Raw genomic sequence first — 55995 nt, 5'->3', positions numbered from 1 at the left:
CTCGACCCAGGCGGGCGACGTGACCGAGATCGAGGCCCTGCGCCGCGTCTTTGGCGAGGGGCGCGTGCCGCCGGTGTCGTCCACCAAGGCCCTGACCGGCCACAGCCTGGGCGCGACCGGCGTGCATGAGGCGATCTATTGCCTGCTGATGATGCAGCACGGCTTCATCGCGGCATCGGCCAACATCACCCAGCTTGATCCCGCCATCCATCCGGGTGAAATCGCGCAAAGCCGCATCGACGACGTGGCCTTTGACAGCGTGCTGTCCAACAGCTTCGGCTTTGGCGGCACCAACGCCACGCTGGTCATGTCGAGGTTCCAGAGGTGACAATGCTGCTGCAGGGCAAACGCGCGCTTGTCATGGGCGTGGCCAATGACCGCTCCATCGCCTGGGGCATCGCCAGGGCGCTGGCCGCGCAAGGGGCCGAGCTGGCCTTCAGCTATCAGGGCGAGGCGTTCGGCAAGCGCGTCGAGCCGCTGGCCGCATCGCTTGGCTCGGACGTTCTGGTGGACGTGGACGTGACCGACGACGCCTCTCTGGACAGGGCCTTTGCGGCGCTGGCGGAACGCTGGGGGCATCTCGACATCCTCGTTCACGCCATCGCCTTTTCCAGCAAGGATGAGCTGACCGGCCGGTTCGTCGATACCAGCCGGGCGAACTTCAAGAACTCGCTGGACATCTCGTGCTATTCGCTGATCGAGGTGGCGCGCCGGTCGCTGCCGCTGATGAACGCGGGCGGCACCATCCTGACGCTGACCTATGGCGGGTCGAACCGGGTGACGCCCTTCTACAACGTCATGGGCGTGGCCAAGGCGGCGCTGGAATCGGCGGTGCGCTATCTGGCGAACGATCTTGGCCCGCAGGGCATCCGCGTCAACGCCATCAGCCCCGGCCCGATGAAGACGCTGGCCGGCGCGGCGATCGGCGGCGCGCGCAAGACCTATCGCCATACCGAGGCGAACGCGCCGCTGCGCGCCAATGCCACGCTTGAGGCGATCGGCGGGACGGCGGTGTGGCTGGCATCCGACTGGGGCGCCTGCACGACGGGCGAGGTTGTCCTCGTCGATGGCGGCTATCACGTTCTGGGGATGCCGCAGTCCGATAACCTGTGACGCCGGACCGGGGCCCTGCCCCGGACCCCGGGATATTTGCGTGCAGAAGAAAGGGCGGGCGATGGGCGTGGCATTCTTTCAGGCAGGGGACGGCGCGCGGCTGGCCTATCGTGACGAGGGGCAGGGCCTTCCGGTGCTGTGCCTTGCCGGGCTGACGCGCAGCATGGACGATTTCGACTATCTGGCCCCCACGCTGGCGGATTGCCGCATGATCCGCATGGATTATCGTGGCCGCGGGCAATCGGACTGGACGGGCGCCGCGACCTATACCGTCCCGCAGGAAGGGGCGGACGCGCTGGCGCTGCTCGATCATCTGGGGATCGAACGGGCGGCGATCATCGGCACCTCGCGCGGGGGGCTGATCGCGATGTATCTGGCCGCGGTTGCCAAGGACAGGCTGCTGGGCGTCTGCCTGAACGATGTCGGCCCGGCGCTGACTCGATCGGGGCTTGAGGCGATCATGGATCATGTCGGCCGCCGCCCCACCGCCCGCACCCTGGGAGAGGTGGCCGAACGCCTGCCAATCGCGCTGCGCGGCTTTGGCGCGGTGCCCGAGGGCCGCTGGGCCGAGGAGGCGGCACGGCTGTATCGGCAGGCCGATGACGGGGTGGACCTGACCTATGACCCGGCGCTGCGCGACAGCTTTCTGGCGGCGATGAAGAACCCGGATGCGACCGCCTGGCCCCTGTTCGACGCGATGGCGGGCCTGCCGCTGGCACTGATCCATGGCGCGGGATCGGACCTGCTGTCGGACGAGACGGTCGCCGAGATGCAGCGGCGGCGCCCGGACATGATCTATGGCAAGGTGCCGGGGCGCGGGCATATCCCGTGGCTGGACGAGGCGGAGAGCGTTGCGGTGGTCAGGGCGTGGGTGGAGGCGGTGGGGCGCGGCGCTAGCTGACTGGGGGTCTGTAATGGTGTCGACGGACGCCAGGTCGAGGCGCTGCAGCGAGGCGCACTCGGCGCCTTAGCTGGGAGTGTTGTCGGCGCGGTTACGCTCGATCACCGTGACCTGATGCGCGGGGTTGCGCAGCTTCATCGAGATAGCGAAGGAGAGACCGGCCGGACCGCCGCCGAGGCACAGGATCTTCATGTGAGGCTCCCCTTTGGGGGAGCGTGGCATGGGGGAAGGGGTGTTTCAAGCTTGAGGATTTACCAGTTCCGCGTTTGAATGAGTTCCTCCCTTTCGGCCTCAACTTGCTCACCAAGATTCTTAAGCTCGTCAACTAGCCCTGAGTGTTCTACATTGACTGGATCGTACTCTATCACTTTGAGATTTCTGTTTAGCCTGAGGGAAGACTTCTCATCTTCATGCATGCCAATCGCGGTGAGATAATAATGCGGGACCGCAGCTACGGAAAAATCGTAAGCGTATTCTTCGAGGAGCAAAGTTAAATCCGGATCGGATCGACCGCATCCAAAAAACAAGAAAGTCTCCGTGCGGAGCGCAGCGGACATCAGGTTATAAAACGCACTGAATCTGGCACGAGCTTTCGCATAGTCTCTTTGGGTAAAGATCATTGAGTCAGGATTTGCCACGCCGCCGTGCACCTTAAGGATATACCTCTTGTCTCCGCGCATAATTTCCCATACGTCAGCATCGGAATAGTTTCTTTATTACGCACGTTCCCGAAGTAACGGACTGAGCCGCACGCTCGTATATGTCATCGAAATTCAAAGTGAAAACCAGCCTCGCGTCTAGTGAGACAATGCGGTAATGTATGTCCGCGGGCGAAAAACCCGGGTCCTGAAAGATCTCTCGGACCACGGTCGTCCACTCTTCATCGCAATGCTTTTTAATCCATTCACAAGCATGCAACATATCTGCTGCCGCGATTGCGTCACAAATATGTGTGCCGTCGACAGTGGCCGGTACGCGGAGGACGGCAAGCTTCAAAAATTCTCGCCACGTCGGTGGCTTGACGTCCCCCCGACCCCTCGAATGCTTCGACACGCCCGAACCAATTACAATTACAGCCCTTCGCCGGGCCAGCGCTTTGATTAACTGCGGAGGCCACTCAACCATTATTCCACCCGAACCAGAAGCGATTCCCCAACCTTGGCGAAGGTTTCCAGAGAGTCTCGAACTTTCTGGAAATGCGCTCCGACAACACCATCTTTACCCTGCAGGCGAAACACAGGCTTGTGCTTAGATTGTGACATTGGAATTAGGCTAAATAAATTCGGCACTGTCCCCAACTCGTAAGGCGGTTCCGGCCGGTCATCCTCGCTAAGCGATGAATGGATAACATCGTCGATCCGGCTCCTTATTTGCTCATATGCTGAAACAGCTCGAAGCTCGCCGTCTCGCTGTCTCTTCGCTAGATACTGCTGGGAGACATAACCAAGAAACATCGCGCCGGGAGGACTCGCAACGGTTAACCGGCGCCCTTTTTGCTCCAGCCGCTCCGTTCCGTTTTTCCACTCGGATTTCCAACCCTCCATCCACTTTGCAATATTTTCAAAATCTCGCAGTGAAAAAATATCAATCGACATCGGGCTGAGAAAGTAGTCGGCGCTCAGGAGGACTGCTCTGTTTATTGCACCGAGCGAAGGCCCGACGTCTACAAAGACGTAATCGTATTGCCCGAGACGGCTCAATAGTTCGCTGAAGACTAGTGAAGCCTTCATACCCCGCACTTCACTTGCCTTTACATCAGTCCAATCTCTCGAAAGCATGTCCTCAGTCAACGCAAGCCGCGGATCACCCGGAATTACGTCGACTCCGAAACTCCTGGACTTCCGGAAGCTGATTCGCTTCGCGAAACCTTCACCCTCAACCAGCGGATCAATTACCGACTGTAGAGTAAATCACTCCCGAAGATCATAGAGTTTCTCAATCACCGCATCTTCGAAAAGATACTGAGTCGCATTGCATTGCGGGTCTGCGTCAATGATACAGACATTTTTTTTCTTCTCGTGCGCCAGATACGCCGCAACGTTGCAAAGGAGCGTTGTCTTTCCGACGCCGCCCTTGTTATTAAAAAAGGCAATAGATTTCACCCCCACACCCCCTCAAACTCCCGCCATTCCCCCTTGCTCATGCCGCTATCCTCCTGCGACACGACCTCCCCGCGCAAGCGCCGTTTCAGCACCTCCACCCCCTTCGCGCTCAACTGCACCCCGCCCATGCGGTAATCCTCGAATGCTGCCCAGGCGGCGGGCACCCAATCCCGCGTGATCTGCGCCATCACGTCGGCATAGACGCGGATCTCGTATTGCGCATGGGCATCGGCGCGCAGGCGCAGGAAGCCCAGCAGGTTGTGCAGGTCGGTTTTCCAATACCATTGGGTATAGACATTCGCCGGCAGGTTCATGCGCGCCAGCTCGCGCGCCAGGCCCTGCTGGCCGTCCTGGCTCAGCATCGCCTCGTAATGGTCATAGGCGCGGGTGGCGTCGTCCCGCAGCCAGTCGAGGACGCGCTGCGCCTCGGCCCCCTCCAGCACATCGCCGCGGCCCTGGCGGTTGACGCGCGCCTGCGCCGCGAGCTGTTCGGGGGCGGGGATGTAGAATTCGCGGTCGAGGATGGAATAGCGGGCGCTGATCTCGTTCACATTGGCGGTGCGGTGGCGGATCCACTGGCGCGCAACGAAGATCGGCAGCTTGACGTGGAACTTGGCCTCGCACATCTCGAACGGGGTGCTGTGCCAATGGCGCATCAGATAGCGGATCAGGCCGGCGTCGTCGCTGACCGCCCTGGTGCCGCGGCCATAGCTGACGCGGGCGGCCTGCACGATAGCGGCGTCGCCCCCCATGTAGTCGATGACGCGGACAAAGCCGTGATCGAGCACCGGATGGGCGGTGTAGAGGCGCGCCTCCATCCCCTCGGATACGGGCCGCCGCGTGGATGCCGCGGCGGCGCGCTCTGCGTCGATCTGGGATTGCTGGTCGGGGGTCAGGGGCATGGCGGCTCTCGGGCAGGACGTGATCGGTGCCGATTGCCACAGCCGCCGACCATGCGCGAGTCGAATGGGCCGCTTGGCAACAAGGCGGTCGCCATGCCAAGCACAGGGGTAGCCGCCGTCAACGGCCGGCCAAGCCCGAGGAGTGCCGCGATGAAAGTGAAATACCTGCACACGATGGTCCGCGTTGAGGATCTGGACGCCAGCATGCGGTTCTATCAACTGCTCGGCCTGCGCGAGATCAGGCGGATCGACAACGATCAGGGGCGATTCTCGCTGGTGTTCATGGCGGCCGAGGGGGACGAAAGCGCCCCGGTCGAGCTGACCTGGAACTGGGACGGGGATGAGGGCCTGCCCTCCGACAGCCGCCATTTCGGCCATCTGGCCTATGAGGTCGAGGACATCTATGCGATGTGCCAGCACCTGATGGACAACGGCGTGACCATCAACCGCCCCCCGCGCGACGGGCACATGGCCTTTGTGCGCAGCCCCGACAATGTCTCGGTCGAACTGCTGCAGGCCGGGGCGCGGCTGGCGCCGCAGGAACCCTGGGCCAGCATGGGCAATACCGGCCACTGGTGACGGCCCCGTCGCCGCCCAGTAGATGTCGCCGCCTAGTAGATATAGCGGATCTGTTCGGACCAGAAGCGTTCGACCCGGCGCCATTGCTGGTTGACCAGCCTCAGCGCCGGGTCATCCAGCACGCCCGAGGCGTGCAGCCCGACGGCGTGGCGGGCGAACAGCGTGCCGACCGTCTCGCGCACGGCCTCGCCCCGCGGGGTCAGGCGCACGCGCACCGACCGGCGATCGGTTTCGCTGCGCTGGTGGTGGACATAGCCCATCTGCACCAGTTTCTTGAGATTGTAGCTGACATTGGAGCCCTGATACATCCCGCGAGAGCGCAGCTCTCCGGCCGTGACCTCGGCATCGCCAAGGTTATAGATCAGCAGCGCCTGGACAGGGGTCAGATCCCCCTGCCCCAGCCGCTCGAATTCGTCCTTGACCAGATCCAGCATCAGCCGGTGCAGCCGGTCGAGGATCTGCAGGCTTTCAAGATAGTCGTGCAGGGTCCGCAGCAGGCTTTCGTCACCGTCCGGGCCGGCCGGGTGCGCCTGATCGGAAAAGGATGGGTGCAGAACGGCAAGTCGTGTCATCGAAGCATCCGCATGAACGTCACGTTCCTGCAAGGCTAGGACGAAAGACCCAATATTCGGTTAAGCGCCGCGCATTTTCTTCAGCCGCCCGGCGGCATGGCGCGCGATTTCATCCAGCATGGGGCCGTGATGATCGGGGCCTGCCGTCCCCCCGCGCAGCCGCGCCGTCACCCAGGGATACAGATCCTGGTCGTTTTCCGCGATCAGCCGCTCATAGGCATCCAGCGAGGCCGCGTCCATCGCGGCCAGTTCGGCATCGGCAAAGGGACCGAGGATCAGGTCCATCTCGCGCATGCCGCGCCGCCAGCTGCGCATGCCCAGCCGCTTCAGCCTTGCTTCGCGCTCATCCATGCCGCCCGCCCCCTGCGCGCTTGCGGCGCAGCCGTGCCGCGCCTATCACCACCGGGCCACCCCAAGGGATCGCGCCGATGAGCTTTCTGTCCGAGACGCTGGCCCGCGTCAAACCCTCGCCCACCATCGCCATGTCCAACCTGGCCCGCGAACTGGCGGCCGAGGGGCGCGACATCATAAGCCTGTCGGCGGGCGAGCCCGATTTTGACACCCCCGCCCATATCCGCGAGGCGGCAAAGGCCGCCATCGATGCCGGGCACACCCGCTATACGGCCGTGGACGGGATCGCCCCGCTCAAGCAGGCGATCTGCGACAAGTTCGCGCGGGAAAACGGGCTGGAATACCGGCCGGGCCAGATCACCGTGGGCACGGGCGGCAAGCAGGTTCTTTATAACGCGCTGATGGCCACGCTGAACCCCGGTGACGAGGTCATCATCCCCGCGCCCTACTGGGTCAGCTATCCCGACATGGTGGCGCTGGCGGGCGGCACGCCCGTGGTGATCGCCGCCGGGATCGAGGCAGGCTACCGCATCACGCCCGACCAGCTTGCCGCGGCCATCACCCCCCGGACCAAATGGGTGATCCTCAACTCTCCGTCCAACCCCACGGGCGCGGGCTATGACGAGGCGCATATGCGCGCGCTGACCGATGTGCTGATGGCCCATCCGCATGTCTGGATCATGTCGGACGACATGTATGAACATCTGGTGTTCGACGATTTCCGCTTTGTCACGCCCGCGCAGGTCGAACCGCGGCTGATGAACCGGACGCTGACCGTGAACGGCGTCAGCAAGGCATATGCGATGACCGGATGGCGGATCGGCTATGCGGGGGGGCCGGCCGAGCTGATCGGGGCCATGGGCACCATCCAGTCGCAATCGACATCCAACCCCTGTTCGATCAGCCAGCATGCCGCGCTGGCGGCGCTGACCGGGCCGCAGGACTATATCACCGAAAGCCGGGCGGCGTTCCAGCGGCGGCGCGACCTGGTCGTTTCGGGGCTGAACCAATGCGCAGGCATCGATTGCCCGACACCCGAAGGGGCCTTCTATGTCTATCCCTCGATCGCCGGGCTGATCGGGCGCAAAACGCCGGATGGGGCCGCCATTGCCGACGACCGCAGCTTTGCAATGGAACTGCTGAACGCCACTGGCGTCGCGGTGGTGTTCGGCGCGGCCTTCGGCCTCAGCCCGCATTTCCGCATCAGCTATGCCGCCTCGGATGCGCAGCTGGCGGATGCGGTCGAACGCATCCGCGGGTTCTGCGGCAGCCTGGCCTGACCGGGCGGGCGGGGTCGGGCTGGAACCTGCATCCCCTGCAGGCGTTCGGGTGGCAGAACTGTTGAAAGGACTGTCCCTGATGCTTTCGCATAATGCGCTTGTCGTGGTCGCCGATGGACACCAGGCCATCCTGTTTCGCAATGTCGCCCCCCAGGGGATTGAGCTGAGCGAGCTGGAACGGCTTGGTCCCAAGCACTTGCAGGATGAAAGTCAGGGCAAGCAGCCTGAGGAGACGACCCCCAAGGACGAGGACGAGGCGACCTTTGCAAAACAGCTGGCCGAGCGGCTGAACCGGATGGCCCTGCAGAACAAGATCGAGCATCTGGTCATCATCGCCGACCCGTCCACCCTGGGCACGATGCGCAAGCATTACCACAAGGTGCTTGAACAGAAGCTTGTCCGGGAACTGTCCAAGACGCTGACCTCGGCCAGCGCGACGGATATCGCAGCGGCGCTGAGCTGACGCAGGACGATCTCCCCTACGCCTTCAGCACCGGGCAGATGGTACTGGTGGGGCTGATCGCAACCGTGGTCGCGGCCCTGCTGATCCTTGCCCTGCTGCATCTTTATTACCGTCCGCCCTCACTCAAGGGGCGGACGGTTTCCGCGGCCTTGCCGCCCTCGCCCCAGACAAGGATCGGCCATGCCGCCCTGACCGCCGGGGCCGGGCATCCCGGCACCAGCGGCGTTGTCGCGCTCAGCGACGGGCTGGATGCGTTCGCGGCGCGGGTTGCGCTGATCCAGGCGGCTGAACGCTCGCTGGATCTGCAATACTATATCTGGCAGCACGACCTGACGGGGCTGTTCCTGCTCAACGAGGTGCGCAAAGCGGCCGAGCGGGGCGTTCGCGTGCGCATGCTGCTGGACGACAACGGCATCCCGTCATCCCTGGATGCCGATCTTGCCGCGCTGAACAGCATGCCCACCGTCGAGGTGCGCCTGTTCAACCCCTTCATCCTGCGCTGGCCCAAGACCGCGGGCTATCTGTTCGATTTCGTGCGGCTGAACCGGCGGATGCACAACAAGCTGATGATCGCGGATGGCGCGGCCACCATCCTGGGCGGGCGCAACATCGGCGACATCTATTTCTCCTATGGCGCAGGCCCTCATTACCTCGACACCGATGTTCTGGCCGTCGGCGAGGTCGCGGCCGAGGCGGGCGCCGATTTCGACCGCTACTGGGCCAGCCGATCGGCCTATCCGGCCGAGCGGATCCTCACCCGCGGCCGCGCCGCGCCGCGGGGCAGGGCCGATCTGCGCACCGCCTTGGCCGAGGAAAAGGCCCAGTCCTATCGGCAGGCGGTGCAGACGCGCCCCTTGGTCGCCGACCTGATCGCCGGGCACCTGGCGCTGGACTGGGTTCCGGTTCACCTGGTCAGCGATGATCCCGCCAAGGGCTTGGGCCTGGCGCGCAGCCGCGATCTGCTGTTCGCCCAGCTGATGCGGCTGATCGCCAGCCCCCGCAAATCGGTCGATATCGCCTCGGCCTATTTCGTCCCCGGCAAAAGCTTTACCCAGCGCCTGGTGCGGCTGGTGAATGAAGGCGTCCGCGTCCGCATCCTCACCAATTCGCAAGAGGCGACGGATGTGCTGGTGGTCCATTCCGCCTATGTCAAATACCGCCCCGCGCTGCTGGAGGGCGGCGTGCGCCTCTATGAACTGCGCGCGACGCCCGCCCAGCCGCGCGAGCGCGCGCGCGGCACCTCGACCCGCGCCAGCCTTCATTCCAAGACCGTTTCGGTGGACGAGGAACGGGTATTCATCGGCTCGTTCAACTTCGATCCGCGTTCGGTCGTGCTGAACACCGAAATGGGCGTGATGATCGACAGCCCGCGGCTCGCCCGCGAATTGACGGCCGGGTTCGACGAGGTCCTGCCCCAGCTCAGCTATGTGCCGAAGCGGGATGAATACGGGCTGATCCAGTGGCATGAACCGGGCAACCCGGCCGGAACGGCCCATCTGGCGGAACCGGGCACCAACCGGGTGCAGCGCCTGATGCTGTGGCTGCTGGGGCGGCTGCCGATCGAATGGTTGCTGTAGGGCGCCCGGCGGCCCGCATGTCATAACGCCCGGCACGACAGGGCATCCGGGCTTGTCAGCTGCGCAAAAGGCAGGCATGCGGCAGGGCAGCCCCGCGCCGGGAACCGCCCTGCCAGCCCTGTTCAGGCCACCGGATGCCCCTTGGCCGTGCGGCGGGCGGCATGCAGCAGCGGCTCGGTATAGCCCGAGGGCTGCTCAACACCTTTGAGGATCAGATCGCGCGCTGCGGTGAAGGCAGGCCCGTCCAGCGCCGGCGCCATGGGGCGATAGGCCGGATCGGCCGCGTTCTGGGCATCCACCTTCTGCGCCATGCGGGCCAGCGAATCCTCGACCTGCGCCGGGGTGATCACGCCGTGCAGCAGCCAGTTCGCCAGATGCTGCGACGAAATGCGCAAGGTCGCCCGATCCTCCATCAGCGCGACATCGTTGATGTCGGGCACCTTGGAACAGCCGATGCCCTGATCCACCCAGCGCACCACATAGCCCAGGATCGACTGGCAGGAATTGTCGATCTCGCGCGCGATCTCGTCAGGGGACAGGTTGCGCCCGCCCAGCAGCGGCGGGGTCAGCAGCGCGTCGCGGCCCGCCCTTTCCCGGCTGCGCAGGCTGTCTTGCACAGCGGCAACCGACACCTGATGATAATGGATCGCATGCAGCGTCGCCGCGGTGGGCGAGGGCACCCAGGCGGTATTCGCCCCAGCCCTGGGATGGCCGATCTTGGCGGCCAGCATGTCGGCCATGTCATCGGGCTTGGCCCACATGCCCTTGCCGATCTGGCCCCTGCCGGCCAGCCCGACCGCCAGCCCGGTATCGACATTGCCGGCCTCATAGGCGGCAAGCCAGGGCTGGTCCTTCATCTGGTCCTTGGGAACCACGGGGCCGGCCTGCATCGAAGTATGGATCTCGTCGCCGGTGCGGTCCAGAAAGCCGGTGTTGATGAACACGGCCCGATCCTTCACCTTTTCCAGACAGGCCGCCAGGTTGGCCGAGGTGCGCCGTTCCTCGTCCATGACGCCCAGCTTGACGGTGTTTGCAGGCAGGCCCAGCACCTGCTCGACCCGCGCATAAAGGTCGTTGGCAAAGGCGACCTCGTCCGGGCCGTGCATCTTGGGCTTGACGACATAGATCGACCCGGTGCGCGAATTGCGCCCCCCCTGCGGCCCCAGATCATGCATCGCGGCGGCCACCGTGACCATGGCATCCATGATCCCCTCGGGCGTTTCCTGCCCGTCCATCAGCACCGCATCGGTGGTCATCAGATGGCCCACATTGCGCACCAGCAGAACCGCGCGGCCCGGATGCGTGACCGTCCGCCCCTGCGGATCGGCATAGGTCACGTCGGGGTTCAGGCGGCGGGTCATCTGGCGCCCGCCCTTGTCGAATGTCTCGGCCAGATCGCCCCGCATCAGCCCCAGCCAGTTGCGATAGACGGCGACCTTGTCCTCGGCATCGACGGCGGCGACGCTGTCCTCGCAATCCTGGATCGCGGTCAGGGCGCTTTCGATCACCACATCGGCGATGCCCGCCGGATCGGCCTTGCCGATGGCCGAATCGCGATCCACCCTGATGCGCAGCAGCAGGCCGTTGACGCGCAGGAACACATCCTCGCCCGCCATGCCGGCGAACTGGGCCGGATCGGCCAGCCCCGTTTCGCGCCCGCCCGCCGTCACGCGCAGCGCGCCGCCGCCCGGCAACAGGGCGGTGACATCGGCCCAGCCCGCCCCGTCCAGCGGCGCGACCTGGTCAAGATGCCGGCGCACCCAGGCGATGACCTCGGCCCCGCGGGCCGCGTCATGGCCGCCGGGCGCCGCCTGGCCGGGAATCGCATCCGTTCCGTACAGGGCATCATAGAGCGAGCCCCAGCGCGCATTGGCCGCGTTCAGGGCAAAGCGCGCATTGGACACCGGCACGACCAGCTGCGGCCCGGCGACCTGCGCCAGTTCGGGGTCAACATCGGCGGTGCCGACCGTGAAGGGGGCGGGTTCGTCCACCAGATAGCCGATCTCGTGCAGGAACGCCTGATAGGCCGCCGCGTCATGGGGCTGTCCGCGGCGGGCTCGGTGCCAATCGTCGATCTGCGCCTGCAACGCCTCGCGCCGTTCCAGCAGCGCGCGGTTGCGCGGGGCCAGATCGCGCAGCAGCGCGGCATAGCCGTTCCAGAACTGCTGCGAGGTCACGCCGCCGGTCAGCACCTCGTTGTCCACCAGATCGGCCAGCGGGGCCGCCACCTGCAATCCGGCGCGATCGACATATCGGGTCATGGCTGTCCTCGTGTTCATGGGTTCCGACGGACATAGCGCTTGTGCGTCGCCCTCGTGACACCCGGCCGTTTTTTTTCCATGATCCGGCAAGAAGCGGAGAGTGAGCCATGGCGGAAAAGGACGGCGTTCAATCGGTGGTGCGGGCGCTGACGCTGCTGCGGCTGATGGCGCAGGGCGAGGGCGGCACGCGCCTGTCCGACCTGGCCCGCGCGGCCGGCCTGCCCGTGTCCACCGCCCACCGCTTGCTGACGACGCTGGAACAGCAGGGCTTTGCGCAGTTCGAGCCGGCCGCCTCGGCCTGGCATGTGGGGCGCGAGACGTTCTCGACCGGGATGGCCTATGGCCGCCGGCTCAGCTTTGTGGCCCCCGCGCTGCCGATGCTGCGCCGGCTGCGCGATGCCACGCGCGAGACGGCGAATCTGGGCATCCTCGACGACGACCACCTCGTGACGGTCAGCCAGGTGGAAAGCCGGGAAATCCGCCGCGCCCTGTCGCCGCCGGGCCGGCGGGTGCCGGTTTTCTGCTCGGCCATGGGCAAGGCGATCCTGGCGACATGGCGCGACGAGGAGGTGCTGGCCCTGGCGGCCCGCGCCGGGCTGCCGCCGCTGACATCGAAAAGCCTGCGCACGCCCAAGGCGGCGATGGCCGACATCGCCCGCACCCGCGCCCGCGGCTGGGCGCTGGACGACGAGGAGTTCAACCTCGGCATGCGCTGCCTTGCGGCGGTGGTCTGGTCGCCGCAGGGCGAGGCTGCCTGCGCGATTTCGATTTCCGGGGCGGCGGCGCGGCTGACCGCCGACCGGCTTGAGCCGCTGGGTGAACGGGTGGCGCAGGCAGCGGCGGCGCTGACCGCGCTGCTGGGCGGCGCGCCGCCGGCCGAGCTCTAGTCCTGCCGGCCGATCGCCTCGGCAAAGGCGGCGCCAAAGCGGTCGAGCCGCGCCCCGTCCAGATAGCGCCCCAGATCGGCCGGCCTGTCCTGCGCGATGCGCCGCAACAGCGAGGGGCTGAGCGACAGCGGCTTTCCAGTCCCGTCGGTGCCGCGGGCCAGATCGCGCGCCGCTGCCTCGAGCCGGTCGTAAAGCGCCCCCGCATCGCCCCCCGCCAGCGCGCGGCGGGCCGGGTGCATGGGGGCGGGCGGCGCGCCGGCGATGATGGCCAGAAAGGCCGCGCCATAGCTTTCCAGCTTTTTTGCGCCCACGCCGCCGATGCGGGCCATCGCGTCCAGCGTCTGCGGGCGCGCCCGCGCCATCTCGATCAGCGTGCGGTCTGGAAAGATGACATAGGCGGGCACCCGCTGCGATTCGGCCAGCGCGCGGCGCTTGGCCTTCAGCGCCGACAGCAGGGGCGCGTCCTCGTCATCGACCTGGGCGCGGACGACGGGATCGGGCCTGGCCCGGCGCACCAGATCACGGCGCAGCGTGACGGGGGTTTCGCCGCGCAGCACCGGATGGGCCGTGGCGGTGATGCGCAGCCCGCCATGGCGTTCGGGATCAGGGCGGATCAGGTCGCGCCCCAGCATCTGGCGCAGGATCGCCTGCCATTCGCCCTTTGGCACCGCCTTGCCGACACCGAAGGTCGGCAGCCGGTCATGGCCGCGCTGGGTGATCTTGTCGGTCGCCGTGCCGGTCAGCACGTCGATGATGTGCCCCTGCCCGAACCATTCGCCCGTCCGCAGGATCGCCGACAGCGCCATCCGCACCGGCTGGGTGGCGTCGAACAGCTCGGGCGGGTTGTCGCACAGATCGCAGTTGCCGCAGGGGTCAGAGGTTTCGCCGAAATAGGCCAGCAGATGCTGGCGGCGGCAGGCAGTCGCCTCGGCCAGGCCCAGCAGCGCATTCAGGCGGCCATGATCGGCCTCTTTCCGCTCGGCCGGGGCAAGCCCCTCGTCCACTTGCGTGCGGCGCAGGCGGATGTCGTCGGGCCCATACAGGGTCAGTGTTTCGGCAGGCGCGCCGTCGCGGCCGGCGCGGCCGATTTCCTGATAGTAGGACTCGATCGACTTGGGCAGGTCGGCATGGGCGACCCAGCGGATGTCGGGCTTGTCGATGCCCATGCCGAAGGCGACGGTCGCGGTGACGACAAGGCCGTCCTCGCGCTGGAAACGGCCCTCGACCTCGCGGCGCTGCTCGGCCTCCATCCCGCCGTGATAGGCGACGGCGGGGATGCCGGCGGCGTTCAGGGCGGCGTCCAGCGTTTCGGTCTTGGCGCGGGTGGCGCAATAGATGATGCCCGACTGGCCGCGCCGGGCGGCGGCGAAATCCATGATCTGCCGGCGCGGATTGTCCTTGGGCTGAAAGGCCAGATGGATGTTGGGCCGGTCAAAGCCGCGCAGGAATACCTGCGGGGCGCGCCCGTCGAACAGGCGGGCGACGATCTCATCGCGCGTTTCGGCATCGGCCGTTGCGGTAAAGGCGGCCAGCGGCACGCCCAGCGCCCGGCGCAGATCGCCCACGCGCAGATAGTCGGGGCGAAAATCGTGGCCCCACTGGCTGACGCAATGCGCCTCGTCCACGGCGATCGCGGTCACGCCCGCGCGGCGCAGCATCGGCACCGTCGCCCCCGATGCCAGCCGTTCCGGCGCCATGTACAGCAGCTTGAGCGTGCCGTTGCTCAGCGCCGCGAACACCTCGCCCGTTTCCGCCTCGGTGTTGCCGCTGGTCAGGGCACCCGCGGCGACGCCTGCCTCGCGCAGGGACCGCACCTGATCGCGCATCAGCGCAATCAGCGGCGAGATGACCACCGTCACCCCGTCCCGCATCAGCGCCGGCAGCTGATAGCACAGCGACTTGCCGCCCCCCGTGGGCATGATCGCCAGCACGTCGCGCCCCGCGGCGACCGCCTGAACGATCTCGCCCTGGCCGGGGCGGAAATCGTCGAACCCCCAGACCTCGCGCAGCAGGTCCTGCGGCATCAGTAGCCGAAGAAGAACCCGGCGTTGTTCACCAGCGCCCGCTGCAGGATGATGATGGCGATGAACACCACCAGCGGCGCCAGATCCAGACCGCCGAGGTCGGGCATGATGCTGCGGATCGGGCGATAGATCGGCTCCAGCGCCCGGTTCAGCCCGTCCCAGACCTGCGCGACCAGCGGCTGGCGCAGGTTCAGCACCTGAAAGTTGATCAGCCAGGACATGATGATGTGCGCGATCATGATGAACCACAGCACATCGAGGATCAGCATCAGCGCCTGGAACAGCGTGGTCATCGGGGGTCTCCGCGTCGGTCGGGGTTGAGGTAGGGGATCGCGGCCCCCCGCGCAAGCGCCGGACCGGGGGCCAGCCCCCGGACACCCGGGATATTCGGGACCGCCCGAACCTGCCGCGGGGTTGCGGTTGACCTGAGCCCGGCCCGCCGCTAGCGCCTCGGGCAACCCGGAGGCCCCGCATGTATCCCTTCCTGCGCTTTGCCCGAGAAGTCATCAATGCCCGCCGCGCCGCGCCCCTGCCGCCGCTGGGCGCGCATGTGTCCACCCACCGGGTCTGGCCATGGGACATCGACCCGTGGCGCGAGCTGAACAACGGCCGCACCCTGACGCTGTATGACCTGGGGCGGATTCCGATGTCGATCCGCATGGGGATCGTGGACACGATGCGGCGGAAGGGCTGGGGCTTTACCGTCGCCGGCAATTCGGTGCGCTATCGCAGGCGCATCAGGCTGTTCCAGCGGTTCACCCAGGTCAGCCGGACGCTCGGCTGGGACGGGCGCTTTCTCTACATGGAACAGTCGATCTGGATCGCGGGCGAATGCGCCAACCAGATGCTGCTGCGCGTCGCGATCGTGGGCGGCGGGCGCAAGGGGATCGTCAGCCCGGCCGCGTTCATGGCTGCGCTGGGCCATCACGGCGACAGCCCCGCCCTGCCGGCCTGGGCCGAGGCCTGGATCGCCGCCGAAGCGCAGCGCCCCTGGCCGCCCGTCCTGCCCGATGGGCTGGCGCCGCGCACGAAAGACTTGCCGGCCTGACGGGCCGCCGCGGAGGGCTTGCCAGCCCGAGCGGCTTTCTGCCTTATGCGCGCGACAATCCGGGGATGCCATGGACCGCAAACGCATCTGGGGCTGGTGGTTCTATGACTGGGCCAGCCAGCCCTATGCCACGCTGCTGCTGACATTCGTCTTTTCGATCTATTTCGCCGAGGTGGCGCAGGGGCGGTTCGTCCTGGCCGGCATGACGGCCGAAGGCGCAGGCGCGCGCGCGCAGGCGCTGTGGGGCTGGGGGCTGTCGGCCTCGGGCATCATCATCGCCGTGCTGGCGCCGATCCTTGGCGCGATCGCCGATCACAGCGGGCGGCGGATGCCCTGGATCTGGCTGTTCTCGGCACTTTATGTCGCGGGCGCGGCCGGGCTGTGGGTGCTGGCCCCCGGCGGCGCGGCGCTGGTCCCGGCGCTGGCGCTGTTCGGCCTCGGCCTCATCGGGATGGAATTCACGGCCATCTTCACCAATGCCCTGATGCCGACCCTGACCTCGCGCGAGGATATGGGCCGGGTGTCGGGGTCGGGCTATGCCTTCGGCTATGCCGGCGGTGTGGTGTCGCTGGTCCTGATGCTGGCGCTGTTCGCCGATAGCGGGCGCACGGGGCTGACGCTGCTGGGCCGCGCCCCGGCGCTGGGGCTGGACGGCGCCGTGCGCGAGGGGACGCGCTTTGTCGGGCCGTTCACCGCGATCTGGTATGCGCTGTTCATGGTGCCCTTTTTCCTGTGGGTGCGCGAGCCGCGCGGCCCGGCCCGGCCCATCCGCATCGGGGCGGCGCTGCGCGATCTGCGCGCGCTGGTGGGCAGCCTCGGGCGGCGCCGATCGCTCGCGGCCTGGCTGATCTCGTCGATGTTCTCGCGCGATGCGCTGAATGCGCTTTATGGCTTTGGCGGCATCTATGCGGCGACGGTGCTGGGCTGGCCGGTGATCTGGTCGGGCATCTTCGGCGTGGTCAGCGCGGTGGCGGCGGCGGTGATCTGCTGGCTGGGCGGGCGCGCCGACCGGCGCTGGGGCCCGCGGCCGGTGATCGCCTGCTGCACGCTGGCGCTGATCGCCGTCTGCCTGCTGGTCGTCGGCATGACCCGCACACAGCTGTGGGGCCTGCCCCTGCCGGCGGGATCGCGCCTGCCCGATGCGCTGTTCTTCGGCTGCGGCGTCGTCATCGGAGGCGCGGGCGGGATGCTGCAGGCGGCCAGCCGCACGATGATGGTGCGCCACACCGCGCCGGCGCGGGCGACCGAGGCGTTCGGCCTTTATGCCCTGTCGGGCAAGGCGACCGCATTCCTTGCCCCGCTGCTGATCGCGGCGGCGACGGCGGCGACGGGCAGCCAGCGCATCGGCATATCGCCGCTGATCGTGATGTTCCTTCTGTCGCTGGCGCTGCTAAACAGCGTCAACCCAGAGGGAGAACCCGATCCGTGATCCGCGCCCTGAAATCCGTCCTTGCCGCCGGCCTGCTGGCCGCAGCCGCCCTGCCCGCCGCAGCCGATCCGCTGGCCAAGGAGGTCTTTGGCGCCCAGCGCACCTCGAACGGCGGGCCGGCCGCGGCGATCGGTTTCTACAGCAAGGGCTGCGCGTCCGGGAATGTGCAGTTGCCGGAAACCGGGCCGACCTGGCAGGTGATGCGGCTGTCGCGCAACCGCAACTGGGGCAACCCGCAGCTGGTCGATTTCCTGGTCGGCCTGTCGCGGCAGGCGACGCAATACGGCTGGCGCGGGCTTTACATCGGCGACATGAGCCAGCCGCTGGGCGGGCCGATGGTCACCGGCCATGCCAGCCACCAGATCGGGCTGGATGCCGATATCTGGATGCTGCCGCCGCCGTCGCTGCACCTGACCGCGGCGCAGCGGGAAAAGATTTCGTCGCAATCCGTAGTGGCCAAGGGCGGAATTGCGCCCAGCCCGCTGTGGTCGGCCTCGCACCACGCGATCCTGCGCGCGGCGGCGATGGACCCGCGCGTCCAGCGGATCTTTGTCGATCCGGTCGCCAAGGTGGCGATGTGCAATGCCGAACGCGGCGATCGCGGCTATCTGCGCAAGATCCGCCCGATCAACGCGCATGATTACCATTTTCACGTCCGGCTGGCCTGCCCGAATGGCGGGTGCGAGGATCAGGACCCCCCGCCCCCCGGCGACGGCTGCGCCGAGGCCGCGCAGTGGATCGAGAACCGCATCCATCCGCCCAAGGCCGCGCCGCCCGATCCCAAGGCCCGCCATCCGCGCAGCCTCAGGCTCAGCGAACTGCCCCGCGCATGCCAGGCGCTCGTCACGCGCTGATCGCGGCGGCGGCAGGGCTGGCCTGGCTGGCGGCGGGGCCGGCAGCCGCCCGTGCCGACGTGGTGATCGACGCCCTGGGAATCTTTGTCTGGCACGAGGGCGATGCCGATTTCGGCGGCTTTTCGGGGCTTGAGCTGTCAGAGGACGGCAGCCGCTATTGGGCGCTGTCCGATCGCGGCACGATCCGCTGGGGCAGCGTCCAGCGCAGCCGGCAGGGCCGGATCAGCGGCCTGACGACCGCGGGCACCGCCCGGCTGCAGGACAGCCAGGGCCGCAAGCTGCAGCCGGGCTACAAGGGCGATGCCGAAGGGCTGGCCATCGACGCGCAGGGGCGGATGTTCGTCAGCTTCGAGGGGCTGGACCGCATCGCCCGCTATGACGATCCCGATCGGCCCGCGGTGCCGGTGCCGCCCGCCCCGTTCCTGCGTGCGCTGCAGCGCAACATGGGGCTTGAGGCGCTGGCCGTGACGCCCTCGGGCGATCTGCTCACCATACCCGAAGGCTGGTCGCAGGCTGATTCGGGCTTTCCCGTCTGGCGGCTGCGTGACGGGGCATGGAGCAACCCGTTCGACCTGCCGCGCGAGGATGGCTGGGCGCCGGTCGGGGCCGATGTCGGCCCCGACGGCAGGCTGTATGTGCTGGAGCGCGACTTTAGCGGGCTGCTGGGCTTTACCAGCCGCGTGCGCCGCTATGCGATGACCGACGAGGCGCTCGGCCCGCCCGAGACACTGATCGAATCGGTGCCGCGGCAGTATGACAACCTCGAAGGGATCGCCGTGTGGCGCGATGGCCAGGGCATCCGCGTCACGCTGATCTCGGATGACAATTTCCTGTTCGTCCAGCAGACCCAACTGGTCGAGTTCCGCGTCCGCGAACGCGCCGCGGCGGGCCGCCCGCTGGCCCTCTCGGCCCCGGCCGAGCCTGCATCGCCCCCGCCGCCACCTGCGCCGGCGCCGGGCCCGGCTGGCGCCGCCGCAGGCGCATCCCCGCCGCCGGCCCCCGGACCGGGCATCCTGGGCGCAGCTGTCTCTGCCCCCGCCCCCATGGCCGCGCCCGGGCCGGCTGGGAACCGTCCCCCTGTCCGTGCCGAATGACCGCTTGACGCAAGGTCCGGGCGCATCGTAAGCGCCCGGTGCCCGCATCCGGGCCGAGTTCTTCCGCCACCTTGTAAAACGGAACCCACATCCATGCGCCCTCTTGTGCCCGCGATCCTCGCGATGGCCGCCGTCGTGCTGTCCTCGAACATCCTTGTCCAGTTCCGCCTGGGCGACTGGCTGACCTGGGGGGCGCTGACCTATCCGGTCGCCTTTCTGGTCACGGACCTGACCAACCGCTTTCGCGGGGTGGGCGCGGCGCGCAAGGTGGTGCTGGCCGGCTTTCTGTTCGGGGCGGTCTGCTCGCTTGTCGCGGCGGGGCTGGACAAGACGACGCTGCGGATCGCCGCGGCCTCGGGGATTGCCTTCCTGACCGCGCAGCTGATCGATGTGACGGTCTTCGACCGGCTGCGGCGAAAGGCATGGTGGAAGGCCCCGTTCCTGTCCACGCTCGCCGGATCGGTGATCGACACCGTGCTGTTCTTTTCGATCGCCTTCGGGACGATGCTGCCGGCCGACATCAATACCGGCTGGGCCAATGAAGCGGTGCCGCTGCTGGGGCTGGGCCATGACGTGCCGCTGTGGGTGTCGCTGGGGCTGGCGGACTGGCTGACCAAGATGACGCTGGCCCTGCTGGCCCTTGTGCCCTATCGGGGCGCGGTCAACAAAATCTTGGCCGCGCATGCGGAAAACCCGTTGACTTGACCCGCGGCTGTGGCACCCTCTGCCGCGGCGAAGCCCAGCGAAAGGAGGTGGTCCAGTGTCGAGAGTGATGTTGGAGAACGGAGTCGGGACAAGCAGAAAGCCCTGTGCCTGAGGGCAGCCCCAATGGCGGCAGGGGTCGGCTTGGGACCGGGTTGAACCATCCCTAACCGGACCTTCTCCTTTGATCTCGCGGGTCGCCCCTTGGGGCGCCCGTTTTATTTCGTCCCGCCGAAATCGCGGGCAGGCTGTCAGTGGCAAGCACCAGGCAACGGATCATGGATCAACCCCTTTCCCCCGGCCCGCGCCTGTCCGTGGTCATTCCCTGCCGGAACGAGGCGGGGAACATCGCCCCCCTGATCGGCGGAATCGAGGCCGCCCTCGCCCCCTTTGCCCCCTTCGAGGTAATCGTCGTCGACGACGGCTCGACCGATGACACGGCCGCGCAGGTGCTGGAACTGGCGCGGCAGCGCCCCTGGCTGCGGCTGCTGTCGCATCCCCGGTCGGGCGGGCAGTCGGCGGGGGTGCATAACGGCGCCATTGCCGCGCGCGCGCCCATCATCGTGACGCTGGACGGCGACGGCCAGAACCCGCCCGAGGAACTGCCCCGCCTGGTGGCGCCGCTGCTGGATGGCCCCGATGATCTGGGGCTGGTGGCCGGCCAGCGCGTGGGCCGGCAGGACACCGCCTCGAAAAGGCTGGCATCCACGGCGGCGAACCGGCTGCGCGCAAGGGTTCTGAAGGACGACACGCGCGACACCGGTTGCGGGCTGAAGGCCTTTCGCCGCGATGCCTATCTGTCGCTGCCCTTCTTCAACCACCAGCACCGCTATCTGCCCGCCCTGTTCGCCCGCGATGGCTGGCGCGTTGCGCATGTCGATGTCGCCCATCGCGCGCGCGGGAAGGGCCGATCGAACTACAGCAACTGGCAGCGCGGCGTGGTCGGGGTCAGCGACCTGGCCGGGGTGGCCTGGCTGCTGCGCCGGCGCAAGACCGTCCGCGCCATAGAACGCACCCCAGAGGACCGGACATGACCCTTGCGATGATGCATTTCTTCAAGGTCACGACGCGAGCGGAACTGCTCTGGGTGATCTTCGGCTTTTTCGCGCAGGCCATGTTCATGATGCGCTTCCTGATCCAGTGGATCGCATCCGAACGCGCACGCCAATCTGTCGTGCCGGTGGCCTTCTGGTATTTCTCGCTGCTGGGCGGGCTGACGCTGCTGGCTTATGCGATCCACCGGCGCGATCCCGTCTTCATCTTCGGACAGGCCTTGGGCACGGTGATCTATCTGCGCAACCTGTGGCTGATCCATGCGGCGAAGTCGCCCGCGGCCTAGGCCCGAGTGGCTTGCCATCGGCATCATCGCAGGGCTGACGGCCTGGCGCCTGGCCTGGCTGCGCTGGTCCGATCTCGAGCTGTATGTCGATGAGGCCCAGTACTGGCTGTGGGGGCAGGAGCTGGCGGCGGGCGCATGGTCCAAGCCGCCGATGGTCGGCTGGCTGATCCGCGCCGCGAACGAGGCGGCCGGCTCCGACGCGGCCTGGGTGGCCCGCCTGCCTTGGCCGCTGGTCCACGGCGCGGCGGCGCTTGCGGTGATGGCCCTGGCACGGCGGCTGGCCGGTCCGGCAACCGGGGCGCTTGCGGGGGTGATCTATGCGACCCTGCCGCTGGTATCGGCCGGCAGCATCCTGATTTCGACCGACAGCCCGCAGATGCTGGCGCTCGCGCTGTTCCTGCTGGCCTGGGCCCGGGCGCCCGGCCTGGGGGGCGCGGCGCTGGCGGGGGCCGCGCTGTCTGCGGGCCTGTGGTCGAAATACGCCATGCTGTTCCCGCTGCCGGGCCTGGCGCTGGCAGGCTGGATCGACCGGCACTGGCGGCGCCCGCCGGCCGAGATGCTGGTCGCGGCGGGGACGGCGCTGGTCCTTTTCGCGCCGAACATCCTGTGGAACGCCAGCCATGACTTTGCCACCCTGCGGCATACCGCGCAGAACGCCGACTGGCAGGGTGCGCTGCATCTTGGCCACGCGGCGCGCTTTTTCGTCGAACAGTTCGCCGTCGCGGGGCCGCTGACCTTCATGGCCCTGCTGGCGGGGCTGATGCGGCGCTGGCCGCCCGGCCTGCGGGGGCTGGCGGCGATCGCGGCGGCGCCGCTGGTCATCGTGGTGCTGCAAGCCGTGCAGTCCGAGGCGAACGCCAACTGGGCCGCGGGGGCCTATGTGCCCGGCGCGATCCTGATGGCCGCCTGGCTGTCACCCCGGCCCCGGCTGGCGGTGGCCGCCGTGGCGGTGAACGGGGCACTGGCGCTGGGCCTGCCGGTGATCGGAACCTGGGCGCAGGACTGGGAACGAAACGGGCGGCCGGTGCTGGCGCGCTATGTCGGCAACAGGGCGGCCGCGGATGCGGTGATCGCCGCCGCCCATGGCGCGCCGCTGATCGTGGCCAGCGACCGGGCCATGCTGGCCGCGCTGACCTGGCGCGCCAAGGGGCTGGCGCTGCGGGTGCGTGCGGTGCCCGGCCCGCGCGGCCCCGTGCCCAGCCATTATGACCTGATCTATCCGCTGCGCACCGAGGCCGGACCGGCCCTGTGGGTCGGCGCAGTCGGCAGCGCGCCACCCTGCGCGCAAGATCGCCGCCTCATGACGCCGGGGCCGGGCGATCTGGGCTCACGCCCGTTCGAGACTGCGCGGCTGGAGGGGCCGTGCCTTACCCCCCTGAGGCGCTGAGGCGCCCCCGCGCAAGACAGCAGCGGCGCGGACCACGGCCCGCGCCGCCGCCGCAAGGGGTTCAGATGCGCTCGATCGCCAGCGCGATGCCCTGCCCGCCGCCGATGCACATGGTGATCAGCGCCTTCTTGCCCCCGATCCGGTCCAGCTCGTATATCGCCTTGACGGTGATGATCGCGCCGGTCGCGCCGACGGGGTGGCCCAGCGCGATTGCCCCGCCATTGGGGTTCACCTTGGCGGGATCGAAGTTCAGCTCCTTGCTGACGGCGAGGGCCTGTGCGGCAAAGGCCTCGTTCGATTCGATCACGTCGAAATCGTCCACCGTCAGGCCGGTCCGTTCCAGCAGCTTGCGCACGGCGGGAACCGGGCCGATGCCCATGACTTCGGGGCGCACGCCCGCATGGGCATAGCCGAGGATGCGGAACCGGGGCGTCAGCCCCGCGGCGCGGGCCGCGCCTTCGCGCGCCAGCACCAGCGCGGCGGCGCCGTCATTGATCCCCGAGGCATTGCCCGCCGTGACCTTGCCGTCCTTCTTGAAGGCGGGCTTCAGCCCGGCCAGCGCCTCGGCCGAGGTGGACTTGGGATGTTCGTCGGTGTCGAAGGTGACGATGCCCTTGCGCGTCTTGACCTCGACCGGGACGATCTGGTCCTTGAAATAGCCCTGTTCGATGGCATTGGCCGCGCGCCGCTGGCTTTCCAGGGCAAAGGCATCCATGTCGGCGCGGCTGACGTCATGTTCCTGGGCGACATTCTCGGCCGTCACGCCCATGTGGCCGGTGCCCATCGGGCAGGTCAGCGCGCCGGTCATCATGTCAAGGATCTGCTGGTCGCCCATCCGCGCGCCCGAACGCAGCGAGGGAACGATATAGGCCCCGCGGCTCATCGCCTCGGCCCCGCCGGCCACGGCGAAATCGGCATCCCCCAGCATCAGCGACTGCGCCGCCGACACGATCGCCTGCACACCCGATCCGCACAGCCGGTTGACATTCATCGCCGGCGTGGTGTCGGGCAGGCCCGCCTCGAGCATGGCGACGCGCGACAGATACTGATCGCGCGGTTCGGTGTTGATGACATGGCCGAACACCACGGTGCCGATATTGTCCGCAGAGATCCCTGCCCGCTCGACAGCCGCCCTGGTCACGGTCGCGGCCAGCTGGATCGGCGTGACGCTGGCAAGGCTGCCGGCAAAGCCGCCGATGGCCGTACGCGCGCCAGACAGGATCACGATGTCATTGTCTGCCATTGTCCGGTTCCCCCGAAAAGATGAATACCTTTTGTCGCCGGCCAGATTAACGATGCCTTGCGAGCGCACAAGGGACATGGGACGCAGCCCCGGCCCCGGCAAGGCCGGGCAGCGACGGAGAGGACCGGCCGACCGTCCGGTGCGGCTTTTCCTTCCCTGCCCGATTTCCTAAACTTGCCGCAAAACACCAGAACCGGACCGGGCGGGCAGGCGGATGAACAACTATCTCAAGCTGGCGATTGTCATGCTGGTCGCTTCCTGCGGGGGCGGGGGCGGCAGCTTCAAGCCGCCGCGCGATCTGGACAATGCCTGCGCGATCACGTCCGAGCGGCCGGCCTTTCTGCAGGCGATGCGCGCGGCGCAGGCGCGCTGGGGCGTGCCGGTGGCGGTGCAGATGGCCGCGATCCACCAGGAATCGAAATTCATCGGCGATGCCCGCACCCCCCATCAATACGCGCTGGGAATCATCCCCATCGGGCGGCAAAGCTCGGCCTTCGGCTATTCGCAGGCGCTGGACGGCACGTGGGAGGAATACCTCGCCCAGACGGGCAAGCGCCGGGCGCGGCGCGACGATATCCGCGACGCCACCGATTTCATGGGCTGGTACATGGACGGGACGGCAAGGCGCCTTGGCATTCCCAAGGGCGACGCGGCCTCGCAATACCTGGCCTATCACGAAGGGCGGACGGGATTTGCCAGCGGCAGCCATTTGGCCAAGCCTTGGCTGATGGGTGTTGCCGGAAAGGTCCAGCAGCGGGCCGAGATGTATCAGATACAGCTGATCGCATGCGGGCGCGCCTGAGCGGCGCGCCCCTCGCCGTCACTTGCGGCGTTCTGCCTCGTTGGTGATCGAGAATGTCGAGGGCGGGATGGACACGCCCTTCTGCATGGCGCCCAGGATAACCGTCGTCCGCTTGCCCTTGTCATCGGTCACGACCCATTGGCGCAGTTCCGTCGGATTGGCCGTGAACACCAGCTGGATGTTGCCGTATTCGGGATGGGCGGGGTCCTGCGCCTTGACGATGGTGGCGTTCTTCTTCTCGCCATAGCCCGTGACCATGCCGGAACGGCCAAGGTCCACGCGGTCCGCCAGGATGATCGACAGCGGTGTCTTGGACAGCGGATACTGCTGCGCGCCGGTGTTGGATTTCTTGTCGAACACCGCCACCTGCCCGCCCGAGGCCAGAACCAGCGTGTTGTTGCCGCGATATTCGAACCGCACCCGTCCGGGGCGCTGGATATAGACGCGGCCCGGCGTTGACGAGCCGTCCGGGTTCACCTGGGTGAAATCGCCCACCGCGCTCCTGAAACTGTTCAGATAGCGGCTGATCTCGTTCAGCGGAATCTTTTCGGCCGCCGCCGGAAGGGCGAGGGCAAGGACAAGGGCGGGCGCAAGCGCGAGGGTGCGAAGGTTCATGGCGCGATCATACCGGCTTTGCAAAGGGTTGCACGTCACGAATCCGGGACGCGGCGGCGGGCGCATGCGCACCCTGTCGTGAGGGTTCGGCCCGCGCGCCGATCGCGCAAGAAGGGCTAGAGCGGCTGGCCGGCCAGCAGCCGCGGCATCGGGTCGATCGACAGTCCCGCCGCATGCCGCATCAGCGCCCGGCGCAGCGGCCCGACGGCGCGCGCGGCCCCCATCCCCAGCCCGCGCGCCGCGCCCAGCAGCGGCAGGCGGTTTGAAAACAGCCGGTTCACTCCGTCCATGCCCAGCCCCAAGGCCGTGCCGTCGGGGCGCCGCCAGCGCTGATAGCGGGCCAGCACGTCAGGGGCGCCGATATCCTCGCCCCGGCGGGCGGCATCGACGATCACCTCGGCCAGGGCCGCCACGTCGCGCAGGCCGAGATTGAGCCCCTGCCCCGCCACCGGATGCACCCCATGCGCCGCGTCGCCCACCAGCGCGACACGCGGGGCCACATAGCTGTCGGCAAGGCTGAGGCTGAGGGGATAGGAAAACCGCGGCCCCGCCAGCGCGATGGCGCCCAGGAAATCGCCAAACCGCGGACGCAGCACATCCAGGAACGCCCCGTCCGGCAGCGCGGCGATGGCGCGCGCGGGCGCGTCCTGCTCGGACCAGACGATGGAGCTGCGATTGCCCGGCAGCGGCAGGATCGCCAGCGGCCCCGAGGGCATGAAGAACTGCCAGGCCGTTCCCTCATGGGGCCGTTCGTGATCGACGGCGGCGACCAGCGCAGTCTGGCCATAGCCCCAACCGCGCCGCGCGATGCCGGCGCGGGCGGCAACGCCCGATCCGCGCCCGTCCGCGCCCACCAGCAGCCGCCCGACCAGCGACGTTCCATCGTCCAGCGTGACGGCGGCGTGACCGGGATGGGCGTTCTGCCCCACCACCCGGCGGCCGGGCAGGTGGGTGACGCGCCCCGCCATCGCCGCCAGCAGCGCGGCATAGAGAAAGCGGTCCTCGAGCATGTGGCCGACAGGGCCTTCCTCGATCTCGGCGCTGTCGAACAGCAGGCGCAAGGGGCCGGAGCCCTCGCCCGCCTCGCCCTGCGCGGCGGCGACCTTGAGGATGGGCTGGGCGTCCGGCGCCAGCCCGGCCCAAAGGCCCAGGCCCGCCAGCAGCCGCCGCGAGGCCAGCGCCAGTGCGTAGGCGCGCCCGTCAAAGCCGCCCTGCGCGCGCGCCGCCGCGGGCCGCGCGTCGATGACCGCGACAGACAGCCCCGCGCCCGCCAGCGCCAGCGCCAGCGCCGGGCCGTTCAGCCCGCCGCCCGCGATGATGACATCGTGATCCATGCTCATGCCCGCCACCCTAGCCGCGCGCCCCGGCAGCGTCCATGCGCCATTGCCGGCCAGCGGCCGCCCCGCTAGCCTTCCGCAGGGCAAGCAGGGGCGGACATGGACTGGCTGAAGGCGACGGCGACGGGACAGGGGCGGGCGATCATGGCCGGGCTGGTCAGTCCGCTGGACCTGACCGAGGGCTATCTTGATGCGGCGGCGGCCCACCCGCTGGGCCAGCGCATCTATGCCCGCCTGACGCCCGAGCGCGCGCGGGCCGAGGCGATCGCCGCCCATGACCGGGCGCGGGCGCAGCTCAGGCGCGGGCTGCTGGATGGCATCGCGCTCAGCTGGAAGGACAACATCGACAGCGCGGGCGTGCCGACCGAGGCGGGATCGCTGCTGCTCGAGGGGCGGGTGCCGGCCGCCGATGCCGCAATCCTCGGCGCGGCCACCGCGCAGGGCAGCGTCTGCCTGGGCAAGACCCACATGACCGAACTGGCGTTTTCGGGCCTGGGGCTGAACCCGCCCGTGGCGACGGTGCCCAATGCCTATGACGCGGGCCTTGTCGCAGGCGGCTCGTCCGCGGGGGCGGCGGTGTCGGTGGCGCTGGGGCTGGCGGCGGCGGCCATCGGGACGGATACGGGCGGCTCGATCCGCCTGCCCGCGGCCTGGAACGGGCTGGTCGGCTTCAAGCCGACGCCGGGGGCGGTGGACATGGCGGGGGTGCTGCCGCTCTGCGCCCGCTTTGACGTGGCCGGGCCGCTGGCCCGCAGTGTCGAGGATTGCGCCGCGCTGTTTGCCCTGATCCGGGGCGGGCCGGGCGCCGACCTGCGCGGCGCCGAGCCGGGCGGGCTGCGCCTGATGGTGCTGGACGGCGTGCCCTTTGATGGCGCACGCGAGGCACCCGTCGCCGCATTCGAGGAAGCCCTTGCCGCCCTTGCCGCGGCGGGCGCGCGCATCACCCATGCCGCGCCCCCCTGCGCGGCGCAGGCCATGGACCTGGCCGGCATCCTGTTCGCCCCCGAGGCCTATGGCCAGTGGCGCGCCCAGATCGAGGCGGCGCCCGAGCTGATGTATCCGCCGATTCTCGAACGCTTCCGCGGCGGGCGCGCGGTCTCGGCGGCCGACTACGTCGCCGGCTGGCACCAGCTCGATCGGCTGCGTGCCGAATGGGCGGCGGCGGTCGCGGGCTTTGATGCCGTGCTGCTGCCCACCGCCCCGATCCTGCCGCCCGAGGCGGCGCGGCTCGAATCGGATGGCGCCTTCTTTGCCGCAGAAAACCTGCTCGCGCTGCGCAATACGCGCATCGGCAACCTGATGGGCCTGCCGGCGATCACGCTGCCGACCCGCCGTCCGGCCTGCGGGCTGATGGCGCTGGGCGCGGCGGGCGAAGACCGCAGGCTCTTGCGCGTGGCGGCGGCGATCGAATCGGCGCTGGGGCGATAGGCGCGGGGCAGACCGGTCCGGCCGCGCTGGACGCATCGCGGCTTTGCCGATACTCTGCATGCCAACGGGACGGCACGATCCCGCGGCTATGAGGCAGCAATGATTTCCCCCGAGCGGTTCTCGAACCTGCCGGACTACGCATTTCCGCGCCTGCGGAAACTGCTGTCCGATGTGACCCCCGGCCCCGATCCCGTGGTGATGACCATTGGCGAGCCGCGCCACGGAATCCCTGATTTCGTCGCCCCCGTGCTGGCGCGCACGGTGGACGAGCTGGGCAAGTATCCCCCCAATGACGGCACGCCGCAGCTGCTGGCGGCGATTTCCGGCTGGATCGGCACGCGCCACGGGATCGAGGTCGGGCCAGAGCGCATCACGGCGCTGAACGGCACGCGCGAGGGGCTGTTCAACGCCGCGCTGGCGCTGTGCCCCGAACGCAAGAACGGCGCCCGGCCGGCGGTGCTGATCCCGAACCCGTTCTATCAGGTCTATGCCGTCGCCGCCGCGGCGGTGGGCGCGCGGCCCGTCTTCGTGAATGCGGCTGCCGCGACGGGGCATCTGCCCGATTTCACGGCGCTGGACGCGTCCCTGCTGGATACCGCGGCGATCTGCTATCTGTGCTCGCCCGCCAACCCCCAGGGCACGGTCGCGGGCCGCGACTATCTGGAACGGCTGGTCGATCTGGCCGAGCGGCACGATTTCCTGATCTTTTCCGACGAGTGCTATTCCGAGATCTGGCGTGACACCCCGCCACCCGGCGCCCTTGCGGTGGCCGAGGGCATGGGGCTGGCGCACAGGGTGGTGATGTTCAATTCGCTGTCCAAGCGCTCGAACCTGCCGGGGCTGCGCTCGGGCTTTGCGGCCGGGTCGGCCGAGGCGATCGCGCGCTTTCGCGTCTTGCGCAGCTATGCCGGCGCGCCCATCCCCCTGCCCCACCAGCGCGTCAGCGAGGCCGCCTGGGCGGACGAAGATCACGTCACCGCCAACCGGGCGCTGTATCAGGAAAAATACGCCATCGCCGACCGCATCTTCGGCAATGTGCCGGGATACCTGCCCCCGGCGGGCGGGTTCTTCCTGTGGCTGCCCGTCGATGACGGAGAGGCGGCGGCCCGCCGGCTTTGGGCCGAGGCGGGCGTGCAGGTGCTGCCCGGGGCCTATCTGTCGCGCGACACCGAGGCGGGCAACCCCGGACGCGGATTCATCCGCGTCGCCCTGGTCGGGCCGGCCGCGGAAACCGCTGATGCGCTGACCCGCATCCGCGACACGCTTTACGGGAAGGGATGAGGATGGCCAGCTGGCAGGCTAAGCACCGCGATCCGCTGTTCGACCAGACCACTCAGGTGGCATTGCAGCGCCGTGGCAAAGAGCTTGTCGGCGCCGGCCTGATCGTGGTCAGCGTGCTGATGGCGATGATCCTGACATCCTATTCGCCAGACGATCCGGGCATCGGGATGGCGACCGATCAGGCGGCGCAGAACCTGCTGGGGCGGTTCGGCGCCTATGTCGCCTCGGCCCTGTTCATGATTGTCGGCTATGGCAGCTGGATGCTGCCGCTGGCGGGGGTGGTCTGGGGTCTGCGGCTGATGCTGCACCGGGGGGAGGAGCGCCTGATGCGCGCCGTCTTCACCCCGATCGCGATGGTGCTGGCCTCGCTGCATGCGACGGCGATGGTGCCGCCGGCCGACTGGACGCAGCCTTTCGGGCTGGGCGGGCACCTGGGCGACATGGTCATGGGCGCAATGATGGGGATCGTGCCCTTTCCGGCGGCGGTCGCGCTCAAGCTGCTGGCCTTCGTGACGGCATTTGCGACAGTGGCGATGAGCGCCTTCGTGCTGGGCTGCGACCGGCGCGAGCTGATGGCGATCGGGCGGTTCCTGGCCACGGGGCTGGCCACCGCCTATGACCTTGGGATGACGCTGGTCGGCCGTGGCGCCAGCGCATCCGTGGCCGCCGCGCGCGAGGTCCGCCGCCGGGCCGAGGCGCGCCGCCTGCGCCGGCAGAACGACACCGCCGACGCTGGCGACGCTGGCGACGCCGCCGAAACCGCGCCTGCCCCCCAGACCCTGCCCGCCGGGCTGCTGGCGCGCCTGCGACGCGCCCCCGAACAGGGGGCCCCGGCCGCTTCGCCCGTGCCCACGCCCCCTTCACCGCCCCCGGCGCCCGCGCCGATGGAATCCGAACTGGTCGAACACCGCCCGGTCTATCGGGGCGATGACGCCCCCGATGCCGCCGAGGTCAGCGCCCGGATCAGCGACGCCATCCGCCACCGCAGCACCGAGGCAGAGATCGAGCCTTCCGCCGAGGCCGAGGCGGAGGGCCGGTCCGTCCTGTCCGCCGTCACGGCCCGCCTGACCGGCCGGGCGCAGTCGGTCCCCCCTGCCCCGCCCACTGATACCAGCCGCGTCATCATGCCGCCCGCGCGCCAGCCCGCACCCTCGCGCCAGGCTGCGGCCGAGGCGCAGCCCGGCCTTGCCTTCGACGTGGCGGCAAGCGGCTATGAAAAGCCTGCGCTTGCCCTGCTGGCCGCCCCCGGCACGATCGAGCGGCACACCCCCAGCCCCGAGGCTCTGGCCGAGAATGCCCGCATGCTGGAGGCGGTGCTGGACGATTACGGCGTCCGGGGCCAGATCACCGCCGTCCATCCCGGCCCGGTCGTGACGCTGTACGAGCTGGAACCCGCGCCGGGGCTGAAGGCCAGCCGCGTGATCGGGCTGGCCGACGACATCGCGCGGTCGATGTCGGCGCTGTCGGCGCGCGTCAGCACCGTGCCGGGCCGCACCGTCATCGGCATCGAACTGCCCAACCAGCGGCGCGAAAAGGTCGTGCTGCGCGAGATCCTGTCGGCGCGGGCCTTCGGCGACAGCTCGATGCCGCTGCCCCTTGCCCTGGGCAAGGACATCGGCGGCGAGCCGGTGGTGGCGAACCTTGCCAAGATGCCGCACCTGCTGATCGCGGGGACCACCGGTTCGGGCAAATCCGTCGCCATCAACACCATGATCCTGTCGCTGCTCTACAAGCTGACGCCGGCCGAATGCCGGCTGATCATGATCGACCCCAAGATGCTGGAACTGTCGGTCTATGACGGCATCCCGCATCTGCTGTCCCCCGTCGTGACCGACCCGAAAAAGGCCGTGGTGGCCCTCAAATGGGTCGTGTCGGAAATGGAGGAACGCTATCGCAAGATGTCCAAGATGGGCGTTCGCAACATCGAGGGCTACAACGCCCGCGTGTCCGAGGCGCTCTCACGCGGCGAGATGTTCAAGCGCACAATGCAGACCGGCTTTGACGAGGACACAGGCGAGCCTGTCTTCGAGACCGAGGAATTCCAGCCCGAGACCTTCCCCTATATCGTCGTCATCGTCGACGAGATGGCCGACCTGATGATGGTCGCCGGCAAGGAAATCGAGGCGGCGATCCAGCGGCTGGCGCAGATGGCGCGGGCCTCGGGCATCCACATCATCATGGCCACGCAGCGCCCGTCGGTGGACGTGATCACCGGCACGATCAAGGCGAACTTCCCCACCCGGATCAGTTTCCAGGTCACCTCCAAGATCGACAGCCGCACGATCCTGGGCGAGCAGGGCGCCGAACAGCTGCTGGGCATGGGCGACATGCTGTATATGGCCGGCGGCAGCCGCATCACCCGCGTCCACGGCCCGTTCGTCTCGGACGAGGAGGTCGAGGAGGTCGTCAACCACCTCAAATCCTTCGGGCCGCCCAGCTACATGTCGGGCGTCGTGGACGCCGCCGAGGACGATCCCGCCGCCGCCGAGATCGAAGCCGCGCTGGGGATGGGCGAGGGCGCGGACGCCGAACTCTATGATCTGGCGGTGGCGATCGTGGCCAAGGACCGCAAATGCTCGACCAGCTATATCCAGCGCAAGCTGGCCATCGGCTACAACAAGGCCGCGCGCCTGGTCGAGCAGATGGAGGAACAGGGCGTCGTCAGCCCCGCCAACCATGTGGGCAAGCGCGAGGTGCTGGTGCCCGAGGTATAGGGCCGCCCGCGCCCCGCATGACGCGCCAACATATGTTAGCGCGGCATGCCCGGCAGGATCCGCGATCAGTCCGTCCAGGTTGTGCGGTCGGGCTGTCATCCGGCGGCCTGGCAAGGCCAAAGGAATGAACCCATGTTCATGCGCGTCGATCAACTTCAGACCGAACTGCCGCCGCCGCGGAGAGCAGACCCCAACGCCGCCGCCGCGTTGCAGGAATTGCTGGGCGGGAAATATGGCGAGATGTCCACGCTCGGGAACTACATGTTCCAGAGCTTCAACTTCCGCTCGAAAAGCAAGCTCAAGCCCTTCTACAACCTCGTCGCCGCGATCACGGCCGAGGAACTCGGCCATGTCGAGCTGGTATCCCACGGGATCGCCATGCTGGCGAACGGTCCCGACAAGCCGGGCGCCGACGAGAAAAACGGCGGCGACGTGTCGAATGCCCCGTTCGAGCAGATGAAGGACATCCGCTCGGCCGCCTCGTTCTTCTCGCATGGCGGCGGCGCGGTGCCCGTGAATTCCAATTCCATGTCGTGGAACGTGGACATGGTCACCACCACCGGCAACGTGGTGTTCGACCTGCTGCACAACTTCCACCTGGAATGCGGCGCGCGCCTGCACAAGCTGCGGGTCTATGAATCGCTGACCCAGGACAATGCGACCGGGCGCGAGGTCTGCGGCTATCTGCTGGTGCGCGGCTCGGTCCATGCCCATGCCTATGCGCTGGCGCTCAAGAAGCTGACCGGGGTTTCGATCGAGCAGATGCTGCCCACGCCCAACATCCCGCTGGACAAGATCCCCGAATGCCAGAAATATCTGGTCGAGGGCTCGCACCGCCGGCTCTATACCTTCTCGAACGGCGACTATCAGGCGATGCGCGGCATCTGGGAGGGCGAGCAGGCCCTGCCGACCGATCCGCCGGGCGAGCTGATCGTGGTGGACGGCATGCCAGAGGGCGGCAAGATCCACGACCTGACCGGAGAGCCCTGCGCCTTCACCCCCGACTATGCCCCCGAGGAGATGTTCGAGATCGCCGAGCGTCTGACCAAGGCCGCGATGCAGGGCGCCGGATCCCTGTGACGGACGGGCCGCCGTCCTGTCCTCGGGGGCAGGACGGCGGCAACCCATCGCCCATCGCTCGCCCGGGGGAACTGCCGGCGGGTGTTGTGGATTGTTCCGCAATGGAACGCGCCGCTGTCCCTGAACGTCCCTGCCTGCCCCGTGCCCGCCGGCCGGGGCCGTGGACAGGGCATCCCCGTCCGGGTGACGGGACGGCGGGTCAGCGCCGGCCCATTGTGCCTACCATCCATAATCCGATCCAGGTGGAGCCTGACATGGCAACGACCCCAGACAAGACCATTGCGCCCAAGGTGGCCGACCAGAAGGCCGGCAATGACGGCAAGACCGGCCCCAATCCTGCCGAGCAGCGCCCCCTGCATGACGGCACCAACAGCACCGGCCTGACGGCTGCCTATGCCGAGACGACCGGCGCGGGGGGCGAGCCGCAGCAGATCACCCAGGACCCTGCCGCGCGGCTGACCACCAACCAGGGCATCCCGGTTTCGGACAACCAGAACAGCCTGCGCCTTGGCGCACGCGGGCCGACGCTGCTGGAAGATTTCGTCCTGCGCGAGAAGATCTTTCATTTCGACCATGAGCGCATCCCCGAACGCATCGTCCATGCCCGCGGCTCTGTCGCCCATGGCGTGTTCGAGGTGACGCGCGCCATCCCCGAACTGACCCGAGCCGCGCTGTTCCAGAAGGCCGGCAACCGCTGCGACGTGTTCGCCCGCTTTTCCACCGTCGCCGGGGGCGCCGGGTCCGTCGACACGCCGCGCGACATCCGCGGCTTTGCCGTCAAGTTCTACACGGCCGAGGGCAACTGGGATCTGGTGGGCAACAACACGCCCGTGTTCTTCATCCAGGACGCGATCAAGTTTCCCGACCTGATCCATTCGGTCAAGATGGAGGCCGACCGCGGCTATCCGCAGGCCGCCTCGGCGCACACGACCTTCTGGGACTTCGTGTCGCTGATGCCGGAAAGCCTGCACAACGTCATGTGGCTGATGTCCGACCGCGCCATCCCGCGCAGCCTGCGGATGATGGAAGGCTTCGGCATCCACACCTTCCGCATGGTCAATGCCGAGGGCAAGTCCACCTTTGTCCGCTTCACATGGAAGCCGAAGCTGGGCGTGCAATCGCTGCTGTGGGACGAATCGTCCAAGATTCAGGGCGCCGACAACGATTTCCACCGCCGCGACCTGTTCGAATCGATTGCCGAAGGGGCCTATCCCCAGTGGGATCTGGGCATCCAGATCATCGACCCGGCCTGGGCCGACGCGCAGCCCTATGACGTGCTGGACGCCACCAAGCTGATCCCGGAAGAAGAAGTCCCCGTGCAGATCATCGGCACGATGACGCTGAACCGCAATGTGGACAACCACTTTGCCGAGAACGAACAGGTCGCCTTCTGCCCGTCGAACGTGCCGCCGGGGATCGACTTCACCGACGATCCGCTGCTGCAGGGGCGGCTGTTCAGCTATCTCGACACGCAGAAATCCCGTCTGGGGACGGTCAATTTCCACCAGCTGCCGATCAACGCGCCGCGCTGCCCGATGCACAACTTCCAGCGCGACGGCATGATGCAGATGCAGATCCCCAAGGGCCGCGCGAGCTATGAGCCCAACTCGCTGGCGTCCTTTGGCGAGGTGGGCGGGCCGCGCGCCGATGCGGCCGGCGGGTTCCGCACCGCGCAGCCCGCGACCGACCTGGGCAACGACCCGGCCGAAGGCAAGCTGCGCGTGCGGGCCGAAACCTTTGCCGATCACTACAGCCAGCCGCGGATGTTCTTCCGCTCGCTGACGCCGATCGAGCAGGGACATCAGGTCAGCGCCTTTGTGTTCGAACTGTCCAAGGTCGAATTCCCGCAGGTCCGCGCCCGCGTTCTGTCGCATCTGCGCAATATCGACGAGGATCTGGCCGCCCGTGTCGCGGACGGGCTGGGGATGGATCTGCCGCAGGCGGCGAACGGAAAGCCGGCGGTCGATCTCAAGCCGTCCGACCAGCTGTCGATCCTGAAACAGCCCCTTCCCCCGGCCAAGGGACGCAAGCTGGGCATCCTGGTGACCGACGGCGCGGACGGCGCGCTGGTCGATGCGCTGCAGGCGGCGGCCAAGGCCGAGGGCGCGTCCGTGCGCATCGTCGCCCCCAAGGTCGGGTCGGTCAAGCTGGCGGGGGGCACCATGCTGGCCGCCGATGGGCAGCTCGATGGCGAGGCCTCGGTCACCTTTGACGCGGTGGCGGTGATCGCCTCGGCGGCGGGGGCCGAGGCCCTGACGCGGCACAAGAAGGCAATCGACTGGCTGTCAGATGCCTTTGCCCATCTCAAGGCGATCGCCCATACGCCCGAGGCGCAGCCCCTTCTGGACAAGGCAGGCGTTGCCAAGGACGATTTCATCCTGGGCGCGGCCGATGCCCAGGGCCTGGTCGCGCGGCTGGCCGACCGGAACTGGGACCGCGAAAAGACCATCTGGCCGGCGATGTGATCGCCCCCACCAGCCAATGCCAGGGCCGCCGCGGATATCCGCGGCGGCCCTTCTGCATGGGGTGGCAGATCAGGCCCGAACCGGGTCCAGCACCGTGGACCACAGTTCGGTATTGCCGACATCCATCAGCCGCACCTTCATCTGCTGCGTCGCCGCGTCGATATCCACGAGGCCGAAGAACTGCATCCCCTCGCTGGGCGGCAGGTTCTGGCGCCCCTCGCCCGGCGCCTTGACGAAGCGCACCTCGGGGCCGAAGGTCTTGTCCATCTCGCCGGGGCCGAAGGTGCCGGCATGCAGCGGGCCGGACACGAATTCCCAGAACGGCTCGAATTCCTGGAATTCGGCCCGGTCGGGGCTGTAATGGTTGGCGGCGGTGTAATGCACGTCCGCGGTCAGCCAGACGGTATTGGCGATCTTCTGGTCGCGGATGAAACGCAGCAGGTCGGCGATTTCAAGCTCGCGTCCCTTGGGGCTGCCCGGATCGTTCTGCGCGACAGCCTCGACGCCCTTCTTGTCCTTGGCATTGTCCCACACGACGATGCCGAGCGGCATGTCGCAGGCGATCACCTTCCAGGTCGCCGTCGATCCCTTCAGCGCATCCTTGAGCCAGGCGATCTGCGCGTCCCCCAGCAGCGTCGCGGGACCGCCGGCCGTTTCCTCCATCCCCGGACCGTTGGCGGCGCGATAGGACCGCAGGTCCAGCATGAAGATGTCCAGCAGCGGGCCATAGGCGATCTTGCGATAGATGCGCCCCGGCTCGGTCGGCTGATAGCTGATCGGGGTCATCTCGTGGAAGGCGCGGCCAGCGCGGGCCGACAGCAGGGCGATGGATTTTTCGGTATAACGGTCGTCGTGGCTCAGATCCTTGCCGGGCGACCAGTTGTTCGTCACCTCATGGTCGTCCCACTGGTAATAGAACGGGACGGCGGCGCAGAATTCCTGCACATGGCGGTCCATCTGGTTGTATTTGTAGCGGCCGCGGAATTCGTCCAGCGTCTCGGCGACTTTCTGCACCTCGGGGGTCAGGACGCTGTTCTTCCAGACGCCGCCAATGCCGTCCTGTTCGGGCTTCATCACCCCGTCGGCATAGATGGTGTCGCCCGAATGGATGAAGAAATCCAGCTCGTGCTGGCCCATGGTGGCATAGGTCTTCATGCCCTCGTCGCTGATCCCGTAGCCCTGCCCCGCGGTGTCGCCCGACCAGCCAAAGCGGATGCTGCGCTTTTCGGTCGGGGCGGTGCGGAAGCGGCCGGTGATCGGCTGGCCGGCGCTGTTGATGTCGGACAAGTCGTAGGGGGTGAAGCGGTAGAACACCTGCTGATCGGCGCCCAGCCCGTCGATGGCGCATTTCACCGCCATGTCGGTGTCGGGCAGCGCATCCAGCATGGCGATGCGGCGCGGGTCGGCGAACGATTCGGTCGTCGATACCTCAAGCAGCACGCGCGACGGGCGATCGACCCGCGTCCAGACCATGCCACCCGCGGCATGGGCATCGCCCGACTGGACGCCGTGGGTGAAGGCAGGGGCCGAGGCGGCGCGCAGGATGGCGGGCATCGCCAGCATGCCGGCGGCAGCGGTGCCGGTGGCAAGCAGACTGCGGCGGCTGAGGCGGGGAAGGATCACCGAGGTCATGGCAGGCTCCGATCATGCAGGAAGGCGAGCCTGCCTTTGGCGGATCGGCGCGACGATGATGTGGCGGCAGCGTCAAGGATTTGTGTCAGCGCCCGTGATAATGGCGGAACCAGTCCACATGGGCGGCCACCCCTTCGGCCACCGGGGTGTGCGGCGCATCCCCGATCAGCGCGCGCAGCAGCGTGGTGTCTGCCCAGGTCGCCGGCACGTCGCCCGGCTGCATCGGCAGCAGCTCGCGGATGGCTGTGCGCCCCGTCGCGGCCTCGATCGCGGCGATGAAGTCGGACAGCTCGACCGGCGCGCCGTTGCCGATATTGACGGTGCGGAACGGGGCGACCGGGGACAGGCTGTCGAAATCACCCGCCGGATGACGGCCGGGCGGCACGTCGATCAGCCGCGCGACCGCGCCCGCCAGATCGGCGACAAAGGTGAAATCGCGCCGCATGTCCCCATGATTGAAGACCCGGATGGGCCTGCCGGACAGCACCGCGTCGGTGAACAGCGCCGGGGCCATGTCCGGTCGCCCCCATGGCCCATAGACCGTGAAAAAGCGGAACATCGTCACCGGCAGCCCGAACAGATGGGCATAGGAATGGGCCATCGCCTCGGTCGATTTCTTGGTCGCGGCATAGAACGACATCTGCGTGTCGGCCTTGTCCGTTTCCCGATAGGGCATGGCCGCGTTGGCGCCATAGACCGAACTGGTCGAGGCCAGCAGCAGATGCGCCGGCGGATGGGCGCGGGCTGCCTCCAGCAGCTCGAACGTGCCCAGAAGGTTCGCCTGCACATAGGCGCGGGGGTTGTCGATGGAATGGCGCACCCCGGCCTGCGCGGCCAGGTGGATGACCGCCTCGGGCCGTTCCTCGGCCATCAGGTCGTACAGCAGGCCCGGGGTTTCCACAGCCCCGCGGATGCCGCGATAGGCCCCCTTCAGCTGCGCCTCGCGCGCGGCCTTGAGAGCGGGGTCGTAATAGGCGTTGTGGCTGTCCACGCCGACCACCCGCCAGCCTTGGTCCAGCAGCAGGCGCGACAGGTGAAATCCGATGAACCCCGCCGCACCTGTCACCAGCGCCGTGCGCATCAATCCGCCCCGAACAGATCGCGGGTAAAGACCTTGTCCCTGACATCCTCCAGCTCGGGGGACATGCGGTTGGTGATGATCAGATCGGCCTGCCGCTTGAAGGCCGCCAGGTCGTTCACGACCGGGGACTTGAAGAAGTCGGGCGCCTCCAGCACCGGCTCATAGACGATGCAGGGGATGCCCTTGGCCTTGATCCGCTTCATGATCCCCTGGATCGAGCTGTCGCGGAAATTGTCCGACCCGGCCTTCATCACCAGGCGGTGCACGCCCACGCAGGCGGGCTGGCGCGCCAGGATCAGGTCGGCGATCACGTCCTTGCGGGTGCGGTTGGATTCCACCACCGCCGCGATCAGGTTCTGCGGCACATTCGCATAGTTGGCCAGCAACTGCTTGGTGTCCTTGGGCAGGCAATAGCCGCCATAGCCGAAGCTGGGGTTGTTGTACTGCGCCCCGATCCGCGGATCGAGGCTGACCCCTTCGACGATCTGGCGCGCATCCAGCCCCTTGGCCAGCGCATAGCTGTCGAGTTCGTTGAAGAAGGCGACGCGCATGGCCAGATAGGTGTTCGAGAACAGCTTGATCGCCTCGGCCTCGGTCGAGCCGGTGAAGATCACCGGCCCCGTATCCTCGGCCCCCGCCACCAGCAGCTCGGCAAAGCCGTGCGCCGCCGGCGTGGTATCGCCCACGATGATGCGCGAAGGGTGCAGGTTGTCCCACAGGGCGCGGCCCTCGCGCAGGAACTCGGGCGAGAACAGGATGGCGTCGGTGCCGTGTTCCGCGCGCATGCGCGCGGTAAAGCCGACAGGGATCGTCGATTTGACCACGATGGTCGCGCCGGGCGCATGGCGGCGGGCCTGCGCGATCACCTGCTCGACGCTGGTCGTGTCGAAATGGTTGTGGCGCGGGTCGTAATTGGTGGGCGTGGCGATGATGACATAATCCGCTCCGCCAAGCGCCTCTGCCCCGTCCAGCGTGGCGGCCAGGTCCAGCCCGCCCGCCGCGAGCATCGCGCTGATGTCGGCATCCTCGATGGGGCTGATGCGCGCATTCACCGCATCCACGCGCGCCGCGTTCACATCCAGCGCCACTACCCTGTTGCGCTGCGCCAGAAGCACCGCAAGAGACAGCCCCACATAGCCAAGGCCAGCAACCGAAATCTTCATGATGTTCCCTTTCTCCGCGCCTCTGGTGGACCGGCCGAGGCGAAACGGCAAGGGCGACGTTCAGTCGGACGGTGCCTGCCCCGCGCACCGGCCCGCAACGCCCGCCCGCCCCGCCAGCCCAGGCGGAACGAACAGGCGGGTTCCCGGACAGGCGCGCGCCGCCAGCCACAGCAGGTCGGGCCGGGCCATGGCGATGCAGCCCGCTGTCGGAAAGCCGGGGCGACGCCACTGATGCAGAAAGATCGCCGATCCCGCGCCGGGCCGGGCCGGGGGGCCGTTCCAGTCGGTCACCAGCACCAGATCATACAGCGGATCGGCCCGGCGCAGCACCTCGTGGCGGGCGGCAAAGGGCGCGCGGACCAGGCGGTTATAGGACGGATCGCCCGGATCGTCGCACCACAGATCGCCCGCGCGGATCGGCACGGCCCAAGGGGCGGGGCGCGGCAGGCGGTCGGCGCGCCACAGCAGGCCTGTGATGCGGTGGATGCCAGCAGGGGTGGCCCCGTCCCCTTCGCGCTTGGCCGCGGTGACGCCGCTGCGCCCGATACTGCAGGCCAGCACCCGGCCCGCGACGCGCAGCCCCCGCGGGGTCAGCACCATGTCGCCGGCGCGGGGTGTCACAGCAGATGCCCCGACTTGTCGCGCTTGATGTCCAGATAGCCCTCGTTCCAGCGGTTGCGGCCGACACGCAGGGGCACGCGTTCGGCCACGGCGATGCCGTGCTGTTCCATCATGGCGACCTTGCGGGGGTTGTTGGTCATCAGCCGCACCGCCGAAAAGCCCATCTGGCGCAGCATGGCGGCGCCCAGGCGGAAATCGCGCTCGTCATCTTCGAACCCCAGGCGGTGATTCGCCTCGACCGTGTCAAAGCCCTGCGCCTGCAGGTCATAGGCGCGCATCTTGTTGGCCAGCCCGATGCCCCGCCCTTCCTGGTTGAGATAGAGCAGCACCCCCGCCCCCGCCTGCCCCATCGCCGTCAGCGCGGCATGCAGCTGCGGGCCGCAGTCGCATTTGAGGCTGCCCAGCACGTCGCCGGTGAAGCAGGCCGAATGCAGCCGCGCCAGCACCGGGGTGTCGCGGGGCGGATCGCCGATTTCCACGGCGTAATGTTCGCCCCCCCGTCGGACGGGCGCAGGATGCGCAGGCGCGCATTCTCGGCCGCCGCGAGGGGCAGCCGCGCCGCGGCCACCGCGGCAAGGGCCGTCTCGTCGGCCAGCGCCGCCAGCATGGGCAAGGGCGGCAGGGATGTCAGGCCGGGCGGCGCCGGCGCCTCGACCATCAGCACCGCGGGCAGCAGCTGCGCCGACTTGGCCAGCGCCAGCGCCGCCCGGTGCGGGGCGGCATCCCCCCCGCGCCGGGTGAAAAGCGGCCCTTTCATCGGCACGCGCAGATCGCCCGCCGGATCGGCCAGGGCGCGCAGCCAGGGCAGCGCCGCATCCTCGGGCAGCTCGATGCGCGCCAGATCGCCGTCATAGGCCCGCGCCTTCAGCGTCTCGGCCCGCCGCCCGGTGATCGCCAGAACGGGCTGCCCCAGCGCCCGCAGATCGTCCAGCCGGGCGGGCGTCAGCGTTTCGACCGCGGCAGCCAGATGCCCGCCCAGCGCCACCGGCAGGCCCACCCGCAGGTCGGCGCGGGCGCGGCTGATCGTTTCTGACAGGGTGGGAACAAGGCTCATGGGAAGGAAATCCTGAAACAATCCGTAACATATCCCGCCCTGCCGACAACAGGATGTGAGGTGAATTGCAACCCGCTGGACAGATCGGGCCGCCTGGCCATCCTGACCCTACCCGATCCAAGGAGGCTGCAAGATGGCCGGTTTGAAGAAAATCCTGCTGGTGGACGACGAGGAGGACCTGCGCGAGGCCCTGGCCGAGCAACTGGTCGCGACCGAGGATTTCGACGTGTTCGAGGCGGGCACCGGCGCCGAGGCGGTGGAAAAGACCAAGGGCGCGATCTTTGACCTGGTCGTGCTGGACGTGGGCCTGCCCGACACGGACGGGCGCGAGCTGTGCAAGCGCCTGCGCAAGCAGGGCGTGAAATGCCCGATCGTCATGCTGACCGGCCACGACACCGACGCGGACACGATCCTTGGCCTCGACAGCGGGGCGAACGACTATATCACCAAGCCGTTCAAGTTCCCGGTCCTGCTCGCGCGCCTGCGGGCCCAGCTGCGCACGCATGAACAGTCCGAGGACGCGATCTTCCAGCTTGGCCCCTATACGTTCAAGCCCGCGATGAAGATGCTGATCGACGGCAAGGACCGCAAGATCCGCCTGACCGAAAAGGAAACCAACATCCTCAAGTATCTTTACCGCGCCCAGGACGGGGTGGTGCCGCGCGATGTGCTGCTGCACGAGGTCTGGGGTTATAACGCGGGCGTGACGACGCACACGCTGGAAACCCACATCTATCGTCTGCGCCAGAAGATCGAGCCCGATCCCTCGAGCGCCCGGCTGCTGGTGACCGAATCGGGCGGCTATCGCCTGGTGTCCTGATCGGGGCACCTGCCCTGCGGCGCAGTGCCGGCGCAAGGCCCCGGCCTGCGCGGCCTGCCCCGTGCCCTGCGCGCCGCGCGTGGCGGCACCCTGCGGGGGCCCTGCCTGCGCCGCTCAGCCCCGGCCGTGCGGCGCGTCCCAGTCGATCACGGGGTTGATCGGGATGATCCCGAAGGGGTTCAGGTCCGGGTGGCTGCGGTAATAGTGGTTGACGATGTGATCCTGCCGCACCGTCGCGGCGATGCCGGGCATCTGGTAAAGCTCGCGCGTCCAGCCCCACAGGCTGGGATAATCGCGCAGCCAGGCCCGGTTGCACCTGAAATGGGTGTGATAGACGGTGTCAAATCGCACCGCGCTGGTGAACATGCGCCAGTCGGCCTCGGTCAGCCGGTCGCCGGTCAGATAACGCTGGCGCGACAGCAGATCATCCGCCCAGGCCATGGCGGCAAAGACGCGCGGCGCGGCCTCGTCATAGGCGGCCTGGGTCGAGGCAAAGCCGGCCCGGTAAACGCCGTTGTTGAAATCGGGATAGACGCGATCGTTCACCGCCTCGATCGCGGGGCGCAGATCCTTTGGCCAGTAATGCACCCTGCTGCCGGTCAGCGCGTCGAAGGCGCTGTCGAACATGCGGATGATCTCGCTCGATTCGTTCGACACGATGGTGCCGCGCTCCTTGTCCCACAGCACCGGGACAGTGACCTTGCCGGTCATGTGCGGATCGGCGCGCAGGTAGATGTCGCGCAGAAAGGCCGATCCGAACAGCCGGTCCCCGGTGGCGCCGTCGAAACCCTCGGCAAAGGTCCAGCCGTCCTCGCCCATCACCGGATGGACGACCGACACGTCGATATGGGGGGCCAGCGCCTTGAGTTCGCGGAAGATCAGCGTCCGGTGCGCCCAGGGGCAGGCATATGAGACGAACAGGTGATAGCGCCCGCTTTGCGCCGCAAACCCGCCATCCCCCGATGGGCCGGGCGCGCCGTCCGGCGTGATCCAGCTGCGAAAGCCCGCCTGCTGGCGCTTGTAGCTTCCCTCGCCCCTGGCCGCGCCCACGCTGCCTTTTGTCCAGACCCCGTCAACAAGCTGGCCCATCTGCTTTCCCTTCCGCGCGCCCGGCGCTAGATTTCGGGCCATGTTCACCCTTGCCACCTGGAACATCAACTCCGTCCGCCTGCGGGCCGGCCTTGTCGCCCGCCTGCTGGGCGACGAGGCGCCCGACATCCTGTGCCTGCAGGAATGCAAGTCGCCCGTGGAGAAGATCCCGGTCGAGATGTTCCAGGCGCTGGGTTATCGCTGGATCGTGGCGCGCGGGCAGAAGGGGTATAACGGCGTCGCCATCCTGTCGCGCCTGCCCATCGAGGATGCCGGGCACCGCGACCATGCGCGGCTGGGCCATGCGCGCCATGTCGCGGCGCGGCTGCCCTCGGGCGTCATCATCCACAATGTCTATGTGCCCGCCGGCGGCGACGAGCCGGACCGGACCGTCAATGTCAAGTTCGGGCAGAAGCTGGATTTTCTGACCGACATGCGCGACGCCTTCCGGGCCGACCGGCCGCAGCGGTCGATCCTGGTGGGCGATCTGAACATCGCCCCGCGCGAGGATGATGTCTGGTCGCACCGGCAGATGCTGAGGGTCGTCAGCCACACCCCTGTCGAGGTCGCCCATCTTGCCGATGCGCAGGAGGCGGGCGGATGGGTGGACATCACCCGCCAGGACATCCCCCAGGGTCCGCTCTACAGCTGGTGGTCCTATCGGGCGCGCGATTGGGACAGCGCCGACCGCGGCCGCCGGCTGGACCATATCTGGGCCACGGGCGACATCGCCGCCGCGGGCCATGCCAGCCGCATCCTGCGGGCCGCGCGGGGCTGGGACCAGCCCAGCGACCACGTCCCGGTGCTTGCCAGCTTCGACCTGCCGGCGTGACGCCCCTTTCCGTCCCCCCTGCGGCAACCCATATTGTCGCCAACCCTTCCCTTCGCGGAGACTGACCACAATGCTGCTGCAAGGCTCGGGCGATGCGCCCGCCGCACCGAACACCGCCGATTTCATCAAGGACGTGACCGAGGCCGACTTCATGGCCGAGGTGATCGACGCCTCGATGCAGGTGCCGGTGATCGTCGATTTCTGGGCGAGCTGGTGCGGCCCGTGCAAGACGCTCGGCCCGCTGCTCGAGGCAGAGGTCGCCCGCCACAAGGGCCGTGTGCGCATGGCCAAAGTGGATGTGGACAAGAACCAGATGATCGCCGCGCAGCTGCGCGTGCAATCCATCCCGACCGTCTATGCCTTCTTCCAGGGCCAGCCGGTCGATGCCTTCCAGGGCGCCTTGCCGCAAAGCCAGGTCAGGCAGTTCGTGGACAAGCTGGCGGCCCTGGGCGGGGATGACGGGGGCCTTGGCGCCGCGCTCGAGGCGGCCGAGGCGATGCTGGCCGAGGGCGCGGCGGCCGATGCGGCCGAAACCTTTGCCGCCATCCTCGGCGAAGAGCCCGAAAACCCGCAGGCCTGGGGCGGCCTGATCCGCAGCCACCTGGCCGCGGGCGATGCCGATGCGGCCGAGGCCGCGCTGGCGCAGGTGCCCCCCGCCGCTGCCCATGCCGCCCCGGTCGAGGCCGCGCGCGCGCAGCTGGCCCTGGCCCGGCAGGCGCAAAGCGCCGGGCCGCTGGACGATCTGGAGCGGCGCGTGGCCGCCGATCCGGCCGATCATCAGGCGCGGCTCGACTATGCGACCGCCCTGCACGCCGCCGGCCGCTCGGCCGAGGCGATCGATCACCTGCTGGAATCCTTCCGCCGCGACCGCGACTGGAACGAGGGCGCCGCCAAGGCGCAGTTGCTGACCCTGTTCGACGCGCTGCCCGCAACCGACCCGCTGGTTCAGAAAGGACGGCGACGGCTTTCGTCGCTGATCTTCGCCTGACGATGCCGGGCAGCCTGCCGGCCCTGCCGGGCGTGGTGCCGCTGTTTCCCCTGCCGGGCGCGGTGCTGCTGCCGCGCACGCGGCTGCCGCTGCACATCTTCGAGCCGCGCTATCTGCAGATGATGGAGGATGTGCTGCGTTCGGGCGAGCGGCTGATCGGGATGATCCAGCCCATCGGCGAGGGGCTGGCCAATGTCGGCACCGCCGGCCGTGTCACCATGTTCTCCGAGGATGACGACGGGCGCATGATGATCTCGCTCAGGGCGGTGTCGCGTTTCCGGCTGGACGAGGTGATCGAGGGCTTCACCCCCTATCTGCGCGGCCGCGTGGACTGGGGCGGCTATGCCGCCGACCGCCGCACGGCCGAGCCGGACGACCCCGGCTTTGACCGGCCGGCCTTCATGGAACGGCTGGGGCGCTATATGGCGGCGCACAGCCTCTCCACCGATTGGAACGCGGCCGAGGAGGCGGGCAACGAGCTGCTCATCAACAGCCTGTCGATGCTGCTGCCGCTGGGGGTCGAGGAAAAGCAGGCCCTGATCGAGGCCCCGACCCTGGCCGAGCGGCGGGCGATCCTGGACGGGCTGATGGAATATGCGCTGCATGGCGGCGACGATGAAAGGCTGCACTGACCCATGACCGACAGCCCCCAGGCCCAGGGCGATTTCCCGTCCCCGGGAACGGCGCCGCCCGATCACCGGCTCGCGCCCCCCCTGTTTGATCGCCACATGCTCGAGGCGCTGGTCTGCCCGCTGACCCATGGCCGGCTGGATTATGACGCGGCGCGGCAGGAGCTTGTGTCGCAGGCCGCGGGGCTGGCCTTTCCAATCCGGGACGGCATCCCCATCATGCTGATCGGCGAGGCGCGGCAGATCAAGGCCGACTGACACCCGCCCCCGCGAACGCCCCCTGCCCTTCGGCCCGGACGCCGACCCCGTCAGGCAACCGCCCTGCCCCCATAAGGGGCGGGCGGGTCAAAGCCCCGCGTCCTCGTTTGCGCCGATCATCAGGTTGAGGTTCTGCACCGCCGCGCCGGATGCGCCCTTGCCCAGATTGTCCAGCACCGCCACCAGCACCGCGCAGCCGTTCTCGTCGCTGCCATGCACCGACAGTTCCAGCCCGTTGGTGCCGTTCAGCGCGGTGGGAACGACGCGGGCTGCCGGATCGACCACGCGGACAAAGCGGCTGCCCGCGTAATGGCCCGCCAGCGCGGCCCGCAGCTCGGCAAGGCTGCGCCCGGCCAGCATCAGGGGGATCTGCACGATCATCCCCTGCGCAAAGTTGCCGACAGCGGGCGCAAAGACCGGCCGCCGCGTCATGCCGGCGCGCAGCATGATCTCGGGCAGGTGCTTGTGCGTCTGGCCCAGCGCATAGGCGAAATGCGCCGGGGCGGTCTCGGCCTCCATCTCGGCGATCATCTCCTTGCCGCCGCCGGTATAGCCTGACACCGCATTGATCGAGGCGATCTCGTCGGGCGCGACCATACCCGCGGCGATCAGCGGCGCGGCCAGCGCGATGGCGCCGGTGGCATAGCAGCCGGGGTTGGACACCAGCCGCGCAGCGGGGATGGCCGCGCGGGTTTGCGCCGACAGCTCGGGAAAGCCATAGACCCAGCCTTCGGCCACCCGGTGGGCGGTCGATGCGTCGATGAAGCGCGTGTCCAGCCCCTCGGCCAGCACCACCGCCTCGCGCGCGGCCTGGTCGGGCAGGCAGAGGATCGCGACATCGGCCGCGGCCAGCGCCTCGCGCCGGGCATCGGCATCCTTGCGGCGGGCAGGGTCGATCTGGATCAGGGCGATATCAGGGCGCGCCTGCAGACGCTCGCGGATCTGCAATCCGGTTGTGCCGGCCTCGCCGTCGATGAAAACCCTGTGCATCATCCAGTCCCCCCAAAGCCGCAGCGCCCCTCGCCGCGCAGATGCGCCGCCCCCGCCGTTTGCCGTGCGGCGCCGGCCCATGCAAGGGCCGCGCGCGTCCGGGGGCCGACAGCCCGCCGATGGCCCGCCGCCCCTTGGGGCCGGTGCAGGCCGGGTTCCAAAGGCGCGCCGGGCCTCAGGTGCAGGCCGGCCGCGGCCGGCATCGGCGCGGTGCCGCCCGCCGCCGCAAAAGGCGCCCGGCCCAGCCACACCGCGTAATGAAACCACGCCCGCGGCCCCGGCGGCGCGTGCTAGGCTGCCAGGCGGGTCTTGAGGAAATCAAGCACCATGCGCTCCTCGGCGCGCAGGGCGGCACCCTCCAGCTCCTCCTCGATCTCGGCCTGCAGTTCCAGCACCAGTTCATCGGCCAGATAGCTGTCGATGACCTGCGGATGGACATAGCATTTGCGGCAGATGGCCGGGGTATTGCCCAGACGGGCGGCGACCCGCTCGATCGCGGCGCGCACATTGCGTTTGGCGGCTGCGGCGCTGTCGGCCTTTTCGTATTCCGCCAGCGCGAGCGCGGCCAGCACAGTGCCCGTCCAGGTGCGGAAATCCTTGGCCGTGATGGCGGTGCCGGAAATCTCGCGCAGATAGGCATTCACGTCGCCCGAGGTGACCGCGCGGCGCTCGCCATCTTCGTCGAGATACTGGAACAGGTGCTGGCCCGGCAGTTCCTGGCTGGCCTTGACGATGCGCGCCACGCGCCGGTCACGCAGGCCCAGATCCCATTCCTTGCCCGACTTGCCCTTGAAGCGAAAGCGCATCTCGGAACCCGAAACCTTCACGTGCCGGTCGTTCAGCGTGGTCAGCCCGTGCGACTTGTTCTGCCGGACATAATCGGCATTGCCGACGCGGATCATGGTCGTTTCCAGCAGATGCACCACCGTGGCCAGCACCTTTTCGCGCGGCATCCCGCGCAGGCTCATGTCCCTGTCCACCCGCGCCCGCAGGCCGGGCAGGGCGGCGGCAAAGTCCAGCATGTGTTCATACTTGGTGCCGTCGCGCACCTCGCGGAAGCGGGGGTGATAGCGATACTGCTTGCGGCCCTTGGCATCGCGGCCGGTCGCCTGGATATGCCCGTTCGGATCGGGGCAGATCCACACATCGGCATAGGCTGGCGGGATCGCCAGCGAACGGATCCGGGCCAGCGTCTCCTTGTCCTTGACGGGCCGTCCGTCCAGCCCGCGATAGCTGAAGCCCTTGCCGGCGCGGCGGCGGGTGATGCCCGGCTCGGCATCGCTGACATAGACAAGGCCCGCGCTCTCGGCGGCATCCCGCGGATCGACGATGTTGCCCGATTCCGCTGCCATGCCCGCCCCCTCACCCGTGCCGCCCTGCTGCGAAGGCCACAACGCGCCGGCCCGCTGCCCGGTTCGCGCATCAGGGGGCTTCTTCTGCACCAAATATCCCGCGGGGGTCCGGGGGCGCGAAGCCCCCGGTCCGGCCGCGCGGCGGGGGCGCGGCGGCCCCGCCCGCCGGCCTTAGAAAAAGCCCAGCTTGGACGGAGAATAGCTGACCAGCATGTTCTTGGTCTGCTGATAGTGGTCCAGCATCATCTTGTGCGTCTCGCGCCCGATGCCCGACTGCTTGTAGCCGCCAAAGGCCGAATGCGCGGGATAAGCGTGATAGTTGTTCACCCACACGCGGCCCGCCTTGATCCCGCGGCCCATCCGGTAGCAGGTGTTCATGTCGCGGCTCCACACGCCCGCGCCCAGACCATACAGCGTGTCATTGGCGATCGACAGGGCCTCGGCCTCGTCCTTGAAGGTCGTGACCGACACCACGGGGCCGAAGATCTCCTCCTGGAAGATGCGCATCTTGTTGGTGCCGCGGAAGATCGTCGGCTTGATGTAATAGCCCGACGACAGCTCGCCCCCCAGGTCGGCAGCCCCGCCCCCGGTCAGCACCTCGGCACCCTCGTTCCGGCCGATGTCCAGATAGGAACGGATCTTGTCGTGCTGTTCCTTGCTGGCCTGCGCGCCGATCATGGTGTCGGCCTGGCGGGGGTCGCCCTGCTTGATCGCCTCGGTCCGCTTGACCGCCTTTTCCATGAACCGCTCATAGATCGATTCCTGCACCAGCACGCGCGAGGGACAGGTGCAGACCTCGCCCTGGTTCAGCGCGAACATGGTGAAGCCTTCCAGCGCCTTGTCGAGGAAATCGTCATCCTCGCGCGCCACGTCGGCAAAGAACACGTTGGGCGACTTGCCGCCCAGTTCCAGCGTCACGGGGATCAGGTTCTGCGAGGCATACTGCATGATCAGCCGCCCCGTCGACGTCTCGCCGGTAAAGGCGATCTTGGCGATCCGGTCCGAGGACGCCAGCGGCTTGCCTGCCTCGAGTCCGAAGCCGTTGACGATGTTCAGAACGCCCGCCGGCAGCAGATCGCCGATCAGCTCGGCCCAGACCATGATCGAGGCCGGTGTCTGTTCGGCTGGTTTCAGCACCACGCAGTTGCCCGCCGCCAGCGCCGGGGCCAGCTTCCAGCAGGCCATCAGCAGCGGAAAGTTCCACGGGATGATCTGCCCGACGACGCCCAGCGGCTCGTGGAAGTGATAGGCGACGGTGTTGTCGTCGATCTGCGACAGGCTGCCTTCCTGAGCGCGCAGCACGCCCGCGAAATAGCGAAAATGGTCGATCGCCAGCGGCACGTCGGCGGCCATCGTCTCGCGGATCGGCTTGCCGTTGTCCCATGTCTCGGCCGTGGCGAGCAGTTCGAGGTTCGCCTCCATCCGGTCGGCGATCTTCAGCAGGATGGTCGATCGTTCCTGCACGCTGGTCCGGCCCCAGTCGTCGGCGGCCTTGTGCGCGGCGTCCAGCGCCAGGCCGATGTCCGCCTCGTCCGAACGGGCGATCTCGCCCATGTCCATCCCGGTGATGGGGGTCGCGTTCTGGAAATAGCGCCCGCTGACCGGCGGCACCCACTTGCCGCCGATGAAATTGTCATAGCGTTTGGCAAAGGGCATGTTGCTGACCCCCTTGAAGGGGTGGGTCTGGTCGTTGGGCATCGCTCATCCTCCGTTCGCCCGGTCCTCCTCCGGGCAAGGGGATGCTGCGCCCGCGGGGTGCGTCGGTCAATCGGCGATAAGGGGGAGAGGCGAAAACAGGACGGCCCGCCCTGCCCCCTGCCTCTGCCCCCTGCCGGCCCCCGTCGCCTCGGCCTGCCTGTGCCGCTGCGAGCCTCACCCGGAACGCAGGGGCAGGGCCTGCCCCCCGGCCAGGCGGGCAGAGGGCGGCTCATTCCCATTCCATCTCGGCCCAAGCAGCGGCGGCATTGCGGGCGGTGGTCGCCTCGAAATCGGCCCATCCCGGCGCCAGCGGGGCCATCGCCGCCATGATCGCCGGAACCGCCCCGGACAGGCCCTGGCCTGTGTCCAGCGCGGCCCGCACCGCATCCCGCAGCGCGGCAAGATAGCGGCCCTCATCGGCCGTTGCCGCGACCAGCGATGCCGCCACCGGCCCGTGGCCCGGCACCACATGGGCCGTATCGGCCGCCGGCGCGGCCAGCCAGGCCAGCCAGCCGGACAGCGAGGCATCGACAACGGGTGTCAGCCCGCGGAACACCAGATCGCCCGTGAACAGCGTGCCTGATCGCGAATCGCGCACCGTCAGGTCGGTATCGGTATGCGCGGCCGGCACCGGGGTCAGCGTCAGCGCCGTCCCGCCCAGCTCGATCACCGTTTCATCCGCGACGGTCCGGGCCGGATCGATCAGCGCCGTTCCCGCCCATGCCGATGCGCCGATCTGGGCGGGGATCGTTTCCATCCAGGCCGCGCGGCGCCGCGCCAGCGCCGCGGGCAGGCGCGCATCGGCGATCACCTCGCCCCCCGCCTCGGCAAAGACCTCGGCGCCCGCGATGTGGTCGGGGTGCATATGGGTCAGGATGACCGGGCCGATCGGCAGGCCGGTGCGCGCGCGGATCGCCGCCAGCAGCGCCTCGCCCTGCTCGCGCGTGCCACCTGGGTCGATCACGGCCACCTGCCGCTCGCCGATGACCACGCCGAGATTGGCGATACGCCCGCGATTGGCCGGCGACAGCGGCTCATCCGCGCCCCGGCTGACCAGGACGCCCGGCGCGATCTCGATCAGCGCCAGCGCCGGGGCGGCGTCAAGGGGCGCGCAGGTCCAGCCCCGCCCCGTCAGGCCGGGATGCGCGGCCAGCCAGGCCGCCGCTGCCGATTCGCCCGCCGTGCGGCAGGCGGCCATGTCCGCCCCCGCCCCCGCCGGCAGCAGCCGGGGCGCGCAGTCATGCGGCGCGGCGGCAAGGCAGGCGGTCAGGACGGGCACGAACATGGCGATCCCCAAAAGGCGGCATGCACCCCATGATGCGCGCCCGGCCGCAGGGCCGCCCCTGAAATCCGCGCGCCTGCGACCTTGGTCGGGTTGCCTGATGCGCTGGCAGGCTTACGCTTGCCCCATCCGCGCCGCCCAGAAAGGCCGAAGGCCACCATGATCGCATCCCGCCTGCTTCTCGCCGCAGCCGCCCTGGGGCTGCTTGCCGGGGCGGCCCCTGCGGCCGACAACCCGATGCGCCCCTCGCCTGCCTGGGACGAGATGCGGCTTGCCGTGATCGGGACGGAAACCGAACCGCCCGTCGATCCTGCCATCCTGAACCTTGAGGCGCCGATGCGGGCCGACAATCCCGCGCTGGTCCCCGTCCGCGTGACCCAGCCGCCCGGCGCGCCTCCGATCGCCCGGCTTGCGCTGGTGATCGACCAGAACCCCGCGCCTGTTGCCGCCGAATTCACCTTCGGCCCTGCCGCCGCGCCGCTGGACCTTGAACTGCGGGTCCGCGTCAACGCCTATTCCGATGTGCGCGCCATCGCCACGCTGAATGATGGACGGCAGGTGATGGCGGGGCGCTTCGTCAAGGCATCGGGCGGCTGCGCGGCGCCCGCCGGCCGCTCGGGCGAGGATGCGCGCAAGGACATCGGCGCGATGCGCTGGAAATCCGAACCCGTGGGAACGCGCGCCATGGGCCAGCTGATGATCCGCCACCCGAATTTTTCGGGGCTGCAGCGCGATCAGGTCACGCTGCTGGACATCCCGGCCGAGTTCGTCCGCACCATCGCCGTCAAGCAGGGCGATGCCCTGCTGATGACAATGGAGGGCGGCATCTCGATTTCTGAAAACCCCGTCTTTCGCCTGGCCTATGCGCCGAACGGCCAGCCCGTCACCGTCCATGCCGAGGATACCGAGGGGCGCGTCTTTGACCGGCAGTTCCCGCAAGGCGCGAACTGACCCGCTTGCATGGCCCTCGTCCGGCTGGCAGGTTGCCGCCCGGCCGGATCAGGGGGATGATGATGGACAGGTGCAAATTGGGCGAAATCGAGGTCAGCGCGGTCTGCCTCGGCACGATGACCTTCGGCAAGGATACGCCCCAGGATGCGGCCTTCGCCCAGATGGACCGGGCGGTCGCGGCCGGGATCACCTTTTTCGACACGGCCGAGATGTATCCGGTCAACCCCGCGACCGCCGCGACCCATGGGCACAGCGAGGAGGTGATCGGCGCCTGGCTGGCCGCCCGCGGCGCCCGCGACCGCGTCGAGATCGCCACCAAGATCAGCGGGCCGAACGGCGGGCACAGCCGCGGCGGCCAGGGATTTGCGCCCGACAACATCGCCCAGGCGGTGGACGATTCGCTGCGCCGCCTGCGGACGGACGTGATCGACCTCTACCAGCTGCACTGGCCCAAGCGGGGCGGCTATGCGTTCCGCCAGAACTGGACGTTTGATCCGCGCGGCAGCTCGAAGGCGCGGGTTGAGGACCACATGGACGGCATCCTTGCCGCGATGAAGGATGTGGTGGCGGCGGGCAAGGTGCGCGCCTTCGGCCTGTCCAACGAATCGGCCTGGGGCACGATGTCCTGGCTGGCCGCGGCGGAACGCACCGGCGGGCCGCGGGTGGTGGCAATCCAGAACGAATACGGCCCCCTCTGCCGCCTTTATGACACCGACCTGGCCGAACTGGGCCAGAAGGAGGATGTTACGCTGCTGGCCTATTCGCCGCTGGCCGCGGGGCTGCTGACCGGAAAATATGCCGGCGGCGCGATCCCGCCGGGCAGCCGGGCGGATGTGGACTGCCGGCACGGCGGCAAGGGCGATCTGGGCGGCCGCCGCACCGACCGGGCGCTGGCCGCCGCCGCCGCCTGGGGGGACATGGCGCGCGATCTGGGGCTCGACCCCGTGCATGCGGCCATCGCCTTTGTCCGCCAGCGGCCCTTCCCTGTGATCCCGATCATCGGGGCGACGCATACGGACCAGCTTGACCACCTGATCGCCGGGCTGGGCCTGCGGCTGGACGCCGAGGCGGACAAGGCCATCGACGCCTTTCACCGCGCCCATCCCCTGCCTTATTGACGCAGCGGCGGGGTTGCGCCGGGGCGCGCGCGCCCCGCATCATCGGCCCATCCTAGAGCGGGGAAATCCGATGCTGCCGCCCATCCTGTCGAATCTGCGCCTACCGGTCGTGGCCTCGCCCATGTTCATCGTCTCGGTGCCCGATCTTGTCATCGCCCAGTGCAAGGCGGGCATCGTCGGCAGCTTTCCCGCGCTGAACGCGCGCGAGGCCGAGGGCGAGCCGCCGCTGCTTGAAGCCTGGCTGACGCGCATCACCGAGGAACTGGACCGGCACAACCAGGCCAATCCCGACCGCCCCGCCGCGCCCTTTGCCGTCAACCAGATCGTCCACCGCTCCAATGCGCGGCTGGACCGGGATGTCGAGATCTGCCACCGCCACCGCGTCCCGATCTGGATCACCAGCCTGGGCGCGCGCCCCGAGGTGAACGAGGCCGCCCATGACTGCGGCGCGATCACGCTGCATGATGTCATCACCCCGACCTTTGCCCGCAAGGCGCTGGACAAGGGCGCGGACGGGCTGATCGCGGTCGCGGCCGGGGCGGGCGGGCATGCGGGCAGCCTGTCGCCCTTTGCGCTGATCCAGGAAATCCGCAGCTTCTTCGACGGGCCGCTGCTGCTGTCGGGCTCGATCGCCACCGGGGGGGCGATCCTTGCTGCGCAGGCCATGGGCGCCGATCTGGCCTATATCGGCAGCCCCTTCATCGCCGCCGCCGAGGCGAATGCCGATCCCGCCTACAAGCAGATGATCGTCGATTGCGGGGCCGAGGACATCGTCTATTCGCCCCTGTTCACGGGGGTGCACGGCAATTATCTCAAACCCTCGATCCGGGCCGCGGGGCTGGACCCGGACGCGCTGGACAGCGCGGACGCCTCGGCGATGAACTTCGGCCGGGGCGATGCCGGCGCCAAGCCCAAGGCATGGAGCCAGATCTGGGGATCGGGCCAGGGGATCGGCGCGGTCCGTTCGGTGCAGCCCGCCGCCGCGCTGATCGAAGGGCTGGCCGCGCAATATGCCGCGGCGCGCCGGGGGCTGTGCGCCGGCTGACCGCCGGATGGCGGGGCAAGGGGCGGCTTGCCGCCGCCCCGTCCGCTCAGTGCGAATCGGCCGCCGCTGCGGCACGGCGGATTTCCTCGGTATCCGCGCTGCGCGCGCCGTTGAAGAACCAGTTGAGCAGCACCGCCGCGATCGCCGCGAGCAGGATGCCCGAATGGGCCAGCACCCGGAACGAGGCCGGCAGCCACTGATCGAAATCGGGTGCGATCACCGGCACCAGCCCAAGGCCCAGCGCCACCGCCAGAACCAGCGCATTGTGGCGGTTGGAGACGAAATCCACCCGCGCCAGGATGCGCACCCCGGTCGCCGCGACCATGCCGAACATGACCAGCCCCGCCCCGCCCAGAACAACGGTCGGCAGCGCCTCGACCAGCGCGCCCATCTTGGGGATCAGGCCCAGCAGCATCATGATGACCCCGCCCGCCACGCAGACATAGCGCGACCGGACGCCCGTCACCCCCACAAGCCCCACATTCTGCGAGAACGAGGTATAAGGAAAGGTGTTGAACAGCCCGCCCAGCAGCGTGCCGATGCCGTCCGCGCGCAGGCCGGCGGCCAGCCGCCGCTCGTCGATGCGCTGGCCCACCATGTCCCCCAGCGCCAGGAACATGCCGGTCGATTCGATCATCACCGTGACCATCACCAGCGTCATCGTCAGGATCATCATGGGATCGAAGGTCGGCGTGCCGAAATGAAAGGGCCGGATCGGTGCGAACCAGGCGGCCGAGGCGACCTTCTCGAAATGCATCAGCCCCAGCGACGCCGCCAGCACCCCGCCAACCAGGATGCCGACCAGAACCGCGATGTTGGAGACGAATCCACGCCCGAAACGCGCAATCAGCAGGATCGTGGCCAGCACGGCGGCGGCGATCCCGATATTGGTCAGCGAGGCGTAAAGCGGGTTGGCAACCGACGGCGCCAGCCTGATGCCGACCGGCGCGGTGCCCGCCGCGATCTGCGCATCCAGCCAGCTCTGCATCGCCGGATCGACCAGCTTCGGCGCTGTCGGCCCCTGCTGCAGGCCGAAGATCCAGTTGATCCCGATCGGCATCAGCGTGATGCCGATCGACAGGATCACCGTCCCCGTGACCAGCGGCGGAAAGAACCGCAGCATCCGGCTGACCACCGGGGCCATGAAGATCGAGATGATCCCCGCCGCGATCACCGCGCCGAACACGGCGCGCGCGCCGATTTCCCCCGGCGTCGCGCTGGCGATGGCGACCATCGGCCCGACCGAGGCGAAGGTGACGCCCATCATCACCGGCATCCTGACGCCGATCCACGGCCCCGCGCCCAGCGACTGGATAATCGAGGCGATGCCGCACACGAACAGGTCGGCCGAGATCAGGAAGGCCACGTCCTCGGGCGAAAGCTTCAGCGCCCGGCCGACGATCAGCGGCACGGCGATGGCGCCGGCATACATCACCAGCACATGTTGCAGCCCCAGCGCCAGCATGCGCGGCGCGGGCAGCACCTCGTCCACCGGATCGACCCTGCGGGCGGTTGCGGTCGGCTGTGTCATCATCTCTCCCTTGATTCGCGGCACTTGCGGC

51 protein-coding genes and 2 pseudogenes (1 of these 53 only partly in view) are annotated in these 55995 nt (G+C 68.4%); 30 read left to right on the top strand and 23 right to left on the bottom strand.

Translation table 11 applies throughout. The features are described from left to right. The 3 genes from fabB to B0A89_RS08135 form a co-directional block, all read left to right on the top strand. Positions 1-328: the 3' portion of a beta-ketoacyl-ACP synthase I gene (fabB, locus tag B0A89_RS08145; RefSeq protein ID WP_085377714.1), read on the top strand. It extends 902 nt beyond the left edge of the window; the window shows 328 of its 1230 coding nt (coding positions 903-1230); its start codon lies off the left edge, out of view; it ends in the stop codon at positions 326-328. 2 nt (positions 329-330) lie between these two features. Beyond that, positions 331-1113 carry an enoyl-ACP reductase FabI gene (locus B0A89_RS08140; RefSeq protein WP_205949810.1) on the top strand — a complete coding sequence of 261 codons (783 nt, stop codon included), beginning with the start codon at positions 331-333 and terminating at the stop codon, positions 1111-1113. A 61-nt stretch (positions 1114-1174) separates the two neighbouring features. Next, the gene (locus tag B0A89_RS08135) at positions 1175-2014 is read left to right on the top strand and encodes an alpha/beta fold hydrolase (RefSeq protein ID WP_085377712.1); all 840 of its coding nucleotides are present in this window, start codon (positions 1175-1177) and stop codon (positions 2012-2014) included. A gap of 66 nt (positions 2015-2080) precedes the next feature. Here B0A89_RS08135 and B0A89_RS15325 read toward each other — a convergent pair whose 3' ends face one another. The 4 genes and pseudogenes from B0A89_RS15325 to thyX form a co-directional block, all read right to left on the bottom strand. Next, positions 2081-2206: a hypothetical protein gene (locus B0A89_RS15325; RefSeq protein WP_276207454.1), complete on the bottom strand. Its 126-nt coding sequence runs from the start codon at positions 2204-2206 to the stop codon at positions 2081-2083. Between the two features lie 59 nt (positions 2207-2265). Then, entirely contained in the window at positions 2266-2634 is a 369-nt protein-coding gene (locus B0A89_RS08130) for an SIR2 family protein (protein WP_338045720.1), read from the bottom strand. Between the two features lie 504 nt (positions 2635-3138). Further along, positions 3139-4116 (bottom strand): annotated as a pseudogene (locus tag B0A89_RS08125) (ParA family protein). After that, on the bottom strand, positions 4113-5018 hold the full coding sequence (gene thyX, locus B0A89_RS08115; protein ID WP_085377708.1) for an FAD-dependent thymidylate synthase: 906 nt from the start codon (positions 5016-5018) through the stop codon (positions 4113-4115). Before thyX ends, B0A89_RS08125 begins: the two are co-directional and overlap by 4 nt. Before the next feature lie 150 nt (positions 5019-5168). On the opposite strand from thyX, the gene B0A89_RS08110 reads away from it, so the two are divergent. Next, a complete protein-coding gene (locus B0A89_RS08110) occupies positions 5169-5597 on the top strand; it encodes a VOC family protein (RefSeq protein ID WP_085377707.1) in 429 nt (142 codons plus the stop codon). Between the two features lie 32 nt (positions 5598-5629). Here B0A89_RS08110 and B0A89_RS08105 read toward each other — a convergent pair whose 3' ends face one another. Both B0A89_RS08105 and B0A89_RS08100 read right to left on the bottom strand, forming a co-directional pair. Next, on the bottom strand, positions 5630-6169 hold the full coding sequence (locus B0A89_RS08105; protein WP_085377706.1) for a MarR family winged helix-turn-helix transcriptional regulator: 540 nt from the start codon (positions 6167-6169) through the stop codon (positions 5630-5632). 60 nt (positions 6170-6229) lie between these two features. After that, positions 6230-6520, bottom strand: coding sequence for a succinate dehydrogenase assembly factor 2 (locus B0A89_RS08100; RefSeq protein WP_085377705.1), 291 nt, complete (start codon positions 6518-6520; stop codon positions 6230-6232). Positions 6521-6597: 77 nt separating this feature from the next. On the opposite strand from B0A89_RS08100, the gene B0A89_RS08095 reads away from it, so the two are divergent. From B0A89_RS08095 to B0A89_RS08085, 3 genes are all read left to right on the top strand, one after another. Beyond that, positions 6598-7800 (top strand): pyridoxal phosphate-dependent aminotransferase, encoded by a 1203-nt coding sequence (locus B0A89_RS08095; RefSeq protein WP_085377704.1) that lies wholly within the window; start codon positions 6598-6600, stop codon positions 7798-7800. A 79-nt stretch (positions 7801-7879) separates the two neighbouring features. Then, positions 7880-8263 (top strand): host attachment family protein, encoded by a 384-nt coding sequence (locus B0A89_RS08090; RefSeq protein ID WP_085377703.1) that lies wholly within the window; start codon positions 7880-7882, stop codon positions 8261-8263. 38 nt (positions 8264-8301) lie between these two features. Then, positions 8302-9840: a phospholipase D-like domain-containing protein gene (locus tag B0A89_RS08085; RefSeq protein WP_085377702.1), complete on the top strand. Its 1539-nt coding sequence runs from the start codon at positions 8302-8304 to the stop codon at positions 9838-9840. Between the two features lie 122 nt (positions 9841-9962). Here B0A89_RS08085 and B0A89_RS08080 read toward each other — a convergent pair whose 3' ends face one another. After that, the gene (locus B0A89_RS08080) at positions 9963-12101 is read right to left on the bottom strand and encodes a malate synthase G (RefSeq protein ID WP_085377701.1); all 2139 of its coding nucleotides are present in this window, start codon (positions 12099-12101) and stop codon (positions 9963-9965) included. A gap of 107 nt (positions 12102-12208) precedes the next feature. On the opposite strand from B0A89_RS08080, the gene B0A89_RS08075 reads away from it, so the two are divergent. After that, positions 12209-12988, top strand: coding sequence for an IclR family transcriptional regulator (locus tag B0A89_RS08075; protein WP_085377700.1), 780 nt, complete (start codon positions 12209-12211; stop codon positions 12986-12988). On the opposite strand, the gene recQ is transcribed toward B0A89_RS08075, so the two are convergent. Next, positions 12985-15012: a DNA helicase RecQ gene (gene recQ, locus B0A89_RS08070; protein WP_085377699.1), complete on the bottom strand. Its 2028-nt coding sequence runs from the start codon at positions 15010-15012 to the stop codon at positions 12985-12987. The two genes, B0A89_RS08075 and recQ, sit on opposite strands and share 4 nt — an antisense overlap. Next, positions 15012-15305, bottom strand: coding sequence for a YggT family protein (locus B0A89_RS08065; protein WP_085377698.1), 294 nt, complete (start codon positions 15303-15305; stop codon positions 15012-15014). The genes recQ and B0A89_RS08065 overlap by 1 nt, the downstream gene beginning before the upstream one ends. A 179-nt stretch (positions 15306-15484) precedes the next feature. Here B0A89_RS08065 and B0A89_RS08060 point away from each other — a divergent pair, with 179 nt between their 5' ends. From B0A89_RS08060 to B0A89_RS08025, 8 genes are all read left to right on the top strand, one after another. Then, positions 15485-16060, top strand: coding sequence for an acyl-CoA thioesterase (locus B0A89_RS08060; protein WP_085377697.1), 576 nt, complete (start codon positions 15485-15487; stop codon positions 16058-16060). A gap of 70 nt (positions 16061-16130) precedes the next feature. Then, on the top strand, positions 16131-17489 hold the full coding sequence (locus B0A89_RS08055; RefSeq protein ID WP_085377696.1) for an MFS transporter: 1359 nt from the start codon (positions 16131-16133) through the stop codon (positions 17487-17489). Further along, entirely contained in the window at positions 17486-18343 is an 858-nt protein-coding gene (mepA, locus tag B0A89_RS08050; protein ID WP_157115287.1) for a penicillin-insensitive murein endopeptidase, read from the top strand. The genes B0A89_RS08055 and mepA overlap by 4 nt, the downstream gene beginning before the upstream one ends. Next, positions 18319-19437, top strand: a complete 1119-nt coding sequence (locus B0A89_RS08045; RefSeq protein WP_085377695.1) for an esterase-like activity of phytase family protein — start codon at positions 18319-18321, stop codon at positions 19435-19437. The genes mepA and B0A89_RS08045 overlap by 25 nt, the downstream gene beginning before the upstream one ends. 93 nt (positions 19438-19530) lie before the next feature. Beyond that, positions 19531-20142: a queuosine precursor transporter gene (locus B0A89_RS08040; RefSeq protein ID WP_085377694.1), complete on the top strand. Its 612-nt coding sequence runs from the start codon at positions 19531-19533 to the stop codon at positions 20140-20142. Between the two features lie 275 nt (positions 20143-20417). Beyond that, positions 20418-21173, top strand: coding sequence for a glycosyltransferase family 2 protein (locus B0A89_RS08035; protein WP_085377693.1), 756 nt, complete (start codon positions 20418-20420; stop codon positions 21171-21173). After that, entirely contained in the window at positions 21170-21478 is a 309-nt protein-coding gene (locus B0A89_RS08030) for a lipid-A-disaccharide synthase N-terminal domain-containing protein (RefSeq protein ID WP_205949738.1), read from the top strand. The genes B0A89_RS08035 and B0A89_RS08030 overlap by 4 nt, the downstream gene beginning before the upstream one ends. Then, on the top strand, positions 21453-22865 hold the full coding sequence (locus B0A89_RS08025; protein WP_085377692.1) for an ArnT family glycosyltransferase: 1413 nt from the start codon (positions 21453-21455) through the stop codon (positions 22863-22865). Before B0A89_RS08030 ends, B0A89_RS08025 begins: the two co-directional genes overlap by 26 nt. Before the next feature lie 61 nt (positions 22866-22926). Here B0A89_RS08025 and B0A89_RS08020 read toward each other — a convergent pair whose 3' ends face one another. Next, entirely contained in the window at positions 22927-24108 is a 1182-nt protein-coding gene (locus tag B0A89_RS08020) for an acetyl-CoA C-acyltransferase family protein (RefSeq protein WP_085377691.1), read from the bottom strand. A 214-nt stretch (positions 24109-24322) separates the two neighbouring features. On the opposite strand from B0A89_RS08020, the gene B0A89_RS08015 reads away from it, so the two are divergent. Next, positions 24323-24910 (top strand): transglycosylase SLT domain-containing protein, encoded by a 588-nt coding sequence (locus tag B0A89_RS08015; protein WP_085377690.1) that lies wholly within the window; start codon positions 24323-24325, stop codon positions 24908-24910. Positions 24911-24928: 18 nt separating this feature from the next. Here B0A89_RS08015 and B0A89_RS08010 read toward each other — a convergent pair whose 3' ends face one another. Both B0A89_RS08010 and B0A89_RS08005 read right to left on the bottom strand, forming a co-directional pair. Beyond that, a complete protein-coding gene (locus B0A89_RS08010; RefSeq protein WP_085377689.1) occupies positions 24929-25525 on the bottom strand; it encodes a LolA family protein in 597 nt (198 codons plus the stop codon). 116 nt (positions 25526-25641) lie between these two features. Then, positions 25642-26865, bottom strand: coding sequence for a UbiH/UbiF/VisC/COQ6 family ubiquinone biosynthesis hydroxylase (locus B0A89_RS08005; protein WP_085377688.1), 1224 nt, complete (start codon positions 26863-26865; stop codon positions 25642-25644). A 96-nt stretch (positions 26866-26961) separates the two neighbouring features. On the opposite strand from B0A89_RS08005, the gene B0A89_RS08000 reads away from it, so the two are divergent. The 5 genes from B0A89_RS08000 (at position 26962) to B0A89_RS07980 (ending at position 35830) form a co-directional block, all read left to right on the top strand. Beyond that, on the top strand, positions 26962-28290 hold the full coding sequence (locus B0A89_RS08000) for an amidase (protein ID WP_085377687.1): 1329 nt from the start codon (positions 26962-26964) through the stop codon (positions 28288-28290). Positions 28291-28389: 99 nt separating this feature from the next. Beyond that, positions 28390-29571: an aminotransferase class I/II-fold pyridoxal phosphate-dependent enzyme gene (locus tag B0A89_RS07995; RefSeq protein ID WP_085377686.1), complete on the top strand. Its 1182-nt coding sequence runs from the start codon at positions 28390-28392 to the stop codon at positions 29569-29571. 2 nt (positions 29572-29573) lie between these two features. Beyond that, on the top strand, positions 29574-32285 hold the full coding sequence (locus tag B0A89_RS07990; protein WP_085377685.1) for a DNA translocase FtsK: 2712 nt from the start codon (positions 29574-29576) through the stop codon (positions 32283-32285). Between the two features lie 132 nt (positions 32286-32417). After that, positions 32418-33365, top strand: coding sequence for a manganese catalase family protein (locus B0A89_RS07985; RefSeq protein ID WP_085377684.1), 948 nt, complete (start codon positions 32418-32420; stop codon positions 33363-33365). 254 nt (positions 33366-33619) lie between these two features. After that, a complete protein-coding gene (locus tag B0A89_RS07980; RefSeq protein WP_085377683.1) occupies positions 33620-35830 on the top strand; it encodes a catalase in 2211 nt (736 codons plus the stop codon). Between the two features lie 69 nt (positions 35831-35899). Here B0A89_RS07980 and B0A89_RS07975 read toward each other — a convergent pair whose 3' ends face one another. The 5 genes and pseudogenes from B0A89_RS07975 to ribA all read right to left on the bottom strand — a co-directional run bounded on the left by B0A89_RS07975 (position 35900) and on the right by ribA (position 41381). Continuing rightward, positions 35900-37462, bottom strand: coding sequence for an alkaline phosphatase D family protein (locus tag B0A89_RS07975; protein ID WP_085377682.1), 1563 nt, complete (start codon positions 37460-37462; stop codon positions 35900-35902). A gap of 85 nt (positions 37463-37547) precedes the next feature. After that, positions 37548-38543: an NAD-dependent epimerase/dehydratase family protein gene (locus B0A89_RS07970; protein ID WP_085377681.1), complete on the bottom strand. Its 996-nt coding sequence runs from the start codon at positions 38541-38543 to the stop codon at positions 37548-37550. After that, positions 38543-39706: a nucleotide sugar dehydrogenase gene (locus B0A89_RS07965; protein ID WP_085377680.1), complete on the bottom strand. Its 1164-nt coding sequence runs from the start codon at positions 39704-39706 to the stop codon at positions 38543-38545. Before B0A89_RS07965 ends, B0A89_RS07970 begins: the two co-directional genes overlap by 1 nt. Before the next feature lie 60 nt (positions 39707-39766). Continuing rightward, positions 39767-40306 (bottom strand): L,D-transpeptidase family protein, encoded by a 540-nt coding sequence (locus B0A89_RS07960; protein ID WP_085378834.1) that lies wholly within the window; start codon positions 40304-40306, stop codon positions 39767-39769. A 17-nt stretch (positions 40307-40323) separates the two neighbouring features. Next, positions 40324-41381 (bottom strand): annotated as a pseudogene (ribA, locus tag B0A89_RS07955) (GTP cyclohydrolase II). A gap of 133 nt (positions 41382-41514) precedes the next feature. Between ribA and B0A89_RS07950 the strand changes: the two are divergent. Further along, positions 41515-42201: a response regulator transcription factor gene (locus tag B0A89_RS07950; RefSeq protein ID WP_085377679.1), complete on the top strand. Its 687-nt coding sequence runs from the start codon at positions 41515-41517 to the stop codon at positions 42199-42201. 114 nt (positions 42202-42315) lie between these two features. Here B0A89_RS07950 and B0A89_RS07945 read toward each other — a convergent pair whose 3' ends face one another. Beyond that, positions 42316-43290 (bottom strand): glutathione S-transferase family protein, encoded by a 975-nt coding sequence (locus B0A89_RS07945; RefSeq protein WP_085377678.1) that lies wholly within the window; start codon positions 43288-43290, stop codon positions 42316-42318. Between the two features lie 40 nt (positions 43291-43330). On the opposite strand from B0A89_RS07945, the gene B0A89_RS07940 reads away from it, so the two are divergent. The 4 genes from B0A89_RS07940 to B0A89_RS15155 all read left to right on the top strand — a co-directional run bounded on the left by B0A89_RS07940 (position 43331) and on the right by B0A89_RS15155 (position 45997). Next, positions 43331-44122, top strand: a complete 792-nt coding sequence (locus B0A89_RS07940; RefSeq protein ID WP_085377677.1) for an exodeoxyribonuclease III — start codon at positions 43331-43333, stop codon at positions 44120-44122. A 70-nt stretch (positions 44123-44192) separates the two neighbouring features. After that, a complete protein-coding gene (locus B0A89_RS07935) occupies positions 44193-45110 on the top strand; it encodes a tetratricopeptide repeat protein (protein ID WP_085377676.1) in 918 nt (305 codons plus the stop codon). A 2-nt stretch (positions 45111-45112) separates the two neighbouring features. After that, positions 45113-45742, top strand: a complete 630-nt coding sequence (locus tag B0A89_RS07930) for an LON peptidase substrate-binding domain-containing protein (RefSeq protein WP_085377675.1) — start codon at positions 45113-45115, stop codon at positions 45740-45742. Between the two features lie 96 nt (positions 45743-45838). After that, complete coding sequence (locus B0A89_RS15155; RefSeq protein WP_240558684.1) at positions 45839-45997, top strand: Trm112 family protein; 159 nt, start codon at positions 45839-45841, stop codon at positions 45995-45997. A gap of 87 nt (positions 45998-46084) precedes the next feature. Here the strand turns inward: B0A89_RS15155 and argC are convergent, their stop codons facing one another. From argC to B0A89_RS07905, 4 genes are all read right to left on the bottom strand, one after another. Beyond that, entirely contained in the window at positions 46085-46990 is a 906-nt protein-coding gene (gene argC / locus B0A89_RS07920; protein ID WP_085378833.1) for an N-acetyl-gamma-glutamyl-phosphate reductase, read from the bottom strand. A gap of 287 nt (positions 46991-47277) precedes the next feature. Next, a complete protein-coding gene (locus tag B0A89_RS07915) occupies positions 47278-48339 on the bottom strand; it encodes a DNA topoisomerase IB (protein WP_085377673.1) in 1062 nt (353 codons plus the stop codon). A 171-nt stretch (positions 48340-48510) separates the two neighbouring features. After that, on the bottom strand, positions 48511-50037 hold the full coding sequence (gene adh / locus B0A89_RS07910) for an aldehyde dehydrogenase (protein ID WP_085377672.1): 1527 nt from the start codon (positions 50035-50037) through the stop codon (positions 48511-48513). A gap of 229 nt (positions 50038-50266) precedes the next feature. After that, positions 50267-51322 (bottom strand): quinoprotein relay system zinc metallohydrolase 2, encoded by a 1056-nt coding sequence (locus B0A89_RS07905; protein WP_085378832.1) that lies wholly within the window; start codon positions 51320-51322, stop codon positions 50267-50269. 156 nt (positions 51323-51478) lie between these two features. On the opposite strand from B0A89_RS07905, the gene B0A89_RS07900 reads away from it, so the two are divergent. The 3 genes from B0A89_RS07900 to B0A89_RS07890 all read left to right on the top strand — a co-directional run bounded on the left by B0A89_RS07900 (position 51479) and on the right by B0A89_RS07890 (position 54433). Next, positions 51479-52270 (top strand): quinoprotein dehydrogenase-associated SoxYZ-like carrier, encoded by a 792-nt coding sequence (locus tag B0A89_RS07900; protein ID WP_085377671.1) that lies wholly within the window; start codon positions 51479-51481, stop codon positions 52268-52270. Between the two features lie 62 nt (positions 52271-52332). After that, on the top strand, positions 52333-53388 hold the full coding sequence (locus B0A89_RS07895; protein ID WP_085378831.1) for an aldo/keto reductase: 1056 nt from the start codon (positions 52333-52335) through the stop codon (positions 53386-53388). Positions 53389-53458: 70 nt separating this feature from the next. Then, complete coding sequence (locus B0A89_RS07890; RefSeq protein ID WP_085377670.1) at positions 53459-54433, top strand: NAD(P)H-dependent flavin oxidoreductase; 975 nt, start codon at positions 53459-53461, stop codon at positions 54431-54433. 46 nt (positions 54434-54479) lie between these two features. Here the strand turns inward: B0A89_RS07890 and B0A89_RS07885 are convergent, their stop codons facing one another. Continuing rightward, positions 54480-55964 (bottom strand): nucleobase:cation symporter-2 family protein, encoded by a 1485-nt coding sequence (locus B0A89_RS07885; protein WP_085378830.1) that lies wholly within the window; start codon positions 55962-55964, stop codon positions 54480-54482. Positions 55965-55995 lie beyond the last annotated feature (31 nt).

The organism is Paracoccus contaminans, from assembly GCF_002105555.1.
In the GTDB taxonomy this organism is placed as follows: Bacteria; Pseudomonadota; Alphaproteobacteria; order Rhodobacterales; family Rhodobacteraceae; genus Paracoccus; species Paracoccus contaminans.
The sequence above is the reverse complement of the archived record's forward strand: the minus strand, read 5'-3'. Positions and strand labels throughout refer to the sequence as shown.

Coding starts and splice junctions, on each gene's coding strand:
- B0A89_RS08040 (WP_085377694.1), top strand. CDS start 19,531: ATGCGCCCTCTTGTGCCCGCGATCCTCGCGATGGCCGCCGTCGTGCTG.
- B0A89_RS08140 (WP_205949810.1), top strand. CDS start 331: ATGCTGCTGCAGGGCAAACGCGCGCTTGTCATGGGCGTGGCCAATGAC.
- B0A89_RS07900 (WP_085377671.1), top strand. CDS start 51,479: ATGATCGCATCCCGCCTGCTTCTCGCCGCAGCCGCCCTGGGGCTGCTT.
- adh (WP_085377672.1), bottom strand. CDS start 50,037: ATGCCCAACGACCAGACCCACCCCTTCAAGGGGGTCAGCAACATGCCC.
- B0A89_RS15155 (WP_240558684.1), top strand. CDS start 45,839: ATGCTCGAGGCGCTGGTCTGCCCGCTGACCCATGGCCGGCTGGATTAT.
- B0A89_RS08000 (WP_085377687.1), top strand. CDS start 26,962: ATGGACTGGCTGAAGGCGACGGCGACGGGACAGGGGCGGGCGATCATG.
- argC (WP_085378833.1), bottom strand. CDS start 46,990: ATGATGCACAGGGTTTTCATCGACGGCGAGGCCGGCACAACCGGATTG.
- B0A89_RS07995 (WP_085377686.1), top strand. CDS start 28,390: ATGATTTCCCCCGAGCGGTTCTCGAACCTGCCGGACTACGCATTTCCG.
- B0A89_RS07945 (WP_085377678.1), bottom strand. CDS start 43,290: ATGGGCCAGCTTGTTGACGGGGTCTGGACAAAAGGCAGCGTGGGCGCG.
- B0A89_RS07905 (WP_085378832.1), bottom strand. CDS start 51,322: ATGTTCGTGCCCGTCCTGACCGCCTGCCTTGCCGCCGCGCCGCATGAC.
- B0A89_RS07940 (WP_085377677.1), top strand. CDS start 43,331: ATGTTCACCCTTGCCACCTGGAACATCAACTCCGTCCGCCTGCGGGCC.
- B0A89_RS07950 (WP_085377679.1), top strand. CDS start 41,515: ATGGCCGGTTTGAAGAAAATCCTGCTGGTGGACGACGAGGAGGACCTG.
- B0A89_RS08035 (WP_085377693.1), top strand. CDS start 20,418: ATGGATCAACCCCTTTCCCCCGGCCCGCGCCTGTCCGTGGTCATTCCC.
- B0A89_RS08015 (WP_085377690.1), top strand. CDS start 24,323: ATGAACAACTATCTCAAGCTGGCGATTGTCATGCTGGTCGCTTCCTGC.
- B0A89_RS08060 (WP_085377697.1), top strand. CDS start 15,485: ATGTATCCCTTCCTGCGCTTTGCCCGAGAAGTCATCAATGCCCGCCGC.
- recQ (WP_085377699.1), bottom strand. CDS start 15,012: ATGCCGCAGGACCTGCTGCGCGAGGTCTGGGGGTTCGACGATTTCCGC.
- B0A89_RS07985 (WP_085377684.1), top strand. CDS start 32,418: ATGTTCATGCGCGTCGATCAACTTCAGACCGAACTGCCGCCGCCGCGG.
- B0A89_RS08045 (WP_085377695.1), top strand. CDS start 18,319: ATGCCAGGCGCTCGTCACGCGCTGATCGCGGCGGCGGCAGGGCTGGCC.
- thyX (WP_085377708.1), bottom strand. CDS start 5,018: ATGCCCCTGACCCCCGACCAGCAATCCCAGATCGACGCAGAGCGCGCC.
- B0A89_RS07895 (WP_085378831.1), top strand. CDS start 52,333: ATGGACAGGTGCAAATTGGGCGAAATCGAGGTCAGCGCGGTCTGCCTC.
- B0A89_RS08010 (WP_085377689.1), bottom strand. CDS start 25,525: ATGAACCTTCGCACCCTCGCGCTTGCGCCCGCCCTTGTCCTTGCCCTC.
- B0A89_RS07965 (WP_085377680.1), bottom strand. CDS start 39,706: ATGAAGATTTCGGTTGCTGGCCTTGGCTATGTGGGGCTGTCTCTTGCG.
- B0A89_RS08090 (WP_085377703.1), top strand. CDS start 7,880: ATGCTTTCGCATAATGCGCTTGTCGTGGTCGCCGATGGACACCAGGCC.
- B0A89_RS08130 (WP_338045720.1), bottom strand. CDS start 2,634: ATGATCTTTACCCAAAGAGACTATGCGAAAGCTCGTGCCAGATTCAGT.
- B0A89_RS08100 (WP_085377705.1), bottom strand. CDS start 6,520: ATGGATGAGCGCGAAGCAAGGCTGAAGCGGCTGGGCATGCGCAGCTGG.
- B0A89_RS08105 (WP_085377706.1), bottom strand. CDS start 6,169: ATGACACGACTTGCCGTTCTGCACCCATCCTTTTCCGATCAGGCGCAC.
- B0A89_RS07960 (WP_085378834.1), bottom strand. CDS start 40,306: ATGGTGCTGACCCCGCGGGGGCTGCGCGTCGCGGGCCGGGTGCTGGCC.
- B0A89_RS08135 (WP_085377712.1), top strand. CDS start 1,175: ATGGGCGTGGCATTCTTTCAGGCAGGGGACGGCGCGCGGCTGGCCTAT.
- B0A89_RS08065 (WP_085377698.1), bottom strand. CDS start 15,305: ATGACCACGCTGTTCCAGGCGCTGATGCTGATCCTCGATGTGCTGTGG.
- B0A89_RS08080 (WP_085377701.1), bottom strand. CDS start 12,101: ATGACCCGATATGTCGATCGCGCCGGATTGCAGGTGGCGGCCCCGCTG.
- B0A89_RS07980 (WP_085377683.1), top strand. CDS start 33,620: ATGGCAACGACCCCAGACAAGACCATTGCGCCCAAGGTGGCCGACCAG.
- B0A89_RS07890 (WP_085377670.1), top strand. CDS start 53,459: ATGCTGCCGCCCATCCTGTCGAATCTGCGCCTACCGGTCGTGGCCTCG.
- B0A89_RS07935 (WP_085377676.1), top strand. CDS start 44,193: ATGCTGCTGCAAGGCTCGGGCGATGCGCCCGCCGCACCGAACACCGCC.
- B0A89_RS08025 (WP_085377692.1), top strand. CDS start 21,453: ATGCGGCGAAGTCGCCCGCGGCCTAGGCCCGAGTGGCTTGCCATCGGC.
- B0A89_RS07930 (WP_085377675.1), top strand. CDS start 45,113: ATGCCGGGCAGCCTGCCGGCCCTGCCGGGCGTGGTGCCGCTGTTTCCC.
- B0A89_RS08055 (WP_085377696.1), top strand. CDS start 16,131: ATGGACCGCAAACGCATCTGGGGCTGGTGGTTCTATGACTGGGCCAGC.
- B0A89_RS07975 (WP_085377682.1), bottom strand. CDS start 37,462: ATGACCTCGGTGATCCTTCCCCGCCTCAGCCGCCGCAGTCTGCTTGCC.
- B0A89_RS08110 (WP_085377707.1), top strand. CDS start 5,169: ATGAAAGTGAAATACCTGCACACGATGGTCCGCGTTGAGGATCTGGAC.
- B0A89_RS15325 (WP_276207454.1), bottom strand. CDS start 2,206: ATGAAGATCCTGTGCCTCGGCGGCGGTCCGGCCGGTCTCTCCTTCGCT.
- B0A89_RS08005 (WP_085377688.1), bottom strand. CDS start 26,865: ATGAGCATGGATCACGATGTCATCATCGCGGGCGGCGGGCTGAACGGC.
- B0A89_RS07970 (WP_085377681.1), bottom strand. CDS start 38,543: ATGCGCACGGCGCTGGTGACAGGTGCGGCGGGGTTCATCGGATTTCAC.
- B0A89_RS08030 (WP_205949738.1), top strand. CDS start 21,170: ATGACCCTTGCGATGATGCATTTCTTCAAGGTCACGACGCGAGCGGAA.
- B0A89_RS08085 (WP_085377702.1), top strand. CDS start 8,302: ATGGTACTGGTGGGGCTGATCGCAACCGTGGTCGCGGCCCTGCTGATC.
- B0A89_RS08075 (WP_085377700.1), top strand. CDS start 12,209: ATGGCGGAAAAGGACGGCGTTCAATCGGTGGTGCGGGCGCTGACGCTG.
- B0A89_RS07885 (WP_085378830.1), bottom strand. CDS start 55,964: ATGACACAGCCGACCGCAACCGCCCGCAGGGTCGATCCGGTGGACGAG.
- B0A89_RS08095 (WP_085377704.1), top strand. CDS start 6,598: ATGAGCTTTCTGTCCGAGACGCTGGCCCGCGTCAAACCCTCGCCCACC.
- B0A89_RS07915 (WP_085377673.1), bottom strand. CDS start 48,339: ATGGCAGCGGAATCGGGCAACATCGTCGATCCGCGGGATGCCGCCGAG.
- B0A89_RS07990 (WP_085377685.1), top strand. CDS start 29,574: ATGGCCAGCTGGCAGGCTAAGCACCGCGATCCGCTGTTCGACCAGACC.
- B0A89_RS08020 (WP_085377691.1), bottom strand. CDS start 24,108: ATGGCAGACAATGACATCGTGATCCTGTCTGGCGCGCGTACGGCCATC.